This is a genomic window from Streptomyces sp. NPDC058326, assembly GCF_042879855.1.
Taxonomy (GTDB): Bacteria; Actinomycetota; Actinomycetes; order Streptomycetales; family Streptomycetaceae; genus Streptomyces.
Window position 1 is genome coordinate 603111 of record NZ_JBHVZO010000001.1, and the last position, 57671, is coordinate 660781.

The 57671-nt window shown below is 71.7% G+C and carries 46 protein-coding genes and 1 other RNA gene (1 of these 47 only partly in view); 16 read left to right on the forward strand and 31 right to left on the reverse strand.

Going from position 1 to position 57671, the window contains the following annotated elements:
- Positions 1 to 120: 120 nt before the first annotated feature.
- The 6 genes from ACFVYX_RS02620 to ACFVYX_RS02645 all read right to left on the reverse strand — a co-directional run bounded on the left by ACFVYX_RS02620 (position 121) and on the right by ACFVYX_RS02645 (position 5985).
- A complete protein-coding gene (locus tag ACFVYX_RS02620) occupies positions 121 to 1776 on the reverse strand; it encodes a beta-N-acetylhexosaminidase (RefSeq protein WP_389679432.1) in 1656 nt (551 codons plus the stop codon).
- 4 nt (positions 1777 to 1780) lie between these two features.
- Entirely contained in the window at positions 1781 to 2629 is an 849-nt protein-coding gene (locus ACFVYX_RS02625) for a carbohydrate ABC transporter permease (RefSeq protein ID WP_389679433.1), read from the reverse strand.
- A 14-nt stretch (positions 2630 to 2643) separates the two neighbouring features.
- Positions 2644 to 3606: a carbohydrate ABC transporter permease gene (locus ACFVYX_RS02630; protein ID WP_389679434.1), complete on the reverse strand. Its 963-nt coding sequence runs from the start codon at positions 3604 to 3606 to the stop codon at positions 2644 to 2646.
- 5 nt (positions 3607 to 3611) lie between these two features.
- Complete coding sequence (locus tag ACFVYX_RS02635) at positions 3612 to 4916, reverse strand: extracellular solute-binding protein (RefSeq protein ID WP_389679435.1); 1305 nt, start codon at positions 4914 to 4916, stop codon at positions 3612 to 3614.
- A 187-nt stretch (positions 4917 to 5103) separates the two neighbouring features.
- Complete coding sequence (locus ACFVYX_RS02640) at positions 5104 to 5394, reverse strand: DUF3039 domain-containing protein (protein WP_389679436.1); 291 nt, start codon at positions 5392 to 5394, stop codon at positions 5104 to 5106.
- Between the two features lie 30 nt (positions 5395 to 5424).
- A complete protein-coding gene (locus ACFVYX_RS02645) occupies positions 5425 to 5985 on the reverse strand; it encodes a YqgE/AlgH family protein (RefSeq protein WP_351219198.1) in 561 nt (186 codons plus the stop codon).
- A 300-nt stretch (positions 5986 to 6285) separates the two neighbouring features.
- Between ACFVYX_RS02645 and murA the strand changes: the two genes are divergently transcribed.
- Positions 6286 to 7632 carry a UDP-N-acetylglucosamine 1-carboxyvinyltransferase gene (murA, locus tag ACFVYX_RS02650; RefSeq protein ID WP_389679437.1) on the forward strand — a complete coding sequence of 449 codons (1347 nt, stop codon included), beginning with the start codon at positions 6286 to 6288 and terminating at the stop codon, positions 7630 to 7632.
- A 152-nt stretch (positions 7633 to 7784) separates the two neighbouring features.
- Here the strand turns inward: murA and ACFVYX_RS02655 are convergent, their stop codons facing one another.
- The 7 genes from ACFVYX_RS02655 to ACFVYX_RS02685 form a co-directional block, all read right to left on the reverse strand.
- Complete coding sequence (locus ACFVYX_RS02655) at positions 7785 to 8066, reverse strand: HU family DNA-binding protein (protein WP_015033921.1); 282 nt, start codon at positions 8064 to 8066, stop codon at positions 7785 to 7787.
- A gap of 312 nt (positions 8067 to 8378) precedes the next feature.
- Positions 8379 to 9809: an NAD-dependent malic enzyme gene (locus ACFVYX_RS02660; RefSeq protein WP_389679438.1), complete on the reverse strand. Its 1431-nt coding sequence runs from the start codon at positions 9807 to 9809 to the stop codon at positions 8379 to 8381.
- A 405-nt stretch (positions 9810 to 10214) separates the two neighbouring features.
- A complete protein-coding gene (locus ACFVYX_RS02665; protein ID WP_389679439.1) occupies positions 10215 to 12554 on the reverse strand; it encodes a HelD family protein in 2340 nt (779 codons plus the stop codon).
- Positions 12555 to 12617: 63 nt separating this feature from the next.
- Positions 12618 to 13172: a GNAT family N-acetyltransferase gene (locus ACFVYX_RS02670; RefSeq protein ID WP_389679441.1), complete on the reverse strand. Its 555-nt coding sequence runs from the start codon at positions 13170 to 13172 to the stop codon at positions 12618 to 12620.
- Between the two features lie 33 nt (positions 13173 to 13205).
- Complete coding sequence (locus ACFVYX_RS02675; protein ID WP_389679442.1) at positions 13206 to 14342, reverse strand: uroporphyrinogen-III synthase; 1137 nt, start codon at positions 14340 to 14342, stop codon at positions 13206 to 13208.
- A gap of 84 nt (positions 14343 to 14426) precedes the next feature.
- Complete coding sequence (locus ACFVYX_RS02680; protein ID WP_389679443.1) at positions 14427 to 15785, reverse strand: nitrate/nitrite transporter; 1359 nt, start codon at positions 15783 to 15785, stop codon at positions 14427 to 14429.
- A gap of 165 nt (positions 15786 to 15950) precedes the next feature.
- Entirely contained in the window at positions 15951 to 16955 is a 1005-nt protein-coding gene (locus ACFVYX_RS02685; RefSeq protein WP_389679444.1) for a LysR family transcriptional regulator, read from the reverse strand.
- Between the two features lie 47 nt (positions 16956 to 17002).
- Here ACFVYX_RS02685 and ACFVYX_RS02690 point away from each other — a divergent pair, with 47 nt between their 5' ends.
- The 3 genes from ACFVYX_RS02690 (at position 17003) to ACFVYX_RS02700 (ending at position 18897) form a co-directional block, all read left to right on the forward strand.
- The gene (locus tag ACFVYX_RS02690) at positions 17003 to 18298 is read left to right on the forward strand and encodes an MFS transporter (protein WP_389679445.1); all 1296 of its coding nucleotides are present in this window, start codon (positions 17003 to 17005) and stop codon (positions 18296 to 18298) included.
- Positions 18299 to 18367: 69 nt separating this feature from the next.
- The gene (locus ACFVYX_RS02695; protein WP_389679446.1) at positions 18368 to 18643 is read left to right on the forward strand and encodes a type II toxin-antitoxin system Phd/YefM family antitoxin; all 276 of its coding nucleotides are present in this window, start codon (positions 18368 to 18370) and stop codon (positions 18641 to 18643) included.
- A complete protein-coding gene (locus ACFVYX_RS02700) occupies positions 18640 to 18897 on the forward strand; it encodes a Txe/YoeB family addiction module toxin (RefSeq protein WP_389679447.1) in 258 nt (85 codons plus the stop codon). The genes ACFVYX_RS02695 and ACFVYX_RS02700 overlap by 4 nt, the downstream gene beginning before the upstream one ends.
- 90 nt (positions 18898 to 18987) lie before the next feature.
- Here the strand turns inward: ACFVYX_RS02700 and ssrA are convergent.
- The 5 genes from ssrA to ftsE form a co-directional block, all read right to left on the reverse strand.
- Positions 18988 to 19380, reverse strand: a transfer-messenger RNA (tmRNA) gene (gene ssrA / locus ACFVYX_RS02705).
- Positions 19381 to 19480: 100 nt separating this feature from the next.
- Positions 19481 to 20020 carry an SsrA-binding protein SmpB gene (gene smpB, locus ACFVYX_RS02710; RefSeq protein ID WP_360784908.1) on the reverse strand — a complete coding sequence of 180 codons (540 nt, stop codon included), beginning with the start codon at positions 20018 to 20020 and terminating at the stop codon, positions 19481 to 19483.
- 18 nt (positions 20021 to 20038) lie between these two features.
- Positions 20039 to 21226: a S41 family peptidase gene (locus ACFVYX_RS02715; RefSeq protein WP_389679448.1), complete on the reverse strand. Its 1188-nt coding sequence runs from the start codon at positions 21224 to 21226 to the stop codon at positions 20039 to 20041.
- Between the two features lie 78 nt (positions 21227 to 21304).
- Positions 21305 to 22222 carry a permease-like cell division protein FtsX gene (gene ftsX / locus ACFVYX_RS02720; RefSeq protein ID WP_389679449.1) on the reverse strand — a complete coding sequence of 306 codons (918 nt, stop codon included), beginning with the start codon at positions 22220 to 22222 and terminating at the stop codon, positions 21305 to 21307.
- 23 nt (positions 22223 to 22245) lie between these two features.
- Entirely contained in the window at positions 22246 to 22935 is a 690-nt protein-coding gene (gene ftsE / locus ACFVYX_RS02725; protein ID WP_053648390.1) for a cell division ATP-binding protein FtsE, read from the reverse strand.
- 236 nt (positions 22936 to 23171) lie between these two features.
- Here ftsE and ACFVYX_RS02730 point away from each other — a divergent pair, with 236 nt between their 5' ends.
- Positions 23172 to 23354 (forward strand): hypothetical protein, encoded by a 183-nt coding sequence (locus ACFVYX_RS02730; protein WP_389679450.1) that lies wholly within the window; start codon positions 23172 to 23174, stop codon positions 23352 to 23354.
- A 92-nt stretch (positions 23355 to 23446) separates the two neighbouring features.
- Here the strand turns inward: ACFVYX_RS02730 and ACFVYX_RS02735 are convergent, their stop codons facing one another.
- From ACFVYX_RS02735 to ACFVYX_RS02750, 4 genes are all read right to left on the reverse strand, one after another.
- Positions 23447 to 24427, reverse strand: coding sequence for an LPXTG cell wall anchor domain-containing protein (locus ACFVYX_RS02735; protein ID WP_389679451.1), 981 nt, complete (start codon positions 24425 to 24427; stop codon positions 23447 to 23449).
- 463 nt (positions 24428 to 24890) lie between these two features.
- A complete protein-coding gene (gene prfB, locus ACFVYX_RS02740) occupies positions 24891 to 25994 on the reverse strand; it encodes a peptide chain release factor 2 (RefSeq protein ID WP_351910288.1) in 1104 nt (367 codons plus the stop codon).
- 54 nt (positions 25995 to 26048) lie between these two features.
- A complete protein-coding gene (locus ACFVYX_RS02745; protein ID WP_389679453.1) occupies positions 26049 to 27293 on the reverse strand; it encodes a serine/threonine-protein kinase in 1245 nt (414 codons plus the stop codon).
- A 118-nt stretch (positions 27294 to 27411) separates the two neighbouring features.
- Positions 27412 to 29136 carry a serine/threonine-protein kinase gene (locus ACFVYX_RS02750; RefSeq protein ID WP_389679454.1) on the reverse strand — a complete coding sequence of 575 codons (1725 nt, stop codon included), beginning with the start codon at positions 29134 to 29136 and terminating at the stop codon, positions 27412 to 27414.
- Positions 29137 to 29672: 536 nt separating this feature from the next.
- Between ACFVYX_RS02750 and ACFVYX_RS02755 the strand changes: the two genes are divergently transcribed.
- The 4 genes from ACFVYX_RS02755 to ACFVYX_RS02770 all read left to right on the forward strand — a co-directional run bounded on the left by ACFVYX_RS02755 (position 29673) and on the right by ACFVYX_RS02770 (position 37657).
- The gene (locus ACFVYX_RS02755) at positions 29673 to 33899 is read left to right on the forward strand and encodes an FtsK/SpoIIIE domain-containing protein (RefSeq protein ID WP_389679455.1); all 4227 of its coding nucleotides are present in this window, start codon (positions 29673 to 29675) and stop codon (positions 33897 to 33899) included.
- A gap of 123 nt (positions 33900 to 34022) precedes the next feature.
- Positions 34023 to 35378 carry an ABC transporter substrate-binding protein gene (locus ACFVYX_RS02760; RefSeq protein WP_389679456.1) on the forward strand — a complete coding sequence of 452 codons (1356 nt, stop codon included), beginning with the start codon at positions 34023 to 34025 and terminating at the stop codon, positions 35376 to 35378.
- 9 nt (positions 35379 to 35387) lie between these two features.
- Positions 35388 to 36785: a carbohydrate ABC transporter permease gene (locus ACFVYX_RS02765; RefSeq protein ID WP_389679457.1), complete on the forward strand. Its 1398-nt coding sequence runs from the start codon at positions 35388 to 35390 to the stop codon at positions 36783 to 36785.
- Positions 36782 to 37657 carry a carbohydrate ABC transporter permease gene (locus tag ACFVYX_RS02770; protein WP_389679458.1) on the forward strand — a complete coding sequence of 292 codons (876 nt, stop codon included), beginning with the start codon at positions 36782 to 36784 and terminating at the stop codon, positions 37655 to 37657. The genes ACFVYX_RS02765 and ACFVYX_RS02770 overlap by 4 nt, the downstream gene beginning before the upstream one ends.
- A gap of 19 nt (positions 37658 to 37676) precedes the next feature.
- Here the strand turns inward: ACFVYX_RS02770 and ACFVYX_RS02775 are convergent, their stop codons facing one another.
- Positions 37677 to 38285, reverse strand: a complete 609-nt coding sequence (locus ACFVYX_RS02775) for a TetR/AcrR family transcriptional regulator (protein ID WP_389679510.1) — start codon at positions 38283 to 38285, stop codon at positions 37677 to 37679.
- 141 nt (positions 38286 to 38426) lie between these two features.
- Between ACFVYX_RS02775 and ACFVYX_RS02780 the strand changes: the two genes are divergently transcribed.
- The 3 genes from ACFVYX_RS02780 to ACFVYX_RS02790 are packed head-to-tail and all read left to right on the forward strand — an operon-like array spanning position 38427 to position 41504.
- The gene (locus tag ACFVYX_RS02780) at positions 38427 to 39410 is read left to right on the forward strand and encodes an ABC transporter permease (RefSeq protein WP_389679459.1); all 984 of its coding nucleotides are present in this window, start codon (positions 38427 to 38429) and stop codon (positions 39408 to 39410) included.
- The gene (locus ACFVYX_RS02785) at positions 39403 to 40122 is read left to right on the forward strand and encodes an ABC transporter ATP-binding protein (RefSeq protein ID WP_389679460.1); all 720 of its coding nucleotides are present in this window, start codon (positions 39403 to 39405) and stop codon (positions 40120 to 40122) included. The genes ACFVYX_RS02780 and ACFVYX_RS02785 overlap by 8 nt, the downstream gene beginning before the upstream one ends.
- 38 nt (positions 40123 to 40160) lie before the next feature.
- Positions 40161 to 41504, forward strand: a complete 1344-nt coding sequence (locus tag ACFVYX_RS02790) for a glycosyltransferase 87 family protein (RefSeq protein ID WP_389679461.1) — start codon at positions 40161 to 40163, stop codon at positions 41502 to 41504.
- A 71-nt stretch (positions 41505 to 41575) separates the two neighbouring features.
- Here ACFVYX_RS02790 and ACFVYX_RS02795 read toward each other — a convergent pair whose 3' ends face one another.
- Positions 41576 to 46546 carry an NAD-glutamate dehydrogenase gene (locus ACFVYX_RS02795; protein ID WP_389679462.1) on the reverse strand — a complete coding sequence of 1657 codons (4971 nt, stop codon included), beginning with the start codon at positions 46544 to 46546 and terminating at the stop codon, positions 41576 to 41578.
- Between the two features lie 432 nt (positions 46547 to 46978).
- Between ACFVYX_RS02795 and ACFVYX_RS02800 the strand changes: the two genes are divergently transcribed.
- Entirely contained in the window at positions 46979 to 47533 is a 555-nt protein-coding gene (locus ACFVYX_RS02800; protein WP_365777692.1) for a DJ-1/PfpI family protein, read from the forward strand.
- A 37-nt stretch (positions 47534 to 47570) separates the two neighbouring features.
- Here ACFVYX_RS02800 and ACFVYX_RS02805 read toward each other — a convergent pair whose 3' ends face one another.
- Positions 47571 to 48239: an HAD family hydrolase gene (locus ACFVYX_RS02805; RefSeq protein ID WP_389679463.1), complete on the reverse strand. Its 669-nt coding sequence runs from the start codon at positions 48237 to 48239 to the stop codon at positions 47571 to 47573.
- 58 nt (positions 48240 to 48297) lie between these two features.
- Positions 48298 to 48804: a DUF6912 family protein gene (locus ACFVYX_RS02810; RefSeq protein ID WP_389679465.1), complete on the reverse strand. Its 507-nt coding sequence runs from the start codon at positions 48802 to 48804 to the stop codon at positions 48298 to 48300.
- A gap of 273 nt (positions 48805 to 49077) precedes the next feature.
- Between ACFVYX_RS02810 and ACFVYX_RS02815 the strand changes: the two genes are divergently transcribed.
- A complete protein-coding gene (locus tag ACFVYX_RS02815) occupies positions 49078 to 49602 on the forward strand; it encodes an Rv3235 family protein (RefSeq protein WP_389679466.1) in 525 nt (174 codons plus the stop codon).
- A 192-nt stretch (positions 49603 to 49794) separates the two neighbouring features.
- Here ACFVYX_RS02815 and secA read toward each other — a convergent pair whose 3' ends face one another.
- Positions 49795 to 52605: a preprotein translocase subunit SecA gene (gene secA / locus ACFVYX_RS02820; protein ID WP_389679467.1), complete on the reverse strand. Its 2811-nt coding sequence runs from the start codon at positions 52603 to 52605 to the stop codon at positions 49795 to 49797.
- Between the two features lie 239 nt (positions 52606 to 52844).
- Here secA and ACFVYX_RS02825 point away from each other — a divergent pair, with 239 nt between their 5' ends.
- Positions 52845 to 53435 (forward strand): GNAT family N-acetyltransferase, encoded by a 591-nt coding sequence (locus tag ACFVYX_RS02825; protein WP_389679468.1) that lies wholly within the window; start codon positions 52845 to 52847, stop codon positions 53433 to 53435.
- A gap of 30 nt (positions 53436 to 53465) precedes the next feature.
- Positions 53466 to 54635, forward strand: coding sequence for a winged helix-turn-helix domain-containing protein (locus ACFVYX_RS02830; RefSeq protein ID WP_389679469.1), 1170 nt, complete (start codon positions 53466 to 53468; stop codon positions 54633 to 54635).
- A 94-nt stretch (positions 54636 to 54729) separates the two neighbouring features.
- Here ACFVYX_RS02830 and ACFVYX_RS02835 read toward each other — a convergent pair whose 3' ends face one another.
- The 4 genes from ACFVYX_RS02835 to ACFVYX_RS02850 all read right to left on the reverse strand — a co-directional run.
- A complete protein-coding gene (locus tag ACFVYX_RS02835) occupies positions 54730 to 55482 on the reverse strand; it encodes a response regulator transcription factor (RefSeq protein WP_030556504.1) in 753 nt (250 codons plus the stop codon).
- Between the two features lie 217 nt (positions 55483 to 55699).
- On the reverse strand, positions 55700 to 56380 hold the full coding sequence (gene hpf / locus ACFVYX_RS02840) for a ribosome hibernation-promoting factor, HPF/YfiA family (protein ID WP_389679470.1): 681 nt from the start codon (positions 56378 to 56380) through the stop codon (positions 55700 to 55702).
- A gap of 295 nt (positions 56381 to 56675) precedes the next feature.
- Positions 56676 to 57485 (reverse strand): ComF family protein, encoded by an 810-nt coding sequence (locus ACFVYX_RS02845; protein WP_389679471.1) that lies wholly within the window; start codon positions 57483 to 57485, stop codon positions 56676 to 56678.
- 101 nt (positions 57486 to 57586) lie between these two features.
- A protein-coding gene (locus tag ACFVYX_RS02850; RefSeq protein ID WP_389679472.1) for an LpqB family beta-propeller domain-containing protein crosses the window boundary here: on the reverse strand, positions 57587 to 57671 show its final stretch. It continues 1724 nt past the right edge of the window; only the last 85 of its 1809 coding nucleotides appear in the window; the start codon falls outside the window, past its right edge; its stop codon occupies positions 57587 to 57589.

Genomic DNA, 57671 nt, shown 5'->3' on the forward strand with positions numbered 1-57671 from the left:
TTGTTTTCTCATGGCTCGTGGGTGTGGGTTGGTTTGGGGGTGGTGGGGGGGTGGGTTTGCGTGCTGGCCGTCGGCGGGCCGGCAGCCCGGCCTGATCGACAAGACACGCCCCTAGGTGCCTCACACGATCGGGGGGACTCCCTCCAGGGGCCGTCCCAGCACTCCGGGGCGCCGCTGCCGGGGGTGGGGTCCGGCGGGCGGCCGGTAGTCGACGCCGAGGGCGTCGAGGCGCCGGTAGTGGGTCTCCATGCGGCGCTCGAAGCCGGCGTGGTCACGGGCCTCGGGGGCGGGCAGCGCGGACCAGGCGACCTCGGCGAAGGCGGCGAGGCGGGGGAAGACCTGGTAGTCGACGCGGTCGCGGTTCTCCATGACCTCGGTCCAGACGTTGGCCTGGGTTCCCAGGATGTGGGCGGCGGCCTCCGGTGCGAGGCCCGGCGGGACGGGCTCGAAGCGGTAGACGTCCTCCAGGGTGCGGACGTATCCGATGGGCATCGGCTCGTCCTCGCCGGGCGCCTGACGGTGGTCCAGGTACACGTGCTGCTCAGGGCACATCACGACGTCGTGGCCGGCCTCCGCGGCGGCGATCCCGCCTCCGTAGCCGCGCCAGGAGGAGACGGCGGCGCCTTCGGCGAGGCCGCCCTCCAGGATCTCGTCCCAGCCGATGAGCCGCCGTCCGCGCGCGGCGAGCCAGCGGTCGAAGTGGCGGATGAACCAGGACTGGAGCTCGTCCTCGTCGGCGAGCCCGAGTTCCTCGATGCGGGCCTGTGCGGCCGGGGAGGCCTTCCACTGGTCCTTGGGGCACTCGTCGCCGCCCACATGAACGAAGGTCGAGGGGAAGAGGTCGAGGACCTCCTCGAAGACGCCCTCGTAGAAGCGCAGGACGGCCTCGGTGGGGGCGAGGACGTTGGGGTTGACGCCCCAGGTGTCCCAGACGGTGAGGGCGGTGGTGTCGACGACGTCGGTGTTGCCGAGTTCGGGGTACGCGGCGATGGCGGCCTGCGAGTGTCCGGGGAGGTCGATCTCGGGGACGACGGTGATGTGCCGCTCGGCGGCGTGGGCGACGATCTCGCGGATGTCGTCCTGGGTGTAGAACCCGCCGTGCGGGGTGTCGTCCCAGAGGGGCGAGGCGCGGTGGCCCCATTTGCTGCGGGCCCGCCAGGAGCCGACCTCGGTGAGCTTCGGGTGGCGCTTGATCTCGATGCGCCAGCCCTGGTCGTCGGTGAGGTGGAAGTGGAAGACGTTGAGCTTGTGGGCGGCGAGGAGGTCGAGGTACCGCAGGACGTCGTCCTTGGGCAGGAAGTGCCGGGAGACGTCGAGGAGGAGGCCGCGCCAGCCGAAGCGGGGCCGGTCCTCGACGGTGACGTACGGGAGGTCCCGGCCGCCGCCGCTCACGGGCGCCCTGCGGTACGCCCCGGGGCCGAGCAGCTGGCGGAGGCTCTGGGCGCCCCAGAACACCCCGGCGGGGCCGCCGCCCTCGATGACGACGGCGGCGTCGGGGTTCTCCGTGGTGAGGCGGTAGCCCTCGGGGCCGTACTCCCGCTCCACGTCCTCGCTGACGCGCAGCCGGATCGCGTACGGGCCGGGGCCGTCGGCGAACCGCAGGCCGGTGGCGGCGCCGAGGACGGTACGGAGCCAGCGGGCGGTGGACCCGGTGCCGGGTCCGGCGTCGAGGGTGGTCCGCTCGTCGAGCGAGAAGTGGCCCGGGGTGTCCCCGCGCACCTCCTGGAGGAGCGGCGCCGGGATCAGGTCCGTGCCGGGGTACGGGTCTGTGGTCATCGCGTCAGTCCTTCACCGCCCCGCCCAGTCCCGAGACCAGGCGGCGCTGTACGAGTACGAAGAAGACGAGCACCGGGACCGTCATCACGGTCGAGCCGGCCATGATGCCTCCCCAGTCGTTCTCGTCGGGCTTGAAGAAGACGAGCAGGGCCATGGGGAGTGTCGACTGCGAGGTGTCGCTGATGAGGAAGGACTTCGCGAAGAGGAAGTCGTTCCAGGTCGAGATGAACGAGAAGACGCTCGTCGCGACGAGGCCCGGGAAGACCAGCGGGAAGAGGATCTGCCACAGGAACCGGGTACGGCTCGCGCCGTCGATCTGGGCCTGTTCCTCCAGGGCCTCCGGGACCGCCTTGACGAAGCCCCGCAGCATCCAGATCGCGAAGGGCAGCGAGAAGGCGATGTGCGGCAGGATCAGCGAGCCGAGGGTGTTCAGCTGGCCGAAGTCCCGCATGAGGAAGAACAGCGGGATGGTCAGCGCCTCGACCGGCACCATCTGCGCGACCAGGAACATGATCAGGAGCGTCGTCCGGAACCGGAAGCGGAACCGGGTGACGGCCGTCGCCGCGAGGAAGGCGATCAGCGCCGAGGCGAGGACGACCGTGCCCGCCACGATCAGCGAGTTGAGGAAGTAGCGGCCGAACTCCTGCTGTTCGAAGACGCGCCGGAAGGAGTCGAGGGACGGGGAGAGCGTCCACGGCCGGGGGTCGGTGGACTGGATCTCGCCCGCAGGCTTGAAGGCCGAGAGGACCATCCAGTACAGCGGGAAGGCGACGGCGGCGGCGACGAGCAGGGTGATGGCCTCGGCGGCGAGGCGCCCGGGTCGTGCGGGCCGCCTGATGCGAAAGGTGGTCACAGCGCGGGATGCGGTCACAGTTCTTCTCCCTGTCGTCGCAGCAGGCGCAGGTAGACCAGCGTCACGGCCAGCAGGATCAGCAGCATGACGACGCCGATCGCCGAGCCGAGGCTGTACTCGGAGGAGGCGAAGGCCTTCTGGTAGGCGTACACGTTGAGGACGAGGTTCTGGCCGGCGATGCCGCCGCCGTTCGTCATCACGTAGATCTGGGTGAAGACCTTGAAGTCCCAGATGATCGACTGAATCGTGACGACGACCAGGATCGGCCGGAGCACCGGCGCCATGACCGAGCGCCAGGTCCGCCACTGTGAGGCGCCGTCGAGGGCGGCGGCCTCCAGGACCTCCGCCGGGATGGCCTTGATGCCGGCGTAGACGGTGACCATCACGAACGGGAAGGAACACCAGACGACTTCGAGGAGGACGAGGGCGAAGGCGCTGTACCGCCCGTACGTCCAGGAGAAGTCGCCGAGCCCGAGCAGCTTGTTGACGGGGCCGAAGTCGGGGTCGAAGAGGAAGACCCAGACCGTGGAGCCGGTGATCGCGGGCGTGGCCCAGGCGCCGAGCGCGGCCAGCATCAGGACGAGCCGGGGCAGGGCACGCACGCGCGTGAGGAGGACGGCGAGGGCGCAGCCGACGGCGAGGGTGGTGACGACGCAGGCGGCGGCGAAGAGGACGGTGGCGAGGAGGACCTGCCGGAACTGGGGGTCGGCGAAGAGGGCCGCGTAGTTGTCGAAGCCCTTGAAGGAGGTGGGTTCGCCGCCGCTGACCTGGGCCTGGGTGTACTCGAGGAAGGAGATCAGGCCGAGCTGGTAGACGGGGTAGACGAGGAGTCCGCCGATGACGGCGAGGGCGGGCAGGAGGTACAGCCAGGGGGTCCAGGGGCGGTGGCCCCGGATGCCGGTGCGCCGTGCGGCCGGGGCGGCGGGCTTCCGCGCCGGGGCCGTGCGGGGCCGTTTCTCGGTGAGCTGGGTCGTCATGCGGCTCAGCCCGCCGGCGTGAAGGCCGCGTCCATCTTCTGCGCGGCGTCGTCGGCCGCCGCCTTGACGTCCTTACGGCCGCTGACGACCTCCTGGAACATCGTGGGCAGGACGAGGGAGGCGTCGATCCGGCCCCAGCCGGGAGACGCCGGGACGAACCTGGTGCCGGCGCCGAGGGTGTCGATGAAGGGCTTCACGAAGGGCTGGCGGCGGGCGGCGTCGGCCCGTACGTCGGTGTACGTGGGGAGGAAGCCCATGGCGTCGAAGAGCTTGCCCTGGGTCTCCTTGCCGGTGAGGGACTTGAGGAGGTCGACGGCGAGGGTGCGGTGGGAGGTGCTCCTGAGGACGCCGATGTTGTTGCCTCCGGCGAAGGCGGGGGCGATGGAGCCGGGGGTGGTGCCGGGCAGCGGGACGACGGCGTACTTGCCCTTGACGGCGCCGGCCTCGACGGCGGCGTGGCTGAAGTCGCCGCCGATGGCCATGGCGGCCTTGCCGGAGGCGAAGGCGGTGACGGTGGCGTTGCCGCCCATCTGGGCGCACTTGGCGGCCGGGCAGTTGTCGTCGCCGAAGAGCGAGGTGTACGTGGTGATGCCCTTGCGGGCGGCCTCGCTGTTGACTGCGGCCTTGTACGAGTCGCCGTGCGCGGTGGCGAGTTCGCCGCCGGCCGCCCAGACGAAGGGCATGGCCCCGTAGGTGTAGGCGCCGCCGACGGCGATCCCGTACAGCTCAGGCCTGGCCTTGCGGATCTTCTTGGCGGTGGAGACGAGTTCGGCCTGGCTTTTGGGGGCGGTGAGGCCGAGTTCCCGGAAGACGTCGGTGCGGTAGTAGAGGGCGCGGACGCCGACGAAGAGCGGGGCGCCGTAGACCTTCCCGCCGACGGTGACGGACTGCTTCGCGGTGGGGTCGGTGTCCTTGGCGTCGTCCCAGGCCGCGAACTCGGCGCTGATGTCGGCGAGTCCGCCGTCCTTGACGTATCCGGCGGTGTCGGTGTTGCCGTACTCGATGAGGTCGGGGGCGGACTTGGGGTCGTTGAAGGCGGCCTTGACGCGCTGGGCGCGGCTCTCGACGGGGATGTACTCGACCTCGACCTTCGCGCCCCGGTGGCTGTTCTCGAAGGCGGTGACGGCCTGCTCGACGACGTGTTCCTTGGGCTTGTTGCTCACCTCCTGGAAGAGCCAGACACGCAGGGTGCCGGTCTTCTCGTCCGTCGTGGCCCTGCCCCCGGAGGTCTGGGGCGCGCAGGCGGTGACGGTGAGGCAGGCGAGCAGGAGTGCGGCGGCCGGGGCGGTGACGCCGGCAGGAAGTTTCATTGCGGTTCCCCTCCAAGTGCGCGCGTTGCAACATATGCAACGACCGTTTCGCGCTGCACAACACGCGTGAGGTTAGGCGCGTCTCCGCCGACCCGACAAGAGGTCTCGACCACCTGAAACGCGAAACGGCCCCCGTCACACGTACCGAAGTACGCGTGACGGGGGCCGCCCCGGCGTCAGGACACCGCTACTTCTTGTCCTTGCCGCCCTTGTCCTTGTCGCCACCGCCGGCGCCCATGGAGTCGTAGATCTCCTTGCACATCGGACAGACCGGGTACTTCTTGGGGTCGCGCCCCGGCACCCAGACCTTTCCGCACAGCGCCACGACGGGCGTGCCTTCGAGGGCGCTCGCCATGATCTTGTCCTTCTGGACGTAATGGGCGTAGCGCTCGTGGTCGCCGTCACCGTGGGACACCTGCGGCGTCGGCTCGACGAGGGTTCCCGTACCTGCCCCGCGCTCGGGCTCGAGAGTGCTCATAACCGCCAAGGGTACTGAAAGCCGGAGCCCTCAGTTGAGGGACGGGTCGTCGGGGTACGTGGCGATCATCGCGAGCTCGCCGCGCTGCCGCCGGAGCACCTGCCGCCAGAGCGTCTCGGGCTGCGGCGAGGAGACGTCGCCGGGCTCCGACTCGACCACGTACCAGGCGCCGTCGCCGAGCTCGGTCTCCAGCTGGCCGGGGCCCCAGCCCGCGTATCCGGCGAAGATCCGCAGCGAGCCGAGGGCCGGGCCGAGCAGCTCGGGCGGGGTCTCCAGGTCGACCAGACCGATCGCCCCGTGCACCCGCCGCCAGCCGAGGGGTCCCTCGTCGCCGGGGATCACGGCGACACCGAGGGCCGCGTCGAGGGAGACGGGGCCGCCCTGGAAGACGACGCCGGGTTCACCGGCGAGCCCGGCCCAGGGCGCGAGGATGTCGCCGACGGTCACCGGCGTCGGCCGGTTGAGGACCACGCCGAGCGAGCCCTCGTCGTCGTGGTCGAGCAGCAGGACGACCGCGCGGTCGAAGTTCGGGTCCGCGAGCGCGGGCGTGGCGACGAGCAGCCGTCCTGTGAGCGAGGACACCTCGGTCATGGGAGACATGATCTCGCATCTTCGGCGTTCGCGGGGGTTGTCGGGGCGACGGGCGGGCACGCTGTCCGGAAGTCGGCGGCCGTCGCAGTTCAGATCGGTGGCCGGCGCGATCGGGTGGGGCCCGGGGGCCGCCCCGGCGAGAGAAACGGACGGTGACGCTCCGCAAGATCACGGGAACAGAGGGTGTTGTGCCGAATTCATTACATCTGACAGGCCCCCCGAGGCACCCATGAGAGGTCTCATGGCCCCTTACCCTTTTCACTGGCCACCCGACCGACCCCACTCCGGAACGCGAGATTCATGACCGGCACAGACAGCCATGATGTACTGCTCGTCCATGGCGGAACCCCGCTGGAGGGCGAGATCCGCGTCCGCGGTGCGAAGAACCTCGTGCCCAAGGCGATGGTCGCAGCCCTGCTCGGCAGCGGCCCGAGCCGCCTGCGCAACGTTCCCGACATCCGCGACGTCCGCGTCGTCCGCGGACTGCTCCAGCTGCACGGCGTGACGGTCCGTCCGGGTGAAGAACCCGGCGAGCTCGTCCTCGACCCGACGCACGTCGAATCCGCGAACGTCGCCGACATCGATGCCCACGCCGGCTCGTCGCGCATCCCGATCCTCTTCTGCGGCCCGCTGCTCCACCGCCTCGGCCACGCCTTCATCCCGGGCCTCGGCGGCTGCGACATCGGCGGCCGGCCCATCGACTTCCACTTCGACGTGCTGCGCCAGTTCGGCGCCACCATCGAGAAGCGGGACGACGGGCAGTACCTGGAGGCCCCGCAGCGCCTTCGCGGCTGCAAGATCCGGCTGCCGTACCCCTCGGTCGGCTCGACCGAACAGGTGCTGCTCACGGCCGTACTCGCCGAGGGCGTCACCGAGCTGTCGAACGCCGCGGTGGAGCCCGAGATCGAGGACCTGATCTGCGTCCTGCAGAAAATGGGCGCGATCATCTCCATGGACACCGACCGGACCATCCGGATCACCGGTGTCGACCGTCTCGACGGCTACACCCACCGGGCGCTCCCGGACCGCCTGGAGGCGGCCTCCTGGGCGTCCGCGGCGCTCGCCACCGAGGGCAACATCTACGTGCGCGGCGCCCAGCAGCGCTCGATGATGACCTTCCTCAACACGTACCGGAAGGTCGGCGGCGCCTTCGAGATCGACGACGAGGGCATCCGCTTCTGGCACCCGGGCGGCTCGCTCAACGCGATCCACCTGGAGACGGACGTGCACCCCGGCTTCCAGACGGACTGGCAGCAGCCGCTGGTCGTCGCCCTGACGCAGGCCTCCGGCCTCTCCATCGTCCACGAGACGGTGTACGAGTCGCGGCTCGGCTTCACCTCCGCGCTCAACCAGATGGGTGCGCACATCCAGCTGTACCGCGAGTGCCTCGGCGGCTCCGACTGCCGCTTCGGCCAGCGGAACTTCCTGCACTCGGCGGTCGTGTCCGGGCCGACCCGGCTCCAGGGCGCCGACCTGGTCATCCCCGACCTGCGCGGCGGCTTCTCGTACCTGATCGCGGCGCTCGCGGCCCAGGGCACCTCCCGGGTGCACGGCATCGAGCTGATCAACCGCGGCTACGAGAACTTCATGGAGAAGCTCGTCGAGCTCGGCGCCAAGGTCGAGCTGCCGGGCAGCGCGCTGGTGTAGGGCGTCACGGGCCCCTGTGGGCCCGTACGCGCCCATACGAAAGGGCGGCCACCCCCTGACAGGGTGGCCGCCCTTTCTGCGCCTCCAGGCTGCCTTACGTGCCTTGACAGGCTGCCTTACGCGCCTCGGCGGTCCTGCTCGCCTCGGCTGCCTTACTTGCCCTTGGCGGCTTCCTTGAGCTTCGAGCCCGCGGAGACCTTCACGCTGTAGCCGGCCGGGATGTCGATCGGGTCGCCGGTCTGCGGGTTACGAGCGGTGCGAGCGGCACGGTGCGTGCGCTCGAAGGTCAGGAAGCCGGGGATGGTGACCTTCTCGTCGCCCTTGGCGACGACCTCACCGACGGTCTCGGCGAGAGCGGCCAGCACGGCGTCGGCGTCCTTGCGGGTCACCTCGGCGCGGTCGGCCAGGGCGGCCACCAGCTCACTGCGGTTCATGTTGTTACTCCCGTGTTCTTCTTGCCTGTGAGGCGTGCCACGCGGCGGAAGCCGCGTGATTGGGTACAGCGAAGCCGATGCTGCCAGGGCCTTCGGACAGTCCCCGGACCCGGGTCTAATGACAGACCCTCGCGCCCAAACACGCATCCTGCCCCCACCAGCGGCGGGAACGCCAATCCGGCACCCCCGGGGGTCACACGAAAAGCGCCAGAGCCCCGCGGTGGTGACGTTCTGTCGACTCCCCGCACAGAACGCGGAGCCGAAAAGCCACCCTAAAGGCGGGTTTACGGCTCCGCGAATCGCGACGCGCCGTCAGCGGCCGGTCGCCGCCGAGCCCGCGCCCGCCGCCTTCGCCGCGTTGCGCACCGCTCCGGCGACCGCGCCGGCGACCTTGTCGTTGAAGACCGACGGGATGATGTAGTTCGGGTTGAGCTCGTCGTCGGTGACGACGTCGGCGAGGGCCGTGGCGGCCGCGAGCATCATCTCCGTGTTGACCGTACGGGACTGAGCGTCCAGCAGGCCTCGGAAGACACCCGGGAAGACCAGCACGTTGTTGATCTGGTTCGGGAAGTCGGAGCGTCCCGTGGCGACGACGGCGGCCGTCTGGCGGGCCGCGGCCGGGTCGACCTCCGGGTCGGGGTTCGCGAGCGCGAACACGATCGCGCCCTCCGCCATGGCGGCGACGTCCGCCGCGCCGAGCAGGTTCGGGGCCGACACACCGATGAAGACGTCCGCGCCGACGACGGCCTGCTTGAGGGTGCCGGTGACGCCCTCGGGGTTGGTGTTGTCGGCGATCCAGCGCAGCGGGGAGTCCGCCGGGGCCTCCACGAGGTCCTCACGGCCCGCGTGCACGACACCCTGGATGTCGGCGACGACGGCGTGCTTGACACCCGCCGCGATCAGCAGCTTCAGGATGGCCGTACCGGCCGCGCCGGCACCGGACATGACGACCCGTACGTCGCCGATGCCCTTGTTCACCACGCGCAGCGCGTTGGTCAGGGCGGCGAGGACGACGATGGCGGTGCCGTGCTGGTCGTCGTGGAAGACGGGGATGTCGAGGGCCTCGCGCAGGCGGGCCTCGATCTCGAAGCAGCGGGGCGCGGAGATGTCCTCCAGGTTGATGCCCGCGAAGCCGGGGGCGATGGCCTTGACGATCGCGACGATCTCGTCGGTGTCCTGCGTGTCGAGACAGATCGGCCAGGCGTCGATGCCGGCGAAGCGCTTGAAGAGGGCCGCCTTGCCCTCCATGACGGGCAGGGAGGCCATCGGGCCGATGTTGCCGAGGCCGAGGACGGCGGAGCCGTCCGTGACGACCGCGACGGAGTTGCGCTTGATGGTGAGGCGGCGGGCGTCCTCGGGGTTCTCGGCGATCGCCATGCACACGCGGGCGACGCCCGGGGTGTAGATCATGGAGAGGTCGTCACGGTTGCGGATGGGGTGCTTGGACGCCATCTCGATCTTGCCGCCGAGGTGCATCAGGAACGTACGGTCGGAGACCTTGCCGAGCGTGACGCCCTCGATGCCGCGCAGCTGCTCGACGATCTCGTCGGCGTGCGCGGTGGACGTCGCGGCGATGGTGACGTCGATGCGGAGCTTCTCGTGGCCGGAGGCGGTCACGTCGAGGCCGGTGACGGATCCGCCGTGGGACTCCACCGCCGTGGTGAGCTGGGAGACCGCGGTTCCGCTCGCGGGAACCTCCAGCCGGACCGTCATCGAGTACGAGACGCTGGGCGCCGTTGCCATGGCCGAGTTCCTCTGCTTTCCCTGAGCTTCGTTGCTACGCCGCCCCGGCTGGTTGCCCGGCGGCGCCCTCCGATGGTCGCACCTACCTGCCGGTAGCAGGTAATGCGGTCATTTTGTTTTCGGAAAGTAGTTTCCACCATACGAGAACCCCTGGGGAAACAGAAGAGGCCCCGGTCACCAGGGGTGACCGGGGCCTCGACTTCGTAGCTACGCACGAGAACAAAACGTCTAAGTGGCACCGACCCGCCATGCTCGCCTCGCGGCAAGTGGTCCCTCTGAGGGACGAAGGTTGGGCCCGGGGGCTTGGATCGAGCCGGTGCCACGACAAGGCTAACAAACCACCCTGCCCGGTGATTCCAACGCCACAGGTTGACCTGAAATCGGCCACGGGCCCCGCCTGGCGGCTCAGTCCCGCAGCAGGTCGGGCACCCCCGCCCCGTCCGGCATGTCGCCCGCCCCCGCGACCACCGTGAGCTGCTGCGTCGCCCTGGTCAGGGCCACGTAGAGCACCCGCAGACCGGCCGGCGACTCGTCCGCGATCTCCGCGGGCGAGACGACCACCGTGGCGTCGTACTCCAGGCCCTTCGCCTCAAGGGAACCGAGCGCCACCACACGGTCGCCGAGCTCGGCGAGCCAGCGGGCCGCCTCCGCACGCCGGTTCATGGCGACGACGACACCGACCGTGCCCTCCACCCGCTCCAGGAGCAGCCGGGCCTCGGACCGTACGGTTTCAGCCAGGTCGGCTGTGTCCGGCACCGCCACGAAACGGGGTTCGACGCCCGTCGAGCGGACCGCGCGCGGCGACTCCTTGCCCGGCATCGCGAGGGCGAGGACCTTGGCGGCGAGCTCGGCGATCTCGGCCGGGTTCCGGTAGTTCACGGTCAGCTCGAAACGGCGCCGCGGCCGGGAGCCGAGGGCCTCGTCGCGGGCCTCGGCGGCCTCGTCGGGATCCGACCAGGACGACTGCGCCGGGTCGCCGACGACCGTCCAGGTGGCGTGCCGGCCGCGCCGCCCGACCATCCGCCACTGCATGGGCGTGAGGTCCTGTGCCTCGTCGACGATCACGTGCGCGTACTCGGTGCGCTCGGCGGCGAGCCGCTCGGCCCGCTCCCGCTGCGTCTCCTCCCGTACGGGCATGAGCTCCTCAAGGCCCGTGAGCTGGTCCAGCGGGTCGTACTCGCGCCGCTTCCTCGGCCGGGCCGGGGTGCCCACGAGGGTGCCCAGCTCGTCGAGGAGCGCCACGTCGTGCACGGACAGCTCGGGGCGGCGCAGCGAGCGGGCGAGCCGCCGCACCTCGCCGGGGTTGAGGATGCGGCGGGCCCAGCGGCCGAGCCGCCGCTCGTCGGCCATCGCGTCGAGGACCCGGCGCGGGGTGAGCTCCGGCCACCAGGCGTCGAGGAAGGAGAGGAACGAGTCCTCCGTGGAGACGTCCTCGTCGAAGGAGGAGCGCAGCTCGGCGGCGAGCTCGGGGTCGCTGTGCCGGCCGACCGCGCCCGACTTGGAGTACAGCGCGTCGAGGAGCAGCCGGCGGGCGCGCGGGCGAAGCAGGTTGACCGGGGCGGTGCCGCCGAGGACGTTGTGCCGGATGCGCCGCAGTTCTTCGGCCTCCAGTTCCAGACGGCGGCCGAACGCGACGACACGCAGGCGCGTGGGCGTGCCGACGGGTGCGGGGGCCTCGTCCTCGCCCAGTTCGAGCTGTGCGGGCCGGTTCCTCGGCGCCGGGGTCTCCAGTGCGCCGCGGGCCGCCTTGCGCAGCACGTGGAGCATCCGGGAGGAGCCCTTGATCCTGGCGACGGCCGGATCGTCGTAGGCGGTGGCCTCGACGCCGTCGACGAGGCTGCCGACGGCCCGGATGGCGACCTGGCCCTCCTCGCCGAGCGAGGGCAGCACGCCCTCGGTGTACGAGACGAGGAGCGGGGTCGGCGAGACGATCAGGATGCCGCCCGCGTACCGTCGCCTGTCCTGGTAGAGCAGGTAGGCGGCCCGGTGCAGGGCCACGGCCGTCTTGCCGGTGCCGGGGCCGCCCTCGACGTACGTCACGGAGGCGGCGGGCGCGCGGATGACCATGTCCTGCTCCGCCTGGATGGAGGAGACGATGTCCCGCATGGTGTGGCTGCGGGCCTGGCCGAGGGCGGCCATCAGGGCGCCGTCGCCGATCACGGGCAGCTCGCGCCCGTCGAGGGTGGCCCGCAGCTCGGGGCGCATCAGGTCGTCCTCGACACCGAGGACCTGGCGGCCCTTGGAGCGGATGACGCGGCGGCGCACAACCCGGCCCGGGTCGACGGGCGTGGACCGGTAGAAGGGCGCGGCGGCGGGCGCGCGCCAGTCGATCACGAGCGGCGCGTAGTCGGAGTCGAGAACGCCGATCCGACCGATGTGGAGGGTCTCGGCGATCTCGGCGGTGTTGTCGGGCCGTACGGCGTCCTCGGCGGGCTCGATCGAGGTGTAGGCGCCGTCGGGTCCCTTCTTCCCGTCCTTCCCGTACAGCAGATCGATCCGGCCGAAGAGGAAGTCCTCGAACTCGTTGTTGAGCCGGTTGAGGTGGATGCCGGCCCGGAAGACCTGGGCGTCGCGCTCGGCGAGGGCGCCGGGCGTGCCGACCTGGCCCCGCTGGGCGGCGTCGTTCATCAGGAACTCCGCCTCGTGGATCTTCTCCTCCAGCCGGCGGTAGACGTGATCCAGATGTTCCTGCTCGACACCGATCTCACGGTCTCTGACCGTGTCCACGGCTTCCTGCGCGGCCACCTAAGGCCCCCTTCTGACGTGCACTGGGCAGCCGTCGAGCGTACGCCACCGGAAGGCGCCCTGTCAGGCGCGATCACCGTACGGGAGTGAGGCACCCGGAACACCGGGCGGCGGGTCGTCGTGCAGAAGCCGCTGGAACAGGTGGTGGTCGCGCCAGTCCCCGTCGATGTGGAGGTAGCGGGGCGCGGTCCCGATGCGCGTGAAGCCGCTCTTGACGAGGACCCGCTGGGAGGCGTGGTTGTCGAGCATGGTCCCGGCCTCGACGCGGTGCAGCCCGAGCTCGTCGCGGGCGGCCCGGCAGGCCTCGCCGACGAGCGCGGTGGCGAGGCCGCGGCCGGTGTGGTCCTTGTCGACCCAGTACCCCAGGGAGGCGCTGCGGAAGGGCCCGAGGACGATCCCGGAGAAGATGACGGCCCCCACGATCGCCTCCCCGTCGACCGCGAACCACCGCACCCCACCGTCCGCGAGCCGCTCCGCCTGCGCCTCGGCGGTGTAGTACCGCTCGGGCCGGTAGGGCTCGCGGGGCCGCATGTGGGCCCGGTTACGCAGAAGCGCGCGGGCGAGCGCGGGCGCGTCGCCGGGGTCCGCGGGCCGGATTCTCGGGGAACGTTCGATCACCCGGGTACGGTACCCGCGGCCCCGGCGGCTACTTCAGTCGTCGTACTTCGCGTCCGCCGCCGCGTCCAGCGCCAGCCGGTACCCCCGCTTCACCACCGTCTGGATCAGTTTCGGCGCCCCCAGCGCCGCCCGGAGGCGGGCCATCGCCGTCTCCACCGCGTGCTCGTCCCGTCCCGCCCCCGGCAGCGCCCGGAGCAGGTCGGCCCGGGAGACGACCCAGCCGGGCCGGCGGGCGAGGAGGCCCAGGAGGGCCATCCCGGCGGGCGGGACGGGCCGCAGGACGCCGTCGACGAGGACGGCGTGGCCGCGGACCTCCACCCGGTGTCCGGCGACCGGCAGGACCCTTGAGCGCCCGGGCAGCTCCTTGCAGAGGAGCTGGACGAGCGGTCCGAGCCGGAACCGCTCCGGCTGGTACGTGTCGATGCCCTCCGCCTGGAGCGGGAGGGCCGTCACGGGCCCCACGCAGACCGCGAGGACGTCGTGGCGGAGCGCGGCGACGAGCTCGGCCCGTACGCCCTTCTCCGCCGCCCGGGAGAACAGCGAGGCCGCGGCGGGCGCGCTGGTGAAGGTGACGGCGTCCAGGCCGCCCGACAGCACTCCGTCGAGGAGCCGGTCGAGCGGCCCGGTGTCCTCGGGCGGCATCCAGCGGTAGACGGGGACGCCGACGACCTCCGCGCCGGCGGCGGTGAGCGCCTCGACGAAGCCGGGCAGCGGCTCGCCGTGCAGCTGGAGCGCGATCCGCCGGCCGGCGACGCCTTCGGCGAGGAGCCGGTCGAGGACCTCGGCCATGGATTCGGAGGAGGGCGACCAGGACTCGGTGAGTCCGGCGGCCCGTACGGCTCCCTTGACCTTGGGTCCGCGGGCGAGGAGTTCGACGCCCCCCAGGACGGCGAGGAGTTCCTCCCCGTGCCCCCAGCCCTCGGCCGCCTCGACCCAGCCGCGGAAGCCGATCGCCGTGGTGGCGACGACGACGTCCGGGGCGTGACCGATGAGTTCCTTGGTGGCGGCGAGGAGTTCGGTGTCGTCCGCGAGGGGCACGATCCGCAGGGCGGGGCCGTGGACGACGGCCGCGCCGCGCCGGCGCAGCAGCGCGATGAGCTCGTCCGCGCGGCGTGCCGCGGTGACGCCGACAGTGAAGCCGGCGAGGGGGCCGTGTTCTTGCTCGTCCATGAGGCCCGAGCCTGACGGGGACGCGTGACGGATTCGGTTCGCGCGTATTTCCTGGTCGTTACGGTCCGCGCCGGGCATCGGGGGTCACACCTTCGCGTAGCCGGGCCGGGGCTCCGACGCGGTGACGGCTTCGGCCGTCTCGGGGACGGTCGTCGGGCGGCGAAGGTATACCGCCCAGGTGACGACCATGCAGGCCGCGTAGAAGGCGAGGAAGGCGACGAAGGCCGCGGTGCCGGTGCCGGAGGTCTGGAAGGACTGGCGGAAGGCGAGGTTGATGCCGAGACCGCCGAGTGCGCCGACCGCTCCGATGAGGCCCATGGCGGCGCCGGAGAGGCGTCGTCCGTAGGCTTCCGCGGCTTCTCCCGCGAGGCCCTTGCGGTGCCCCTGGGCGAGGAAGATCGCCGGGATCATCTTGTACGTGGAGCCGTTGCCGAGGCCGCTGAGGACGAAGAGTCCGATGAAGCCGACGAGGAAGACGGTGAGCGATTCGATGACGGAGGCGTAGATCACCACTCCGGTCGCGGCGGCCATCGCGGCGAAGGTCCCGAGGGTGATGCGGGCGCCGCCGTGCCGGTCGGCGAGGGAGCCGCCGATGGGCCGGATCAGCGAGCCGAGCAGCGGGCCGATGAAGGTGAGGGAGGCGGCCTGGAGCGGGGTGCGGCCGAACTGGGTCTGGAGCACGAGGCCGAAGGCGAAGCTGTAGCCGATGAAGGAGCCGAAGCAGCCGACGTACAGGAAGGCCATGATCCAGGTGTGGCGGGCCCGCACGGCCTCCTTCGCGGCGCCGGTGTCGTTCTTGACGGGGGCGAGGTTGTCCATGAAGAGCGCGGCGCACACGGCGGCGACCACGATCAGGGGCAGGTAGACGCCGAGGACGATCCTCGGGTGCATGGCGCCCGCGGTGCCGATGACGAGGAGGCCGACGAGCTGGACGACGGGGACGCCGATGTTGCCGCCGCCCGCGTTGAGCCCGAGCGCCCAGCCTTTCTTCCGCAGCGGGAAGAAGGCGTTGATGTTGGTCATCGAGGAGGCGAAGTTGCCGCCGCCGACGCCGGTGAGCGCGGCCACCAGGACGAAGGTGGTGTACGAGGTGCCGGGCTCCATCACCGCGAAGGCGAGGCCGGTGGGCAGCAGGAGCAGCAGGGCGCTGAAGACGGTCCAGTTACGGCCGCCGTAGCGGGCGACGACGAAGGTGTACGGGATCCGGATCAGCGCGCCGACGACGGTGGCGGTCGCGATCAGGAAGAACTTGCCGGCCGGGTCGACGCCGTACTGCGGTCCCATGAAGAGCACCATGACCGACCACAGGCTCCAGATCGAGAAGCCGATGTGCTCGGAGAGCACGGAGAAGATCAGGTTCCGCCGGGCGATCCGCTCGCCCTTCTCGCGCCAGAAGGTCTCGTCCTCCGGCTCCCACTGTTCGATCCACCGGCCGCCGCCCATGTCGTACCTCCGCGGGTGTCGGGTCCTGGGGCGTCCACAGCCCCGGTCCACCTGCCACAGACGCTAGGGAAGTCGCGTTTCGGCCCGGTGCCGTGAGGTGACGGGAGCGGAACCTTGCTCTCACCCGGCGCGCGCGGGGTCTGTGAGCGCCGCCCGGGGGCCAGGTCAGGGTACTCCCGGCTCGTTCTCCGGCAGCCAGGAGCCGGGCGGGCGTTTCAGCCAGCCTTCCGCCGCGCCGATCTCCGCGGCGGCGGCCCGGAGCGCGTCGAGGCCGGGGTGGCGCAGGCCCTCGCGCCAGACGAGGCTCACGGGTGACAGGGGTACGGGGTCGACGAGCGGGCGCAGGACGCAGCCCGGCATGGACGGGAAGTCGACGACGGCGAGCACCGGGTTGCGGTGCTTGGCCATGATGCGGCGGAACTCCTCGTGGCCGACGGCGAGCGGCGCGGGCGGGGCGACGTGGATGCCGCGCCCGGCGAAGAGCCGGGCGGCGAGGTCGGTCCACTCGGCCGTGCGGTCGTTCCCCGCGCCCGCGTAGATCCGTTCCCCGGCGAGACCGGCGAGCGGCACCTCGGGCAGGCCGGCGAGCGGGTGGTCGTCGGGGAGGATCACCGCCATCCGTTCGTACCGCACGAGTTGGGAGCCGAGCCGGGCCCGCAGCCCGGCGTCGAGGCCTCCGTAGCGGCCGAAGGAGGTGTCGAGCCGTCCGGCGAGGATGTCCCGCACGGCGCCGGTGAGTCCGCTCTCGTAGCGGGCCATCAGCTCCTGCTCCGGGGCGAGTTCACGGGCCCGGCGCAGGACGCGTTCCTGGACGAGACCGGGGGTGTTGAGGTCGGCGAGGAGGGGCCGGGGCGCGGCGCGGAAGGCCTCGGTCAGCTCGTCGTGGGCGGCGAGGACCCGTCGCGCGTACGGGAGGAGGCGTTCGCCGTCCGGCGTGAGGGCCACCTGCCGGGTGGTCCGTACGAAGAGCTCGGCGCCCAGCTCGCGCTCCAGGCGCCGGATGTCACGGCTGAGGGCCTGCTGGGCGACGTAGAGGCGGGCGGCGGCACGGGTGAAGTGCAGCTCCTCGGCGACGGCGGTGAAGGCGCGCAGGAGGCGGGGGTCGATGTCGTACGGGGACGAGGTGGCGGGCACCGCCGCATTTAACAACACGGACGCGTGAATGGCCACCGAACAGGTGTTGGACCCACCCGGCCGCTCGCCCCGAGCCTTGATCCATGCCACAACCGGAGCTCACCCCGACCCCGGCGGGCCCGGCCCTCGCCCCCCGCTACCGCGAACGACCACCCGCCACACGCCGCGCCAGCTGCCCGGGCCCCGGCCCCAGACAGCCGCCCACCGCCCCCCGCAACCCCTATCTGCGCCTCTTCGCCGTCCCCGGCACCCGCGCCTTCACCGCCGGAAACCTGATCGCCCGGCTGCCGATGGGCATGTTCGGCGTCAGCGCCGTCATCATGATCGCGACGGCGTACGGCTCCTACGCCCTCGCGGGCGCGGTGACCGCCACCGGCATGGCCGCCGGGGCCCTCACCGCCCCCTGGATCGCCCGGCTCGTCGACCGGTACGGCCAGGCGCGGATCGCGGTCCCCGCCGCCGCCCACGCGGTCCTCGGCCATCTCGTCCTGCTGCTCTGCGTCCACGCGAAGGCACCGGCCTGGGCCCTGTTCGTCACGGTCGCCCTCACCGCCACGAGCCCCAACACGGGCGGCATGTCCCGGGCCCGCTGGGCCCATCTCCTCCGGGGCGACCGCGACGCCCTGCACACCGCCAACGCCTTCGAGCAGGCCGCCGACGAGCTCTGCTTCATGCTCGGCCCGGTCGTCGCCGCGCTCCTCTGCTCGACCCTCTTCCCCGAGGCGGGGACCCTCGTCGCCGCGGTTCTCTTCCTCGGCGGGGTCCTGGCCTTCGCCGCCCAGCGCTCCACCGAACCGCCGATCGCGCCCCGCACGGCCACGGGCTCCCCGCTGCGCGTGGCCGGCATGGCTCCCCTCCTGGTCGTCTTCCTCGCCACCGGGGCGGTCTTCGGCTCCATGGAGGTGGTGACCCTCGCGTACGTGGACGGGCCCCTCGCGGGACCGGTCCTCGCCCTCCAGGCCGCGGGCTCCTGCGCGGCGGGCCTCCTCTACGGCCGCTCCCGGCGCACCGCCCGGCTGCGCACCTGCCTGGCCGCCATGGCCGTCCTCATGACACTGCCGCTGCTCGCCGCCTCGACCGGATCGCTGCCCGCCCTCGCCGGGGGCCTCCTCCTGGCGGGCATGGCGACGGCGCCGACGATGGTGACGGGCATGGCTCTGGTGCAGCGCCTGACGCCGGCGTCCCAGCTCAACGAGGGCATGACCCTGGCGGTGACGGCCCTGCTCGGCGGCATCGCGGCCGGCTCCGCCACCGGCGGCTGGGCCGCCGACCACGCCCCCTTCGCCGCGTTCGGCTTCCTGATACCGGTCACGGCGGCGACCCTGGCCGCGACGCTCTGCGCGGCGACGTCGAAAACCACCGAGCCCTCCACCCGCTAAGTCGTACGAGTTTCCGGTACGGCGGCCGTACCACAACCTCGCACGACCCGACCCGGAGGAGCGGACGCCATGTCCATAAGTGCCAGCGAAGCCAGGGCGACCCTGTTCCCTTTGATCGAGCGCGTCAACACCGATCACGACCCAGTGCGCATCACCTCCAAGAACGGCGACGCCGTCCTCATGTCGGCCGACGACTACGACTCCTGGCAGGAGACCGTCTACCTGCTTCGCTCTCCCGCCAACGCCCTGCGTCTCATGGAGGCCGTGGCCCGCGACCGCGAGAGTGCGCCGGTGGTCACCACAACCATGGACGAGCTGAGGGAGCTGGCCGGGGGCGAGGAGTGAGAAGCGTCCTCTTCGACCCTGCCGCCTGGGAGGACTTTCTGTTCCGGCTCTCCTCGGACCGGAAGACGGCCCGCAGGATCACCCGTTTGATCGGCGAGATCCAGCGTGACCCCTTCAGCGGGATCGGCAAGCCCGAGCCGCTGAAGGGTGACCTGTCGGGCTACTGGTCCCGCCGGATCGACGACGAGCACCGACTCGTCTACCGGGCGGACGACAAGGAAGTGAAGATCCTCAAGGCCCGCTACCACTACTGACACATGACAGAGGCCCGGCAGTCGTGACGACTGCCGGGCCTCGGCCCACATGGGGTGAGGTGTCCGAGCGGGCAACGCCCTTCGGACTCTCGGTGGAGATGGCGGGAATCGAACCCGCGTCCAACGGTACGGAAACAGAGCTTCTCCGTGTGCAGTCCGCTACGAGTTTCTCAGCCCCGGAGATCACGCGGACAAGTCTCCGACGGGCTCAGTCACTGTTTGATTTCCCTCTCACCCCCGTGACCGGGCTGAGAGGTTTAGATCCCTGAATGACGCCAGGATCCGGGTCGGGACCATCCCCGGGCTGACGCTCCTCACAGAGGCTTCTTGTCGTTACCTAAAATTAGGCAGCGAGGGCGAAGCGGGAGTTATCGCTCTTGGAGTTGGCGATTATTGGTTGCGACATATGGTTTACGAGATCATTGCCGCTTCCTCGACACGCTTCCTCTGCATCGGTATCCGCTGTCGAAACCGATCATCCCCATGTTCATTTTTCAAAGCGCACGCCCCTTACGAGGTGTGCACGGCCCATCGTACGTGACCGACGGCCGCTGTCGCCAGCGTATTACCCGCGGCCGCGCCGCTAGGCGATCTTGGCCGCCCGCTCCCTGCGCTTGGCCGCCGCGATGGCCCGGTTGGTCTCGCGGGTGTCCTGCTTCTCCCGCAGGGTCTGGCGCTTGTCGAACTCCTTCTTGCCCTTCGCGAGCGCGATCTCGACCTTGACCCGGCCGTTCAGGAAGTACAGCGCGAGGGGCACGATCGTGTGACCCGTCTCCTGCGACTTCGACTCCAGCTTGTCGATCTCCTCCCGGTGCAGCAGCAGCTTCCGCTTCCGCTTCGCCGAGTGGTTGGTCCAGCTGCCCTGCATGTACTCGGGCACATGGATGTTGTGCAGCCACGCCTCGTGGTTGTCGATCTGCACGAAGCCGTCGACCAGCGAGGCGCGGCCCATCCGCAGCGACTTCACCTCGGTGCCCATCAGCACCACACCGCACTCGTACGTGTCGACGATGTGGTAGTCGTGGCGCGCCTTCTTGTTCTGCGCGATGATCTTGCGCTCGGGCGCCTTGTCCTGGTTCTTCTTGGCAGGCTTGCCCTGCACGTTCACGAGTCCCTTTGCCATAGTGCGGTCATTTTCGCACTACGAGCCCCCTCCGAGGCCACTCAATACCGTCCTCGCCCGCTCCTCGGCCCGTTCCCCGGCCGCCAGGTCCGGGGTGATGCCCCTGCCGTCCACCGCGTGCCCCGCCGGGGTCCGGTAGTGGCCGACAGTCAGCTCGGCGACCGAGCCGTCCGGCAGGGTGCTCGGCATCTGGACCGAACCCTTGCCGAAGGTGCGGGACCCGACCGTGACCGCCCGGCCCCGGTCCTGGAGGGCGCCGGTGAGCAGCTCGGCCGCGCTCATCGTGCCCCCGTCGATCAGCGCCACCAGAGGCCGGCCGGTGTCGCCGCCCCCCTCCGCGTAGACGGCCCGCTGCTCGCCCTCCACGTCGTACGTGGCGACCAGACCGCCGTCGAGGAAGGCGGAGGCGGCCACGGCCGCCTCGGTGACCAGGCCGCCCGCGTTGCCCCGCAGGTCCAGGAGGACCCCGGCGCCGGCCGGGGCGGTCCGTACCGCTTCACGTACGCGCGTGCCGGCGCCCTTGGTGAAGGCGGCGACCCGGATGAGCAGGGTCCCGTCGTCCAGGCGGCGGACGGTGACCGGGTCCGTGGCGAGCCGGGCGCGGTGCAGGGTCTCGGTCCAGGCGGCGCGGCCGCGCTCGATCCGGAGGGCGACGGCCGAGCCGGGCACACCGTCGCCGCGCAGCAGGGCGACGACCTCGGAGACCGAGAGCCCGTCGACCGGGCGTCCGTCGACGGAGACGAGCCGGTCGCCTGCCCGGAGCCCGGCCCGGGCGGCAGGGCCGCCCGACTGCACCCGGGTCACCCGGACCCGGTCCTCGCCCGCCCGGCCCGCGGAGAGCCCGACACCGGTGTAGGTCCCGTCGAGGGCCTGCTCGAACTCGGCGTACTCCTTCTTGTCGTACACCGCGCCCCAGCGGTCGCCACTGCGGCTGACGAACTCCTCGGCGGCCTGCTTGCCCGACTTCCCGTCGGCCATGGCCTCGGCGGCGGCGCGGTTCAGGGCGGCGCTGTCGACGGGCGCGCCGCCCGGCGAGCGCTGCCCCGCGCGCGTGGACGCCCCGCCGGGCTCGCCCGCGGACTCCTGCCGGGGCAGGGACCCGGTGGCGGCGGCGGTGGCGAGGACTCCGGCGAAGACCAACGTCAGAACGGCCCCACGGACAACTCCGCGGGGCCGGATACAGAGACGCTCGGTGGCGGCCGGCATGGCGCCCACTCTAGGACAAGGCAAAGGCGCCGCACGGGCTTTGGCCGTACGACGCCCTCCACCGTCAGTGGTCTCTTCTCACACCTTCAGGTACTTGCGCAGCGCGATGAAGGCGGCCACGGCGGGCATGAGGAGTCCGATGGCGATCACCAGCGGCAGCTTGGCGAGGACGGCGTCCCAGCCGATGAAGTTGACCAGCTGCATCTTCTCGGCGAGCGCGATGCCGTTGTCGATCAGGAAGTACCGGCCGACGAGCAACAGCACACAGGCGACCGCGCCACCGAGGAGCCCGGCGAACGCGGCCTCCATGATGAACGGCATCTGGATGTAGAAACTGGACGCGCCGACGAGCCGCATGATGCCGGTCTCACGCCGCCGGCTGAAGGCCGAGACGCGCACGGTGTTGACGATCAGCATCAGGGCGATGACCAGCATCAGGCCCATGACGACGATGGCGGCGACGTTCATGCCGTTCATCAGGTCGAAAAGGTTCTCCAGGGTGTCCCGCTGGTCCTGGACGGACTCGATCCCGTCACGGCCGGCGAAGGCGGTGGCGACCACCTGGTACTTCTCCGGGTCCTTGAGCTTGACCCGGAACGACTCCTGCATCTGGTCCGGCGTGATGACGGAGGCGATGGCGGTGTCGCCGTACTCCTCCTTGTACCGCTTGAACGCCTCGTCGGTCGACTCGTAGAAGACGTTCTCGACGACGTCCATCTTCTGCAGATCGGCCTTGATCTGCTCCTTCTGCTGCGCCGTGACAGCGCCCTTGGGGCACTTGGAGCCGTCGGCCGCGTCGGCCTTGTTGCAGAGGAAGAGTGAGACGTTGACCTTGTCGTACCAGAAGTCCTTCATCGTGCTGACCTGCTCGCGCATGAGCAGGGCACCGCCGAAGAGGGCGAGCGAGAGGGCCACGGAGATGATGACGGCGAAGGTCATCGTGAGATTGCGCCGGAGACCGACGCCGATCTCCGAGAGCACGAACTGAGCGCGCATGGTGTGTTCTGTCCCCTACCTGCTCAGTGCTGGTATCCGTAGACGCCGCGCGCCTGGTCGCGGACGAGGCGGCCCTTCTCGAGCTCTATGACGCGCTTGCGCATCTGGTCGACGATGTTCTGGTCGTGGGTCGCCATGACGACGGTGGTCCCTGTCCTGTTGATGCGGTCGAGCAGCTTCATGATGCCGACCGAGGTCTGCGGGTCGAGGTTGCCGGTGGGCTCGTCGGCGATCAGCAGCATCGGGCGGTTGACGAAGGCGCGGGCGATGGCGACGCGCTGCTGCTCACCACCGGAGAGCTCGCCCGGCATCCGGTCCTCCTTGCCGCCGAGCCCGACCAGGTCGAGCACCTGCGGCACGGCCTTGCGGATCTCGCCGCGCGGCTTGCCGATGACCTCCTGGGCGAAGGCCACGTTCTGGGCGACGGTCTTGTTGGGCAGCAGGCGGAAGTCCTGGAAGACGGTGCCGAGTTGACGCCGCATGTGCGGCACCTTCCAGTTGGAGAGCCGGGCGAGGTCCTTGCCGAGGACGTGGACCTGGCCTTGGCTGGCGCGCTCCTCACGGAGGAGCAGCCGCAGGAAAGTCGACTTTCCGGAGCCGGAGGAACCGACGAGGAAGACGAACTCCCCCTTCTCGATCTCCAGGGAGACATCCCGGAGCGCGGGGCGGTTCTGCTTCGGATAGGACTTGGAGACGTTGTCGAATCGGATCACGGATGCACCACGGTCGGCCGGGAGTAGGTGTGCGTGACCTTACGCGAACCGAGAAGGCCCGCGCAGTCGCGGTCCTGGCTTGCGACGTTTATCCTTTTCGCCCCTCAGAGTGGAGCGGAGACGAGCCGGCGGGGCGCGCCGAAACGCCGCCGAGCTGGCACAGTGGTAGGGGGAACGTCCGGGCCCCCTCGGACGTTGTCCTTCTGTGTAGCCCCAGTGCGGGAGGAGGAGAGCGCATGACCTACGACCGACTGGTGTGCGCCAACTGCGCGGCCCCGGTCGCCGAGGGCCGCTGCCGTGTCTGCCGCGCGAACCGCGAGCGCCTGACCCCGCAGGGTCTTTCGCCCGCGATGCTGCTGACGCTGGCCATCGCCCTGCTGGCCGCCATAGCGCTGCTCGCGGCGGTCCGTACGGCCTAGCCGGACCGCACGACGACCACACGAGCCGGAAAGCACGAGGAAGGGCCGGGGAGCATCTCCCCGGCCCTTCTTCATGCGCGTACGCGGATCGGTCAGACGGCGGTACGGCCACCGGCGACGAGACGCGGCAGCATACGGAAGCCGATACCGCCGGCGATCATGGTCGCGGCACCGATGACCAGGAACGAGGTCTCGGCCGCACCGGTCTCGGCGAGCTCCTCCTTCGCCTGGCCCTGCTGCACGGGCTGCGAGCCGGCGTTGTTGGTGTCGGTGTTGTTGTTGCCGGTGTCGACGCACTCGGCACCGTCGAGGTCGACGGTGCAGGTGCCGGCGCCACCGCCGGTGGAGGAACCACCGCTGGTGGAGGAACCACCGTCGGCGGAAGAGCCACCGCTGGTGGAGGTGCCACCGCTGGTGGAGGATCCGCCGCTGGTGGACGAGCCACCGTCGGAGCCGGAGCTGCCGGACGAGCCCGAGGCGCCGGACGTGCCGGAGCTGCCGGAGCCGGAGCTGCCGGACGTGCCCGAGGTGCCGGACGAACCCGACGAGCTGTTGCCACCGGTCTCCGTGCCACCGGTCTCCGTGCCACCGGTCTCGGTACCACCGGTCTCGGTGCCGCCCGTCTCGGTGCCGCCCGTCTCGGTGCCGCCCGTCTCGGTGCCACCGGTCTCGGTGCCACCGGTCTCGGTACCACCGGTCTCGGTGCCGCCCGTCTCCGTGCCGCCCGTCTCGGTACCACCGGTCTCGGTACCACCGGTCTCGGTGCCGCCCGTCTCGGTGCCACCGGTCTCCGTGCCGCCCGTCTCCGTGCCGCCCGTCTCCGTGCCGCCCGTCTCGGTACCACCGGTCTCGGTACCACCGGTCTCCGTGCCACCGGTCTCCGTGCCACCGGTCTCCGTGCCGCCGGACTCGTTGCCGCCGGTCTCGGTACCGCCGGACTCGCAGACGCCACCGACTTCCTCACACGGGTCCTCACTGAGGATGCCCACGTTCAGGCTGACGACGTCGCTGTCGGTGCCACCGACGGCCGTCGCGGCACCCGCCGCCGTCAGGGACGCACCGGCGATGATCACGGCACTCGCCGCAACGCGCACCAAACGGACTCGCGTCTTGTTGGTCATCTGATCTGCTACCCCCAGTAGCTCATCTCGTCATGGGGCAGCGCTCGGGGGCAGCGACAGAGGCGGCTCACTCCTGGGCCGGCCCCCGTTCGCACGCGCGCCCCAGAAATGCGCATGCCAGTACGCCACCCTTCCGAGTTTCCGATGAGGCGTCAAGGTCGTTGCGCGTGCGATGCCCGAAAGATCACGGACTGCCCCAGATGCGACGATGCAACTGTGACGTAAACCCAGAACCCCGGGCCCTCCAGCACCCGTTGCCTTGTCGACAAAGCGCCCCAGTGGCCACGATTCCGCTTGCGCCAGCGAATCCGCAGACCGGCCGGAAGGCCCGAGCGGAACAGCGACGGGCCCCGCACAGAACGACGCCGGGCCCCGCACCGGAAGGTGCGGGGCCCGAACACGCGCTGCCGAGGGGTTACTTGTCCTGCTGCTTGCGCCAGCGGATGCCCGCCTCGAGGAAGCCGTCGATCTCGCCGTCCAGAACGGCCTGCGGGTTGCCGACCTCGAACTCCGTACGGAGGTCCTTGACCATCTGGTACGGGTGGAGGACGTACGAGCGCATCTGGTTGCCCCAGGAGCTGCCGCTGTCCTTGAGGGCGTCCATCCTGGCCCGCTCCTCCTGGCGCTGACGCTCCAGGAGCTTGGCCTGGAGGACGTTCATGGCGCTCGCCTTGTTCTGGATCTGCGAGCGCTCGTTCTGGCAGGAGACCACGATGCCGGTCGGAAGGTGCGTGATGCGCACGGCCGAGTCGGTCGTGTTGACGCCCTGGCCGCCGGGGCCCGAGGCGCGGTAGACGTCGACGCGCAGCTCGGACTCGTCGATCTCGACGTGGTCGGAGGACTCGACGACCGGGAGGATCTCGACGCCGGCGAACGAGGTCTGGCGGCGGCCCTGGTTGTCGAAGGGCGAGATGCGGACCAGTCGGTGGGTGCCCTGCTCGACGGAGAGCGTGCCATAGGCGTACGGCGCCTTCACCACGAAGGTGGTCGACTTGATGCCGGCCTCCTCCGCGTACGAGGTCTCGTAGATCTCGGTCGAGTAGCCGTGGCGCTCCGCCCAGCGCAGGTACATGCGCTGGAGCCGCTCGGCGAAGTCGGAGGCGTCGACGCCACCGGCCTCCGCGCGGATGTTGACCAGGGCCTCGCGCTCGTCGTACTCGCCGGAGAGGAGGGTGCGGACCTCCATCTCGTCGAGGGCCTTGCGCACGGAGGTGAGCTCCGTCTCGGCCTCGGCGAGGGTGTCCGGGTCGTCCATCTCCTCGGCGAGCTCGAAGAGCACCGCGAGGTCGTCGATGCGCCCGCGCAGGGTCTCGGCCTTGCGGACCTCGGCCTGGAGGTGCGAAAGCTTGCTCGTGATCTTCTGCGCCGCCTCCGGGTCGTCCCACAGGGACGGGGCCGCGGCCTGCTCTTCGAGCACGGCGATGTCGGCCCTCAGCTTCTCGAGGTCCAGGACGGCCTCGATCGACCCCATGGTCGAGGAGAGGGACTTCAGCTCTTCGGATACATCGACGACTGCCACGCGTCCAGCGTAACGGCTCCGGGCAAGGAGCCGAACCTTCGGCCGAGACACCCCCTAGGGCAGCGAGGACTGCTTCGAGTCCTGCGGCGGGGCGTCCGAGTCGCCGGAGGCCGCCAGGTAGCCGCCGGCGCCCAGCGCGCCCGCGACGACGACCGCCGCGACGGCGAGGGTGATCCGGCGCTTGCGGACCGCCTCCGCCTTGTGGCGGGCCGAGCCGGGGCGGCGGGCGCCGGCGGGGCGCGGGGCCCTGGCGGTGCCGAGGGGGCCGCCCGAGAGCTCGTCGGGGGCCGGGACCCGCATGGAGGTGTGGGTGTCACGGTTGGAGTCGGCGGAGGCACCGGGGACGAGGGGGACGGCGGCGCGGCGCGGGCCGGGCTCGCCGGCGCCCGTACCGGTGGCGTACGCCTCCGGCTCCGGCTCGGGGGCCGGTGCCGACTCCTCCGGGTCCAGCTCGTGGACGTCGAGCGGCGGGATGCCCTTGAGCAGCGGCAGGACGTCCTTGAGACGGGCGGCGAGCTCGGAGGCGCGCAGCCGGGAGGCCGGAGCCTTCGCCAGGCACTGCACGATCAGCTGCCACAGCTCCTCGGGGATGCCGGGGAGGGGGACGACGGTCTCGGTGACGTGGCGGCGCAGGACGGCGCCGGGGTGGCCGCCGCCGAAGGGGGTGAAGCCGGCGAGCAGCTCGTACAGGACGGTCGCGAGGGCGTAGATGTCGACGGCGGCGCGCGGCGGGAGGCCCTCGACGATCTCGGGGGCGAGGTAGTCGGGGGTGCCGATGATGCGGGTGGCCTTGGTGCGGCCGGGGGTGTCGATCAGCTTGGCGACGCCGAAGTCGGTGAGGAGGGCGGGGTGGGCGCCGCCGGGCCCGAGCGGCCCCTCCATGTCGAGCAGGATGTTCTCCGGCTTGACGTCCCGGTGGACGACCCCGGCGGAGTGCGCGGCGGCGAGGGCGTCGGCGACGTCGGCGATGATCGCGACGGCGGCCTCGGGGGCGAGCCGCCGCTCCCTGTCGAGGCGGGTGCGCAGGTCGGTGCCGCGCACCAGGTCCATGACGAGGGCCAGGTCGTTGCCGTCGACGACGAGGTCGCGGACCTTGACCACCCGGGGGTGGTCGAGGCCGAGCAGGGCGGTGCGCTCCTGGACGAAGCGGCCCACGAGCTCCTGGTCGGAGGCCAGGTCCTCGCGCAGCAGTTTGACGGCGACGGGACCCTCGGGCCCCTCGCCGAGCCACACCGTTCCTGCACTGCCCCGCCCGAGGATCTGGTGGGTGGTGTAGCGGCTGCCGATGTTCCGTGCCAAGACTGCTCCCTCAGCGGCTGCGGTTCGCGAGCAAAGTTACGCGTCCTCGGCCGCCGGACGTCACTTCCGAGGGGAAATCACCCCTCGGAAGTCGACAAATCGGCAGTACGACGCGGGATTACTGCCCCGTACCGCCGGTAGTACCTCCGGAGCCGGTGCTCTCGCCGATCGAGGAGATCCAGTCGGTCACCGTCGAGATGCCGTCGCCGATGGCCTGCCAGTAGCTCTTGCCCTCGGCGATCCAGTCCTGGAGGGGCGTCAGCTCCCAGACCAGCCAGCCCGCGACCACGAACAGGACGATCATGACCAGGCAGCCCTTGAGACAGCCGAGGCCGGGGATCCGCACCGGGTTGGCGCTGCGCTGACGCGGCGGACGCGGCTCGCGCGGCGCCGGGGCCTGGGGCGGCGGCTGCGGCGGGGTGTACTGCTGCTGGGGCTGCGCGTACTGCTGGGGCTGCTGCTGGTGCTGCGGCGCGTACTGCTGCGGCTGCTGGTGCTGCGGCGGGTAGGGCTGGGGCGCCGGACGCTGCGGAGCGGGGTGCTGCTGCTGGTACGCCTGCGGCGGCTGCTGCCCGTACGCACCGGGCCGCCGGCCCTGCGGGGGCTGCTGCGGCTGCCGCTGCGGGCGCCGGCGCAGCGGGTCCTCGCTCGGGTCGAGGTACTGCACCTGCGTCTGCTCGTTGCGGTCGCGGGCCGCGCGCAGCTGGTTCTGCCAGGGGTGCGGTTCCTCGGACTGCGCGCCCTGGCCGGGCTGCGGCGGCTGCGGCGGTACGGGCGGCATGACGGCCGTCGGGTCGGCGGCGCCCGCCGCGCCGCTGGTCGGCATGACGCTGGTCGCGCCGGCGGGGTCGAACCGCGGCGGCGTCCCGGCGCCGCTGGGCAGCACCTGGGTGGGGTCCGCCGCGCCGGGCGTCTCCGGGACCGGCGCGGGCGCCGGGTCGGGGGCGAGCAGCGCCCCGACGCCCTCGGCCGCCTCGATCTGGGCGGGCGTGGCGTGCACGCCGATGCCCGCGGCGACCGCGCGCAGGCCGCGCGCGAGGTTCACGGCGCTCGGCCGGCGGTCGGGGTCCTTGCTGAGGCAGCGCTCTATGACCGTCCAGAGGGGTCCCGGCACGGTCGACGGGCGCCGGGGCTCCTCGCTGAGGTGCCGGTGCAGTACCTCGAGGGCGGTGCCGCCCGCGAACGGGGGGCGGCCGGTGACCAGCTCGTAGAGCAGGATGCCGGCGCCGTAGATGTCGACGGCGGAGGTCTGCGGGCGTCCCTCGGCGGACTCGGGCGCCACGTACGCGGGCGTGCCGACGAACTCGTGGGTCCGGGTCAGGCCCGGGGAGTCCGCGAGGCGCGCGATGCCGAAGTCGGTGAGCATCGGGTGCATCTGGCCGCCCTGCTCGGCGAGCAGCACGTTGGCCGGCTTGAGGTCGCGGTGGACCACGCCGTCGGCGTGGCTGGCGGCCAGCGCGTCGGCGATCTGGGCCGTCAGGAGGGCGGCGGCGACCGGGGTGAGCGGGCCGCTGTCCCTGATGTACCGGTGCAGGTCGGGACCCTCGACGAGGTCCATGACGAGCGCGAGGACATCGCCCTCGACGACCAGGTCGCGGGTGCGCACGATGTTCGGGTGGGTGAGCCGGAGCAGCACGGACCGCTCGCGCAGGAAGCGCATCACGATGTCCGCGTCGTTGGCCAGCTCCTCCTTGAGGACCTTGATGGCCACGGTCTCGCCGGGCTGGCCGGGAACGGCCGCCTCGGCGCCCGCCGTCTCCCGCTGGCGGGCTCGCCAGACGGTGCCCGTGGCGCCGCGGCCGAGCGGCTCCTCGAGCAGGTACTTGCTGCCGATAGGCCGCACGTCACGCGCTCCCTGCTGTCCGTGGTCCTGGGGTGGTCCGGTGATGCTCCCCGGGGTCCCTGTCCTCTGTTGTGACCCGTCCGGGTGTCCGACCCACTTTAGTGCCGCCGAACGGGGTACCGGCCGGTCGTCCACAGGCCGATTCCGAAGCCGGTGCCCCGATCTCCCGGAGGTTCCTCTCGGTGGGAGCCCGGGCCCGAGGCGCCGGGACGGGTCCGGCTCCTGCCCGGAAACGACCGGGCGCCTGTCCGGAAGAAGACGCTCCTGGGGTCGGGGCGGTTGCCGGGCACGTTCCGAAGGCATGCTCAACCAGGCACTTTTACGTCCACAGCCGACCATTCAAGATCACTTCCGGCCGACCCGGGGGCGGGCTGTCGGCGGCAGGTGCGAGGATGCCTCCAGCACGTCGCATCGGAGGGGTCGGGAGCCCCCGCGCCGTGCCGACCTGTACCGGACGACGTGTCCGTGCCGGGTGGGGGGAGTCACAGGGCGGTTCCCCTGCCGGGCATGTCGCGCAGAAGGGACCGCTGACGGCGATGCAGATCCGGCTGACCGTCCTCGCGCCGTACGCCGGCCACGGCGCCGGGCGCGCCTGCGACGTGCTCGTCACGGCCCCCGCCGGGACCGCGCTCGCCGCCGTGGCCTCGAACCTCGCCACGGCCGTCACCGGCCCCGACACCTCTTCCTCGGGCACGACCGTGCTCTACGCGGGCGCGGAGCGGCTCGACGGCCGCCGCTGCGTCCTCGGCGAACCCCCGCTGGTCGACGGCGCCGTGCTCTCCCTCCAGGTCCCCGGCCCTGACGACCGGGTCGGCGAGACGGCCTCCGCACGGCTGCACGTGGTCGCGGGCCCGGACGCGGGCGGGGTGCACCTGCTGCACGGCGGACCGATCAGAATCGGCCGTTCCGTCGACGCCGACGTGCCGCTCGACGACCCGGACGTCTCCCGCGCCCACTGCACCGTGACCGTCGGCGAGGACGGCCGGGTCACGGTCGCCGACCACGGCTCGACGAACGGCACGACCCTCGACGGGGTGCCCGTCGGCGACCGACCGGTGAGGTTCCCCCCGGGGGCGCTGCTGCGGCTCGGCGAGTCCGCCCTCCGCCTGACCGGCGCGGGCGACGACCTCAGGGGTACGGACGCGAGGGCGACGGCCCCGGACGGCGAGGGCCACCTGCGGGTCGCGCGCGGAGCCGCCGGCCAGGACGCGCCGGAGCGGCCCGGCCTCACCGGCCGGCCGGGGCACGCGGGCGTGCCCGGCACGGCTCCCGGACGCACCGCGGACGACACCACCCACGGCGGTGCGGGCGGCGTCCTGTACGGCGGCGCGGGCTCCGAGGCGTACGTCGGCCCGTACGGCGCCGACTCCCCCGGCTCCGCGCGGGCGGTGGACCACCACGGTGGAAGCGAAGGACCCGACGGCGGCGAGACCCCCGGCGGGACGCGGCAGGCCCGGAGCGAGGCCTCGACCACGCCCACGCGCGCGGGTGGCAAGCGGGGGCTCGGCGCCTGGGCCCGGCGCCTGACGGGCGGCCGCGAGGAGCTCCCGGCACCCGCCGCCGGCCCCCGCACCGCCCCGGACACCCGTGCCGGCGGCCGGTCCGGCACCGGCACTCGGGGCGGCGCACCCGCGGCCGGCCCGGCGGCCGACACCTGGCCCGACCCCGCCACCCTCCTGCTCACCGCCCTCGGTCCCGGCCCCCGGCTCTGGGAGCGCGGCCTGGATCACCCCGAGTCCCTGGTGGTCCGGCTCGGTACGACGGACCGGGCCGAGCTCTCCGGCGTGCCGGTCACCGTGGGCCTGCGCGAGGCGGGTTCCCTCGGTCTCGCCGGCCCCGCCGACCGGCTCGCCGGCCTCACCCGTTCGGTGGTCGCCCAGCTCGCCGCGCTGCACTCCCCCTCCGACCTGGAGATCGTGCTGATCAGCGCCGACCGGAACCGCTCGCTCGACGAGCGGCGCCGCGCCTGGGGCTGGCTCGGCTGGCTCCCGCACGTCCGGCCCGCCCACGGCCAGGACTGCCGGCTGCTCCTGGCGTACGACCGCGAGCAGGCCCAGGCCCGTACGGCGGAGCTGACCCGGCGGCTCGACGACGGTCCGCTCGGCCCCGGCTGGCCCAGCGCAGACCGGGCGTCCGTCGCCGAGGCCGCGGCCCGCCACGAGGGGCCGACGACGGTGGTGGTCGTGGACGGCGACCCCGGTTCCGCGGCGCTGCGCGAGACGGTGGCCCGGCTCGCCGGAGCCGGAGCGGCCGCCGGCATCCATCTCCTGTGCCTCGCCGAGGCGCCCTCGGCCTCCCCCGTCTCGCCGGTGGCCGCCACGTACGAGACCGCGTGCGCCGCATCGCTCGCGTTCCGCGAGTGCGGGGCCGCGGTGCTCCTCAGCGGTGACGTGGCGACGGCGCTGCGGCTGCTGCGGACCTCGGGCGGACGCGTCGCGGGCCACGGCACCGTCGGTGTGGTCGACGCGGTGTCCGTCGCCTGGGCCGAGCGTTTCGGCCGCGCGCTGGCCCCGCTGCGTACGGACACGACGGCGGCACCGGGCGCGCGGGCCGCCGCGCTGCCCCCGTCGGCACGGCTCCTCGACGAGCTCGGGCTCGCCCGCGCCACCCCCGCCTCCCTGATGGCCCGCTGGGCCTCCGCCGGCGACGGCACGGCCGTCCTGGGCGCCGGCCCGCGCGGCCCGCTCGCCGTGGACCTCACCCGGGAGGGCCCGCACCTGCTGATCGAGGGCCCGGCGGGAAGCGGACGGACGGAGCTCCTCCGCTCGATCGCCGCCTCGCTCGCGGCCGGTGGCCGCCCCGACCGGCTCGGACTGCTCCTGGTGGACGGGGCGGGCGGCGAGCGCGGCGAAGGCCTCGCGGCCTGTACGGAGCTGCCGCACGTCACCGAGCATCTCGTCGCGTCGGACCCGGTGCGGATGCGGGAGTTCGCGCAGGCGCTCGGCGCGGAGCTGAAGCGCCGGGCGGAGCTCATCGGCGACGGCCACTTCGCCGACCGCCGGGGCACGCGCGCGGCGCCCGCCGCCGCCGAGCGGCTGATCGGCCAGCGCGCCCCGAGCGCTGCGGAGTCCGTGCCCCAGGGCACCCGGGCGACCGTCCGCGTCCAGGACGCGGCCGACCTCGACGTCCGGACCAGCGGCCGTACCCTCCGCACGGGCGACGGCACGATCGGCGCCCTCCCGAGCACCCGTGGCGGACGCTCGGGCGACCCGTACCCGGCGTCGGAGGACCTCGGCGGCCGCCCCAGCGGCCGGATCACGTACTCCACCACCCCCGACACCCGCGCGGGCGCCCGCCCGCCGTACCCCGGGGACCTCGACAGCCCGTCCAGCGGCCGAACCCCGGACCTCGGCGACCCCGACAGCCGAGCCGGCGGCCGGAGCGCGTACCCCGGCGGCGACGACCTCGGCGGCCGGCCGAGCGGCCGAACGGCGTACCCGGGCGAGCTCGACAGCCGGACCAGCGGCCGAACCCCGTACCCCGGCGACCTCGACAGCCGGACCAGCGGCCGAACCGCGTACCCCGGCGACGCCGACAGCCGAGCCGACGGCCGGAGCTCGTACCCCGGCGGCGACGACCTCGGCGCGCGTCCCAGCGGTCGGACCCCCTACCCGGGCGACCCGGACCACAGGACCAGCGGCCGCACCCCTCACCCCGGCGCCGACGACCGCGGCGGCCGGGCGGGCGGCCGGACCGGCTACCCGGGGGACGATCTCGGCGGGAGGCCCAGCAGTCGTACGCTCCGCACCGGCGACGGCGACCTCGGCGACCGCCCGAGCGGCCGTGTGCCGCGCCCCGGTGCCGAGGTCCAGGCCGGTCACCCCGGCGGACGCACGTACCGCCCGGGAGCCGACGACCTCGCCGGTCACCCGAGCGGCCGCGTCCCCCGCACCGGGGACGGTTCGCTCGACGAGCGGTCCGGCGCCCGGACCCGCCCCGGCCATGACGCCTTCCTGGCCGACACACCCAGCGGGCGGCTGCCGCGACGGGACGGCGGCCCCCTGGACGACCGCCCGAGCAGCCGCACCCTGCGCACCGGCGACAGCGACCTGACGGACCGTCCGAGCGGCCGCGTGTCCCGTGGCGGGGGCGACGAGGCCGGCGGCCGGGACGGCCGGACCGGGGCTGACGACGCCGACGGCCGGATCCCCAGACCTTCCGGCGACGACACGGGCGTCCGGATCCCCCGCCCCGCCTCCGGCGAACCGGCCAGGCCCGGAAGCTCCGCGTACCTCCCGCGGCTCGTCGTCCTCGTCGACGACTTCGACGCCCTCGTCGCCCCCGCGCTCGGCGCCTCCGGCAGGCCCGCCGCCGGGTCCGTCGTCCGGGCCCTGGAGGCCGTCGCGCGGAACGGCGCGCGGCTCGGGGTGCACCTCGTCGCGACCTCCGCGCGGCCGGACCGGACCGCCGACACGGAGCTGGCCCACGGGGCCCGGCTGCGGATCGTGCTCGACGCGCCGCCGCTGACCGCCGGCCCCGACGTGCCGGCGGCGGGACGCGGGCGGCTCGGGCATCCGGACGGACGCGTCACCCCCTTCCAGACGGGCCGCGTCACCGGCCGGATCCCCCGGACGGCGACGCTCCGCCCGACGGTCGTACCGCTGGAATGGGAGCGGATGGGCGATCCGCCCACCCGCCGCCCGGTCCGGGAGCTGGGCAACGGACCGACGGATCTGGCACTCCTGGCGAGCGCGCTCGACCGGGCCGCCCGCTCGGTCGAGGCGACGCCCGTACCCCCTCTGACGCCCGCGTCCCACGGCTGACGTCACGTCACGAGGCCGTCACGATCGCCCGCTTGAGGTGGAAGGCGGTATTGCGGGGCCCCGCCACCCGGCGTAGACCTGTCGGCACGGGACAGCGACGCGCACGGGAGAGACGGGGCAGCGATGCGTACAACTCTTCGTCCACGCAAGGCCGCAGTGACCACGACGGCGTTCGCCGCACTCGCCGCACTCGCCCTCGCGGCGTGCGGCGGCGAGGCCGGGAAGGACCCCGGTCCGACGACCGGCGGCGATCTGCCCCTCAAGGGCGAGAAGATCGAGGTCGCGGCCGTCTGGACGGGACCGGAGCAGGAGAACTTCACCAAGGTCCTGAAGGAGTTCGAGAAGCGCACCGGCGCGACCGTCACCTTCGTGCCGGCCCAGGACCCGATCGTGAACTTCCTCGGTACCAAGATCGCGGGCGGCGCGCCGCCCGACGTGGCGATGCTCCCGCAGGTGGGCGCGATCCGGCAGGCCGCGGCGCAGAAGTGGCTGAAGCCGGTCGGCGCGGAGGCCGAGGCCCAGCTGGCGGCGAACTACTCGCGCGGCTGGCAGGAGCTCGGCGCGGTCGACGGCACCCAGTACGGGGTGTACTTCAAGGCCGCCAACAAGTCCCTGGTCTGGTACAACTCCGCCGTCTTCGAGAACGCGGGCGCCACCGAGCCGAAGACCTGGAAGGAGTTCCTCGGCACGGCCGAGACGATCTCGGCCTCCGGCGTCACCCCGGTCTCGGTGGGCGGCGCGGACGGCTGGACGCTCACCGACTGGTTCGAGAACATCTACCTCTCGCAGGCGGGCCCGGCCAAGTACGACGAGCTGGCGAAGCACACGATCAAGTGGACCGACCCGTCCGTCACGGCGGCCCTGACCACCCTGGGCGAACTGTTCGGCAAGCCGGCGCTGCTCGCCGGCGGCACGAGCGGCGCCCTGCAGACGGAGTACCCGGTCTCGGTCACCCAGACCTTCACGGGCGGTGACCAGCCGAAGGGGGCGATGGTCTTCGAGGGCGACTTCGCCGCCGTCAACATCGCGCAGACGAAGGCGAAGATCGGTACCGACGCGAAGGTCTTCCCGTTCCCCACCGTCGGCGAGGGCACCACCCCCGTGGTGACGGCCGGCGACGCGGCCGTGGCCCTCAAGGACACGAAGGGCGCCAAGGCGCTGCTCGCCTTCCTCGCCTCCCCGGACGCGGCGAAGATCTGGGCGGCCGAGGGAGGCTTCCTCTCCCCCAACAAGAACCTGGACCCGGCGACGTACCCGAACGACGTCCAGCGCGAGATCGCGAAGGCGCTCATCGGCGCCGGTGACGACTTCCGCTTCGACATGTCGGACCAGATGCCGCAGTCCTTCGGCGGGACGCCGGGCAAGGGCGAGTGGAAGGCGCTCCAGGACTTCCTGAAGAACCCGAAGGACATCGCGGGGACACAGGCCCGTCTTGAGGCGGACGCGGAGAAGGCGTACCGGGCCGCGGCGAAGAGCTGAGGCCCCGGCATGCCGAGGACCACGCGCAACGGCAACCACACGCCGAGCACCACGGGCGACCGCATCCCCCCACCCAGGGCCACGGGCGGCGACACCCGCACGCCGAAAACCACCCGCGGCAGAAACGGCAGAAGCAGGACGGTGGCGGCGGGATTCCTGCTCCCCGCCCTGCTCCTGCTCGGCGCGCTCGTCGTCTACCCGATCGGGTACTCGGTCCAGCGCTCGCTCTTCGACCGCTCGGGCGGCTCCTTCGTCGGCCTGGACAACTACCTCGCCCTCGTCACCGACGACTCGCTCCGCACGGCCGTCCGCAACAACCTGATCTGGCTTGTCCTCGCCCCCGCGGTGGCGACCGCGCTCGGCCTGGTCTTCGCCGTGCTCACCGAACGCGTCCGCTGGGGTACGGCGTTCAAGCTGGTCGTCTTCATGCCGATGGCGATCTCGATGCTCGCCGCCGGGATCATCTTCCGGCTCGTCTACGAGCAGGATCCGGACCGCGGGGTCGCCAACGCGGTCTGGGTCGGCGTCCACGACACCTTCGCCGAGTCGTCCGGGTTCCCCCGGGCCCGGCCGCTGCCCGTGCATCCGCTGAAGGCGGCCGGGGACGGCGCGTTCGTCACGAAGGACCCGGTGCGCGCCGGGGAGCCCGTACGGCTTCCGCTGATCGGGGTGGCCCCGGGGCAGATGCCGGAGGAGGCCCGCCCGGCCCGGGAGCCGGCTCCCGTGGCGGGGACCGTCGTCGGTACGGCCTGGCTGGACTTCACCCGGGGCGGCGGCGGGCGGCCGAACGCGGTCGACCCGGCCGAACGGGGCCTCGCGGGGCTGCGGATCGAGGCGGTACGGGACGGAGAGGTCGTCGCCAGGGCCACGGCAGCCGCCGACGGCACCTTCTCGCTGCCCGCCGACCGGGTGGACGGAGCCGTGCTGCGTCTGCCCGCGAGCAACTTCCGGGAGCAGTACAACGGCGTGGAGTGGCTGGGCCCGTCGTTCGTCACCCCGGCGGTCATCGGGGCGTACGTGTGGATGTGGGCCGGGTTCGCGATGGTGCTGATCGGCGCCGGGCTCGCCGCCGTGCCGCGGGAGCTGCTCGAAGCGGCGCGGGTGGACGGGGCGAACGAGTGGCAGGTGTTCCGCCGGATCACGGTGCCGCTGCTCGCGCCGGTCCTCGCGGTCGTCCTGGTGACTTTGATGATCAACGTACTCAAGGTCTTCGACCTGGTCTTCGTGATCGCGCCGGGCTCCGCCCAGGACGACGCGAACGTGCTGGCGCTCCAGCTGTACCGCTCGTCGTTCGGTACGGACGCCGATCTCGGGGTCGGCTCGGCCATCGCCGTCCTGCTGCTGCTCCTCGTGGTGCCGGTGATGATCTTCAACATCCGCCGCCTGCGCCGGGAGGCCCGCCGATGAGTCATTCCGCCGACGTCAGGCCCCGCTCCCTCGTCGCGCGGCTCGCCGCCCGGGCCGCCGGGGGCGCGGTGCGCGTGTTCCTCGTCCTCACCGGCCTGTTCTGGCTGCTGCCGACGGTGGGGCTGCTGTTCTCCTCGCTCCGCTCGCCGTCCGACATCGCGGCGGGCGGCTGGTGGCAGGTGTTCACGGCCCCGGCCCGGCTGACCACCGAGAACTACACGCATCTCCTGGCGAACGACACGATCACCGGCTCCCTCGTCTCCACCGTCCTGATCACGGTGCCGTCCACCCTGCTCGTGCTCGTCATCGGCTCGTTCGCCGGGTACGCGTTCGCGTGGCTGGAGTTCCCCGGCCGCGACTGGTGGTTCCTGGGTGTGGTGGCCCTGCTCGTGGTCCCGGTGCAGGTCGCCCTGGTACCGGTGTCGAAGCTCTTCGGCGCGGTGGGGCTCTTCGAGACGACCCTCGGGGTGGTGCTCTTCCACACAGCCTTCGGCCTGCCGTTCGCGATCTTCCTGCTGCGGAACTTCTTCGCGGAGATCCCGCGCGAGCTGCTCGAAGCGGCGCGTCTCGACGGGGCGGGGGAGATCCGCCTCTTCACCCGGGTGGTGCTGCCGCTCGGCGGCCCCGCGATCGCCTCGCTGGGGATCTTCCAGTTCCTGTGGGTGTGGAACGACATGCTGATCGCGCTGATCTTCGCGGACTCGCAGTCGCCGCCAATCACGGTGGCGCTCCAGCAGCAGGTACGGCAGTTCGGCAACAACGTGGATGTGCTGGCGCCGGGGGCGTTCGTGTCGATGGTGGTGCCGCTGGTGGTGTTCTTCGCGTTCCAGCGGCAGTTCGCGTCGGGGGTGATGGCGGGCGCGGTGAAGTAGTACGGCCGGGCCTCCCCGGTCAGGCCTTGAGCGCCGCCACCGCCGACCGCGCGAGATCGTCCACGTACCCCTCGGGCAGGGGCGTACGGACCACGACGAGCCGCCAGTACAGCGGTCCGACGACCAGGTCGAGGGCGCGGCCCGGGTCGGTGTCCTCGGAGAGTTCGCCGCGCGCGACGGCCTCGCGGACGATCCGTGTCATGACCCCCTGCTGCCCGTCGAGCAGGGTGGCGGTGACCGCCTCGGCGATCTCGGGGTGCCGGGCGGCCTCGACGAGCAGGTCGGGGATGACCTGCGAGGCGACCGGGTGGCGCAGGGCGCCCGAGGCCACTTCGAGGAGCGCGCGCACGTCCCCGTGCAGGGAGCCGGTGGCGGGGGCCGGCATGCCCTGGGCGGCGAAGGCGCCGACGAGGTCGAGGACGAGGGCGAGCTTGGACTTCCAGCGCCGGTAGACGGCGGTCTTGCCGACTCCCGCGCGGCGCGCGATGCCCTCGATGGACATGCGGGCGAAGCCGACGGCCGCGAGTTCCTCGAAGACGGCGGCGCGGATGGCCTCGGTCACGTCCTCGCGGAGTACGGCGGCTCCGGCGGGGGCGCGGCGGGGGGTCGGTGCGGTCATGAACGGCATCCTAGCCAACGGCGACACCCCGCCATCGTCACGACGATACGGTTGCGTTCCGACGTTGCGCGTCCTACTGTCCCCGTAGCGACGATACGGACACGTCCCGTCGCAGAGGATGCCCGCGCCCTCCGTCGAAAGCACCCGCCCATGACCACCGAGACCGCAGCCGAAGCCGCGCCCACGCCCACTCCCGCCGTAAAACCCGCCCCACCGCCACCAACCACCGCGGAGCCCACCCCACCCACGCCGGACGGCGCTCCCCCCGAGGACCTCCGCGCCCTCGCCCTGCGCCACGGCCTCACCGTGAGCGGCGCCCGCCCCTCGCTCCCCGCCTACGTCCGGCAGCTCTGGTCCCACCGCGCGTTCATCACCGCCTTCGCGACCGCCCGCCTCACCGCCCAGTACAGCCAGGCTCGCCTCGGCCAGGTCTGGCAGGTGATGACCCCGCTCCTCAACGCGGCCGTCTACTACGCGATCTTCGGCATCCTGATGAACGTCGAGCACGGCATCCCGGACTACGTCCCCTTCCTCCTCACCGGCGTCTTCGTGTGGACGTTCACCTCCGACACGCTCCTGGCCGGCACCCGGGCGATCAGCGGCAACCTGGGCCTGGTCCGCGCCCTCCACTTCCCGCGCGCCGCCCTGCCGGTCTCGCTCGCGCTCCAGCGGCTCCAGCAACTGCTCCTCTCGCTCACCGCACTCGTCGCGATCCTGTGCTGCTTCGGCGAGTTCCCCGCCTGGAGCTGGCTGCTCGCCGTGCCCGCCCTCCTCTGCCAGGCACTGTTCAGCACGGGCGTGGCGCTCGCCCTGGCCCGGATCGCGGCGCGGACCCCGGACATCTCGCAGCTGATGCCGTTCGTGCTCCGCACCTGGATGTACGCCTCGGGCGCCATGTGGTCCATCCAGAACCTGGCGAGCGACGGCCGCGTCCCGGAGGGCGTGGTGCTCGCCCTGCAATGCAACCCGGCGGCGGTCTACATCGACCTCATGCGCTTCGCCCTGATCGAGAGCTACACCGCGGCGGAGCTGCCACCGCACGTCTGGGCACTCGCCGCCGGCTGGGCCGCGCTCGCCTTCGCGGGCGGTTTCATCTGGTTCTGGAAGGCGGAGGAGACGTACGGCCGTGGTTGACGTTCCCAGCGACAGGACGAGGACCCCGACCGTCGTGGCCGACGACGTCCACATCACGTACACGGTCCACGGCGGCCGCGTCCACGCCGTGAAGGGGGTCAGCTTCGTCGCGTACCGGGGTGAGGCGATTGGCCTGATCGGTTCGAACGGATCGGGAAAATCCACCCTCCTGAAGGCCGTCGCGGGCCTCCTGCCCGTGGAACGGGGCCAGGTCTACACCCAGGGGCAGCCCTCGCTCCTCGGCGTCAACGCGGCCCTGATGGACGATCTGACCGGTGAGCGGAACGTGATCCTGGGCGGTCTCGCCATGGGAATGAGCCGCGCGGAGGTCCGCGAACGGTACGACGGCATCGTGGACTTCTCCGGCATCAACGAGAAGGACGACGCGATCTCCCGCCCGATGCGGACGTACTCCTCCGGCATGGGCGCCCGGCTGCGCTTCTCCATCGCCGCCGCGAAGAGCCATGACGTCCTGCTCATCGACGAGGCCCTCGCCACCGGCGACGCACGCTTCCGCCTGCGCAGCCGACGGCGAATCGACGAACTGCGGGCGGAGGCGGGGACGGTGTTCCTGGTCAGCCACGCACACTCCACCATCACGGAGACCTGCGGGCGCGCGCTGTGGCTGGAGGCCGGGACGCTGCGGATGGACGGCCCGGCGAAGGAGGTGGTGGCGGCGTACGAGGAGTTCACCGGAACAAGGCCCCGATAAGCGGGCAAACAGAGCAAAGCGGTCTACAGTACGGTGGGATGACGAACGATCACCCTGAGTCGCCGCCCCCTCCCGCGGGCGAGCCCCCCTCCGGCACCGGCACCCAGCCCCCTCCCCGCACCGGCACCGAGCCGCCCGCCCTGACCGGTTCCCCCTTCGACTCGGACACCTTCACCTCCGCCACCTTCGTCACGGTCGGCAGCGGCCCCCACCTCGCCCTCGCCGCGGTCTGGCTCCTCACCCGCATCGGCATGGTCCTGCTGCTCCTCCGCGACACCCTCGGCATCGGCGGGGTCGGCCGCGAGGTGGAGCTCTACCAGCACTGGTACGAGCAGTTCGCGCAGGGCGCCTTCCCCGTCGGCGACGTCACCTGGCAGTACCCGCCCGGCGCCGGGCTCGTGATCATGGCGCCCGGTCTCCTCCCCTGGCTGACCTACTTCCAGGCGTTCGTCGCCCTCAGCCTCCTCGCCGACGCCGTCATCGCCCTCGCGCTCACCCGCGCCGACAGCGCCCGCCTCACCCACGGCGCCTGGATCTGGGTGTGCGGCCTGCCGCTCCTCCTCCACCTGCCCCTCGCCCGGTACGACGTCCAGACCACCGCCCTCGCCGTACTCGCCCTGCTCGCCCTCGGCGCCCGCGCCACCGCCTTCCACCGGCTCGGCGGAGCGCTCGCAGGCATCGGCGCCATGGTCAAGGTCTGGCCGGCGCTCACCCTGATCGGCACCCCCCGGGGCCGTACCAGCCGCGAGGCCTGGACCTCCGCGGCCGTCGCCGCCCTCGCCCTCCTCGCCACCCTCGCGCTCTTCTTCTCCGGCCCCCTCGGCTTCCTGCGGCAGCAGGGCGACCGGGGCATCCAGATCGAGTCCCTCGGCGGCACGGCCCTCGCGCTCGCCGGGGCCACCGGCGCCTGGCCGGGAAGGGTCGAGTTCCGTTACGGCGCCTTCGAGTACGTCGGCCCGTACGTCTCCACCCTCAGCCACCTCGCCCTGCTGCTCACCGTCATCGCCTTCGGCTGGCTGCTCCTGTGGCGCGTCCGGGCCGACCGCTGGACCGCCGCCACCCCGCTCGACGCGGCCTTCACCGCCGTTCTCCTCTTCACCGCCACCAGCCGGGTGATCAGCCCCCAGTACATGATCTGGCTGCTCGGCCTCGCCGCCGTCTGTCTGACCTCCCGGCAGACGGTGATGCGCCCGGTGGCACTGCTGCTGCTCCCGGCGGCCGCGCTGAGCTCGCTCGCGTATCCCGTCCTCTACGACCAGGTCGTCGCCGGCACCACCCAGGGACTGACCGTCATGGTGCTCCGCAACGGCCTGCTGCTCGCGGCGGCCCTGCTCGCCGCCCGCCGTCTGTGGACCTCGGCGGTCACCGCCGGAACGGAATGACGGGACCGCCACCGCCCGGAACGTCGAAGGGCCCCGCCGGAGCACCGGCGGGGCCCTTCCTCACGTACTGCCTAGCTGTGCGTACGGAGCAGCGTGCGCATGGTCCGCATCGCCACCGACAGGTTCGCCAGGTCGAAGGTGTCCGACCCCTGGATCTCCTCCAGGGTCGTCCGCGCGCGGCCCAGGATCGCCGCGTTCTTCTCCTCCCAGGCCTTGAACCGCTGCTCCGGGCTCGACGTGCCGTTCCCCGCCGCCAGGACGTCCGCCGTCAGCGCCGAGTGCGCCGCGAACAGGTCCTCGCGGATCGAGGCCCGGGCCATCGACTGCCACCGGTCACTGCGCGGCAGCTCGATGATGCGGTCCATCAGGGCGGTGATCCGCAGCCGGTCGGCCAGGTCGTAGTAGACCTCTGCGACCGCGAGCGGGTCCTTGCCCGTCCGGTCGGCGATCGCGACGACGTCGAGGATCGGGAACGCGGACGAGAAGCCGGCGACCCGCAGCGCGAGCTCCTCCGGCACACCGAAGGCGGTCAGCTCGTCCAGGATCGACTGGTACCACTCCAGGTCCGCGCCGCGCAGCAGCGACGGAAGCTGCTCCCAGACCTCGTCGACGCGGTCGGCGAAGAAGTCGATGGTCTCGGTGAGCTGGAGCGGCTGCGGCCGGTTGTTGAGCAGCCAGCGGGTGCCGCGCTCGACGAGCCGGCGGGAGTGCAGCCGCATCCGGGTCTGGACCTCGGCCGGCACCCGGTTGTCGAGCGCCTCGACGGCGTCCCAGACCTGGCTGAGGCGGAAGACGACGCGGGCGGCGGTCTGCGCCCGGACGATCTCCTCGATCGACGCGCCGGTCTCCTCGCGGAGGCGGTGCAGGAAGGTCGAACCGCCGGTGTTGACCGTGTCGTTGACGAGGATCGTGGTGACGATCTCGCGGCGCAGCGCGTGGTTGTCGACGGCCTCGGGGAACCTCTCGCGCAGCAGCGTCGGGAAGTACGCGTGGAGCAGCCCGCGCAGGTACGGGTCGTCCGGCAGCCCCGTACCGATGAGCTCGTCGGCCACCGTGATCTTGGTGTACGCGAGGAGGACGGCGAGCTCCGGCTGGCTCAGCCCCTTGCCGTTGTTCAGCAGCTCGCGGATCTGACGGTCGTTGGGCAGGAACTCCAGCGACCGGTCGAGGGCTCCGTCGCGGCCCAGGCGGCGCATGTACCGCTGGTGGGCGTGGAGGAGCGAGGGCGACTGGGCGACGGCGTTGGCCAGGGCCGTGTTCTGCGCGTAGTTGTTGCGCAGGACGAGCGTGCCGACCTCGTCGGTCATCTCGGCGAGGATCTTGTTGCGCTGCTTGACGGTCATGTCGCCCTCGGCGACGAGCCCGTTGAGCAGGATCTTGATGTTGACCTCGTGGTCGGAGGTGTCGACACCGGCGCTGTTGTCGATGGCGTCGGTGTTGACCTTGCCGCCCTGGCCCTCGGGGCCGCCGACGCGGGCGAACTCGATACGGCCCAGCTGGGTCGCGCCGAGGTTGCCGCCCTCGCCGATGACCTTGGCGCGCACGTCCTGACCGTCGACGCGGATGGCGTCGTTCGCCTTGTCGCCGACGTCGGCGTTCGACTCGACCGAGGACTTGACGTAGGTGCCGATGCCGCCGTTCCACAGCAGGTCGACGGGGGCGTGGAGCACCGCCTTCATCAGCTCGGCCGGAGTCATCTTGGTGACCCCGTCCTCGATGCCGAGGGCGGCCCTGACCTGTGCGTTGACCGGGATCGACTTGGCGCTGCGCGGGTGGATGCCACCGCCCGCGGAGAGCAGCGCCGGGTCGTAGTCGGCCCAGGACGAGCGGGGCAGCTCGAAGAGCCGGCGGCGCTCGGCGTACGAGACGGCCGCGTCCGGGTTCGGGTCGATGAAGATGTGCCGGTGGTCGAAGGCGGCCACCAGTCGGATGTGCTCGGAGAGCAGCATGCCGTTGCCGAAGACGTCGCCGGACATGTCGCCGACGCCGACGACGGTGAAGTCCTCGGTCTGGGTGTCGTGACCCAGCTCGCGGAAGTGGCGCTTGACGGACTCCCAGGCGCCGCGGGCGGTGATGCCCATGCCCTTGTGGTCGTAGCCGGCGGAGCCGCCGGAGGCGAAGGCGTCACCCAGCCAGAAGCCGTACGACTCGGCGACGCCGTTGGCGATGTCGGAGAAGGTCGCTGTGCCCTTGTCGGCGGCGACCACGAGGTACGTGTCGTCCTCGTCGTGGCGGACCACGTCGACCGGCGGCACGACCTCGCCCGCGACCAGATTGTCGGTGATGTCGAGCAGCGCCGAGATGAAGGTCTTGTACGAGGCGATGCCCTCGGCCAGCCAGGCGTCACGGTCGACGGACGGGTCCGGGAGCTGCTTGGCGACGAAGCCGCCCTTGGCGCCGACCGGCACGATGACGGTGTTCTTGACCATCTGCGCCTTGACCAGGCCGAGGATCTCCGTACGGAAGTCCTCACGGCGGTCGGACCAGCGCAGGCCGCCTCGGGCGACCTTGCCGAAGCGCAGGTGGACGCCCTCGACGCGCGGGGAGTACACCCAGATCTCGAAGGCGGGGCGGGGCGCGGGGAGGTCGGGGATGGCCTGCGGGTCGAACTTCATCGACACGTAGGAGTGGCGCCCCCCGTCCGCCGTCTTCTGGAAGAAGTTGGTCCGCAGCGTGGCCTTGATGACGGTGAGGAAGGACCGCAGGATCCGGTCCTCGTCCAGGCTCGCGACCTGGTCGAGGGCGCCCTCCAGCTCCTCCAGGATGCCGTCGGTCAGCTCCGTGCCCGCGCGCTGGCGCTCCGGGGACATCCGGGCCTCGAAGAGGGAGACGAGCAGCCGGGTGGTGTGGACGTTGTTGCGGAGGGTGTCCTCCATGTAGTCCTGGCTGAACATCGCACCGGCCTGGCGCAGGTACTTGGCGTACGCGCGCAGCACCATCGCCTCTCGCCAGGTGAGCCCGGCGGAGAGGACGAGCGAGTTGAAGTTGTCGTTCTCCGCCTCGCCGTTCCAGGTGGCGGCGAAGGCCTCCTGGAAGCGTTCCCGTGCGTCGTCGCCGAAGGAGTCGGCGCCGTTGCCGGTGGAGGCGGGCAGCCGCAGACCGAAGTCGTAGATCCAGGCGTGCGGACGGTCGGCGCAGCGCAGTTCGTACGGGCGCTCGTCGGTGACCTCGACGCCGAGCCGGTTGAGGACCGGCAGGACGGCGGAGAGGGAGATCGGGTCGCCCGTCTTGTAGATCTTGAAGCGGCGCTCGCCGGGGCCCGCGATGACCGGCTCGTAGAGGGAGAGCGCGAAGTCCTTGCCGCTGGTGCGGGCGAGGGCCTCCATGTGGGCCAGGTCGGCGACGGCCGCGCGCGGCGAGTGGTCGGCCTTGTAGCCCTCGGGGAAGGCATTGCCGTAGCGGCGGAGCAGCTCGGCGGCGCGCTCCTCGCCGAACTCGGCGTTCAGCGCCTCGGCGAAGCCGTCGGCCCAGGAGCGGGCGGCGTCGACGAGCCGGGCCTCGATGCGGTCGACGTCGGAGTCGGTGAGCTTGGCCAGCTCGGTGCCGGGCTTGACGCGGACGACGAAGTGCAGCCGGGACAGGATCGACTCGGTGTTCCAGGCGGTGAAGTCGACGCTGGTGCCGCCGAGCTCCTCCTTCAGGATCTCGATGATCCGCAGCCGGACGCGGGTCGTATAGCGGTCGCGCGGCAGGTAGACGAGGGCCGAGTAGTAGCGGCCGTACTCGTCCTGGCGCAGGTAGAGCCGGAGCCGGCGGCGCTCCTGGAGGTACAGGACGCTGGTGACGATGGCCTGGAGCTGGTCGACCGGGGTCTGGAACAGCTCGTCGCGCGGGTACGTCTCCAGGATCTGGAGCAGGTCGCGGCCGTCGTGGCTGTTCGGCGAGAAGCCGGCGCCCTCCAGGACCTCCTGGACCTTGCGCTTGACGACCGGGACGCGGCGGACGGACTCGGTGTACGCGGCCGAGGAGAACAGGCCGAGGAAGCGGCGCTCACCGACGACGTTGCCGTCGGCGTCGAACTTCTTCACACCGACGTAGTCGAGGTACGAGGGACGGTGCACGGTCGAGCGGCTGTTGGCCTTCGTCAGGATCAGCAGCTTGTGCTCGCGCGCCTTGGCACGGGCGTCGGCGGGCAGCCGGCTGAAGGACGGCGAGACGGGGTGGGCGTGGTGGCCCTCGTCGTCGCCCGAGTGCCGCGGGTCGGAGCGCAGGATGCCGAGGCCCGTACCGGGGACGGCGGACAGCGCGTCCCCGTTGACCAGCTCGTACTCGCGGTAGCCGAGGAAGGTGAAGTGGTCGTCGGCGAGCCAGCGCAGCAGCTCGCGGGCCTCCTCCACCTCGGTCGGACGCAGGTCGGAGGCGGTGGGCTCGCCCGGGAGGCCGTCGGCGATCCGCAGAGCGGCCTCGCGCATCTTCTCCCAGTCCTCGACCGTCTCGCGGACGTCGGACAGGACGCGCAGCAGATCGGCGGTGATCTGCTTGAGGTCGGCACGGTCGGTCTCACGGTCGATCTCGACGTGGATCCACGACTCGGTGAGCGCGTCGTGCGGCAGCTCGCCCTGGATCTGCGCCGAGAGGACCTCGATGAGCCTGCCCGCGACATCCCGGCGCACGAGGACCTGCGGGTGGATCACGACGTGGATGCCGCGGCCCTGACGTGACAGCTCGTTGGTGACCGAGTCCACGAGGAACGGCATGTCGTCGGTGACCACCTCGACGACGGAGTGGCTGCTTGTCCAGCCGTTCTCCTCGACCGTCGGAGTGTGGACGCGGACGCTCGCGGTGCCCTGAGGACGGTTCTCCGCGAGCCGGTAGTGAGAGAGCGCGGCGCCGAACACGTCGACCGGGTCCCGGTCGCCGAGGTCCTCCGGCGCGGTGTGCAGGTAGTAGCGCTGGAGGTACTCGAGCACGGTGTCCCGGTCCGGGCGCCCCCCGGCACCCTCCGGGCCCGTCGGAAGTCGCCCCCCGACCGGGCTGTGCTCAGCTACCCGAGCAGCCCTTTCGAGCAGCTCGGCCTTGGCTTCGTCCAGCTTGGTCTGCATGTCCTCTGACTCCTGGTCGCGCGCCGTTGCGTGACGTCGGTGGAAGGAAGGACACAACGTCTCGACGCGGTGATTCCGGTCGAAGACGACGTTATGCCCGAATGAGAGATGCCCGGGTCGATATCGGCCACGGAGTGCGGCACGCCCGGGCGGGAAGGATCGGCGAACGCACGGTCGGCCCGGCCGCTGTCGCGGGCCGGGCGGTAGCCGGGGGCTGCGTTGCCCCCTCGCCGTATAGCGCTGATCACGGGAAAAGCCTATCGCTCCCCACCCCCGGGCCGTCATGGTCCGTATGTGTACAAAAGAGGGGGTGGAAGTTTGACGTTATGGACAGCGACACATGTCCTCTTGGCAAAGTGCCCCGCCACGGGCAGCGTGTACCGGAGCATGGGCGCAGCACAGCAGACCGAACCTCTGTGATCTGGGAGAGCCATGGCGAAGATCCTGATCGTGACCGGTGACGCGGCGGAGTCGCTGGAGGTGTTGTACCCCTACCAGCGGCTGCTCGAAGAGGGATACGAGGTCGACATCGCGGCTCCGGCCCGCAAGCAGCTCCGGTTCGTCGTCCATGACTTCGAGCCCGGCTTCGACACGTACACCGAGAAGCCCGGCTACACCTGGCCCGCCGACCTGGCCTTCTCGGAGGTCGACCCGGGCGCGTACGTGGCGGTGGTGATCCCGGGCGGCCGGGCGCCGGAGTACCTGCGCAACGACCCGGAACTCCGCAAGGTGCTCAAGGCGTTCTTCGATGCCGACAAGCCGGTGGCCCAGATCTGCCACGGCCCGCTCCTGACGGCGGCGGTCGGCGGTCTGGAGGGCCGCCGGGTCACGGCGTACCCGGCGCTCGAACTCGACATGCAGGCGGCCGGTGCGACCTTCCAGGACAGCGCGGCGGTCGTCGACGGCCTCCTGGTCTCCTCCCGGGCCTGGCCGGACCACCCCACCTGGATGCGCGAATTCCTGAAGGTCCTCCGCGCGAAGGCCTGACGCGCTCCCACCGGGCCGCACCCGCCCCCGGAGGGCCCTACACCAGCGCCTCGGCGACCGCCACCGCCTCGTCCAGCGAGTCCACCACCGGCACTCCCACCCGCGACAACGACGCCCGGCTGTGCGACCCCCCGGTGTACAGCACGGCCTTCGCCCCCACATGCGCCGCCGCCACCGCGTCATCGGCGGCGTCACCGATGACGACCACGCGCTCGGCGGGTACGGCGAGCGCCGCCAGGTGCCGCACCATGTGCCCGGACTTCCCGTCCGTCGAGGTGTCGACGCGCCCGTCCATCCGCAGGAACCGCTCGGCGATCCCGTGCCGCCGGACCAGCGGTATGAGGTCCCTGTGGGGCGCGAGGGACAGCAGCGACTGTGTGAGCCCGGACGCCTGCCGGGCCGCGAGCAGCTCGGCGGCACCGGCGGTCAGCCCGCAGGTCGCGGCCCGCTCCCCGTAGTGCCGCTGGAAGGCGCCGTCCATGACGATCCACTCGGCGTCGGTGGGCAGGCGCCCCATGAGCCGCTCGTAGAACTTGGGCACCGGCACCGTGTACAGCTCGCGGTACCGCTCCAGCGTGATCGGTTCGAGCCCGAGCTCGGCGAACGCGGCGTTGGTCGCCGCGATCACCGCACTCGTGTCGTCGAGCAGTGTGCCGTTCCAGTCCCAGACCAGGTGCTTGCCCCGCAAGCCGTCGTGCTTCCCCATGGACAGACCGTACCCGGCGGCTCCGACAGTGAAGACCCGGCGGTGGGTCCGGGGCGGGTCAGCCCAGCAGTCCGGGAATCTCCTGCACCCCGAACCACAGCAGTTCGTGGTCCTCGGCGCCGTCCACCACGAACTGCGCGTCGTCGTCACCCTGGTCCGCCGCCCCCAGCGCGCCCGCGGCGGCCGTCACGTCCGGCTCCGCGTCGTCCGCGTCCGCGTGCACCGCGGCCGCCTTGGCGAGCGGCACGGGCCCGGCGATCCGGACCTCGCCGACGGAACCGGCGTCGAGTCCCCGGTCGGGGTCCGTGGCCGCGTCCTTGTCCGCCACGTCGACGGCGACGACGATCCGGCGACGGGGGGCGCCGGGGTCGCCGGCGAGGAGGCGCAGGGAGGCGGACGCGGCCCGGTTGAGCGCCGCGTACTCCAGTTCCTCGATGTCGTCGGAGACGTACCACTCGCGCAGGGCGGGGGTGACGGCGTAGGCCGTCAGCGGGCCGGGGCCCAGCTCGCCCGCCTTGTGCGCCTGTGCGAGACCGGGGAGGGTCAGGGGGACGTACACGCGCATGGCTGCCGCTTTCGTAGACGGAGAGGCCCTCAGGATACGTGCGGAGTCCCCCTTCGGGGTTCCCGGCCTGCACCGGCCGGCGTCCACCGCGGGAGGCGCTTCTCCCGACCCCGGAGAGCCGATTTTCCAGCGCGTCACCCGGATAGGTGATTCCACTTTCGGGCACCCTCCCGGCCCTCGGCTCCTTGCGGGAGCTCCCGGCACACCCGTACAAGATCCCCAACGGAAGTTACTGACCGGTACGAGCCGGTTACGCAACGACAGGGGACCGCGATGACCACCGCCCTCACGACCGCCACGCAGACGCCGCAGCCGCGCCCCTCGACGGCGGCCACCACCCGCCCGGGCTCCCCGCGCACCCCGCGCCCCCGCACCGCCCCCGGCGGCCCCGCGGGCACCCGCCCCCGCGGCCCCGCCGGCGTCCGCCCCGGAACCGCCACCCCGCCCCGCGCGCTCCCGCCGCACACCGTCTTCGCCGAGCGCCTCCTCGCCGTGCTCAGCGGGGAGCGGCCGGTCCACTGGATGCTCGGACACACCGTCGGCGAGGCGTACGAGCAGCTCGTCCGGATCGCCCCGGAGACGCCCCTGCGGTCACTCGGCCCCCGCCCGGTCCTGCGCCGCTGCTCGGTCCAGGTGGACACCGACCGGACGGCCGTGGAGGCCTTCGCGACGATCGCCACCGGCCCCCGCGTACGGGCGATGGCGTTCCGTCTGGAGCGCGGCGACGACCAGCGCTGGCGCTGCGCGGCGGTCGAACTCGACGGCCTCGGCGCGACAGCCACGACCCGCCCCGCATGACAGAGACACCGACCACCCGAACCACGCGGCCGCCCCGCATGACACAGGCACCGACCACCCGACCACGCGGCCGCCCCGCATGACAAAGGGGGCCGGCCACCCGAACCAGGCGCCGGCCCAAGACGAAGGGGCCGGCCACCCGACGGGCGACCGACCCCCACGACGACGCGTCACCGCCTCAGCGGCACGACGTCACTTCTTACGGCGACGACCGCCGCCCGCGTTCTTCTGCGCCTTGCGACGCTCCGCACGCGTCATCCCGTCACCGGAGTCCGCGTCGTCGGAGGCGAAGTCGCCCTCGATGACACCGCCGTCGCCGTCCACGGTCGGCGCGGAGAAGTGCAGCCGGTCCGGCCGCTGCGGGGCGTCGAGCCCCTTGGCGCGGATCTCCGGACGTCCGGTGGCGACGGGAACGGCGTCCTCCTTGGTGAGCGAGGGAGCGCTCGCCTGCACCGGGACCTCCTCGACCTGCTGCTCGACCTGGACCTCCAGGTTGAACAGGTAGCCGACGGACTCCTCCTTGATGCCCTCCATCATGGCGGTGAACATGTCGAAGCCCTCGCGCTGGTACTCGACCAGCGGGTCCTTCTGCGCCATGGCGCGGAGGCCGATGCCCTCCTGGAGGTAGTCCATCTCGTAGAGGTGCTCGCGCCACTTGCGGTCCAGGACGGACAGGACCACACGCCGCTCCAGCTCACGCATGATGTCCGAGCCGAGCTGCTTCTCCCGCGAGTCGTACTGCTCGTGGATGTCGCCCTTGATCGACTCGGCGATGAACTCGGCGGTGATGCCCGCACGGTCGCCGGCCGCGTCCTCCAGCTCCTCCACGGTGACCTTCACCGGGTAGAGCTGCTTGAACGCGTTCCACAGACGGTCGAGGTCCCACTCCTCCGCGAAGCCCTCGGCGGTCTCCTGGCGGATGTAGTCATCGATCGTGTCGTCCATGAAGTGCTGGATCTGCTCGTGCAGGTCCTCGCCCTCCAGGACACGGCGGCGCTCGCCGTAGATGACCTCACGCTGCCGGTTGAGGACCTCGTCGTACTTCAGGACGTTCTTACGCGTCTCGAAGTTCTGGGTCTCGACCTGCGACTGGGCGGAGGCGATGGCACGGGTGACCATCTTGTTCTCGATCGGCACGTCGTCCGGCACGTTGGCCATGGCCATCACGCGCTCGACCATCTGCGCCTTGAACAGGCGCATCAGGTCGTCGCCGAGCGAGAGGTAGAAGCGGGACTCGCCGGGGTCGCCCTGACGGCCGGAACGACCGCGCAGCTGGTTGTCGATACGGCGGGACTCGTGGCGCTCGGTGCCCAGCACGTAGAGACCACCGAGCTCCTTGACCTCCTCGAACTCCGCCTTCACGGCCTTCTCGGCGCGCTCAAGGGCGGCGGGGAGGGCCGCGGCCCACTCCTCGACGTGCTCGATCGGGTCGAGACCGGCCTGCCGCAGCTCGGCCTCGGCGAGGTCGTCAGGGTTGCCGCCGAGCTTGATGTCCGTACCGCGACCGGCCATGTTCGTGGCGACGGTGACGGCGCCGCGGCGGCCGGCCTGGGCGACGATGCTGGCCTCACGCTCGTGGTGCTTGGCGTTGAGGACCTCGTGCTGGACACCGCGCTTGGAGAGCTGCTGCGAGAGGTACTCGGACTTCTCGACGGAGGTCGTGCCGACGAGGATCGGCTGACCCTTCTCGTGCTTCTCCGCGATGTCGTCGACGACGGCGGCGAACTTGGCGACCTCGGTCCGGTAGATCAGGTCCGACTGGTCCTTGCGGATCATGGGCCGGTTCGTGGGGATCGGGACGACGCCCAGCTTGTAGATCTGGTGGAACTCGGCGGCCTCGGTCATGGCCGTACCGGTCATGCCGGACAGCTTGTCGTAGAGGCGGAAGAAGTTCTGGAGGGTGATCGTGGCGAGGGTCTGGTTCTCGTCCTTGATCGCCACCCCTTCCTTCGCCTCGATCGCCTGGTGCATGCCCTCGTTGTAGCGGCGGCCGGCGAGGATACGGCCGGTGTGCTCGTCGACGATCATGACTTCGCCGTCCATGACGACGTAGTCCTTGTCCTTCTTGAACAGTTCCTTCGCCTTGATGGCGTTGTTCAGGTAGCCGACCAGCGGGGTGTTCACCGACTCGTAGAGGTTGTCGATGCCCAGCCAGTCCTCGACCTTGGCGACACCGGCCTCGTGGATGGCGACGGTCCGCTTCTTCTCGTCGACCTCGTAGTCGCCGGTCTCCTCGATGCCCTTGAGCTGGTTGCCGGGCTCGCCCTTGGAGAGGCGGGTGACGAGCTTGGCGAAGTCGCCGTACCACTTCGTCGCCTGGTCGGCCGGGCCGGAGATGATCAGCGGCGTACGGGCCTCGTCGACGAGGATCGAGTCGACCTCGTCGACACAGGCGAAGTTGTGGCCGCGCTGGACGAGCTCGTCCTTGGACCACGCCATGTTGTCGCGCAGGTAGTCGAAGCCGAACTCGTTGTTCGTGCCGTACGTGATGTCGCAGTTGTACTGCTCACGGCGCTGGGCCGGCGTCATGTTGGCGAGGATGCAGCCGATGGACAGACCGAGGAAGCGGTGCACACGGCCCATGAGCTCGGAGTCACGCTCGGCCAGGTAGTCGTTCACCGTGATCAGGTGGACGCCCTTGCCGGACAGCGCGTTGAGGTACGCGGGGAGGGTGCCGACGAGGGTCTTGCCCTCACCGGTCTTCATCTCGGCGACATAGCCGAGGTGCAGCGCGGCGCCGCCCATGATCTGGACGTCGTAGTGGCGCTGGCCGAGGACGCGCTTGGCGGCCTCGCGAACCGTCGCGAAGGCCTCGGGCATCAGGTCGTCGAGGCTCTCGCCGTCGGCGTACCGCTGCTTGTACTCCTCGGTGAGCGCCCGCAGGTCGGCGTCGGAGAGGTTGACGAAGTCCTCTTCGATGGAGTTGACCTGGTCCGCGATGCGGTGCAGTTTGCGCAGGATCTTGCCTTCGCCTGCACGCATGAGCTTGTTGAAGACGGACACTGAGGCTGGTCTCCTTGCCGGTCGGGCCTGGCACTGGGTCTTGTGATGGACGCGAGCGCGGGCACGGCAGGTGGTCCCCACCGCAACGGCCATCGTAAGCGAGACCGCCCGCGCGAAGGGAGGCCCGCAGTGCCGGAGCCGTACGTCCGCCCGGAAAGAGAACGCACGAGGTGGGCGGAAGGTGCCGCCCCACCCGAAAAGTGTTCGCTTCCGGTGCGCGCGGTCACCACAATCCCGGCATGGATCCCATCACCCTCACCACCGACCGACTGCGCCTGAGGAACTTCGTCCCCGAGGACGCCGACGCGGTGTACGCCATCTGTCAGGACCCGGACATCCGGCGCTGGACCGTCGTCCCCGACCCCTACACGCGCCAGGACGCCGAGTTCTTCCTGAACCGGCTCGTGCCCGACGGCTGGCGCGAGGACACCGACTACTCCTTCGCCGTCGAACCGCTGGCCGGCGGCCCGCTGCTCGCCGCCGTGTCCCTGACCAGTCGTGGCATGGGCGTCTGGGAGGTCGGCTACTGGCTGGTCAAGGAACACCGGGGCAGCGGCTACATGACGGAGACCGTCCGTGCCCTCGCCCACTGGGCCTTCACCGCCCTCGGCTGCACCCGTCTGCTCTGGCGGGCCGAGGTGGGCAACGTCGGCTCGCGCGCGGTGGCCGAGCGCGTCGGCTTCGTGATGGAGGGCGCCCAGCGCGCCGGCCTCACCAACAAGGGCACCCTGCGGGACTCCTGGGTCGGCGCCCTGCTCCCCTCCGACTTCGGCCTCCCGAGCCCCCTGCCGTACCTCCCCACCCCCGAGCGCCCGGCCGAGACGGTCTGACTGTCAGTGCCGGGGCCTAGGGTGCGGATCATGACGACTGTGCCGCGCCCCGCCGCCGAACTGTCCGCCGACGAAGCCCGCCGGATCGCGCTGCGCGCCCAGGGCTTCCTGGGCGCGCCGGACCGGAGGGCCGGAGTGCGCGGGGTGCTCCGGTCGCTCGGTCAGGTCCAGCTCGACACGATCTCCGTGCTGGCCCGCTCGCACGAACTCATTCCGTACGCGCGCCTGGGCGCCGTGGGGCGCCCGGCGGTGGAGGACGCGTACTGGACGGGGGCGCACGCCTTCGAGTACTGGTCGCACGCGGCCTGCGTCCTGCCCATCGAGGAGTGGCCGCACTTCGCCTTCCGCCGCCGCGCCTACCGCGGCCGCCCGCAGTGGCACCACGAGCTGTCGGCGGGGGCGTACGACAAGGTCATCGACCAGCTGCGGGACGAGGGGCCGCGGACGGCGACCGAGCTGGGCGGCGCCAAGAACAAGGGCGAGTGGTGGGACTGGTCCGACGCCAAGATCGCCGTCGAGCGGGCGCTGATGTACGGCGAGGTGGTCGTGGTCGAGCGGCGCGGCTGGAAGCGGGTGTACGACCTGGCCGAGCGGGCTGTCCCGCAGGCCCTGCTCCACGACGACCTGGACGACACGGAGTGCGTGCGGCGCCTGGTACGACAGGCCGGGGAGGCGCTCGGCGTGGGCACGCGCGCGGACATCGCCGACTATCACCGGATCAAGGGCGAGCAGTTCGACGCCGTGGTGGAGGCGGCCGGACTCGTGCCGGTCACGGTGGCGGGCTGGGGGAAGCCCGCCTGGGCGGACCCGGCGGCGCTGGCCACGGAGCCGCGCGGCCGGCACCGTACGACGCTGCTCTCGCCGTTCGACTCGCTGATCTGGGAGCGCCCCCGCACGGAGCGGATCTTCGGCTTCACGCACCGCCTGGAGGCGTACGTACCGAAGCAGAAGCGGGTGCACGGCTACTTCGCGATGCCGGTTCTCGCCGGGGGCCGTCTGGTCGGCCGGGTGGACCCCGCGCGCGAGGGCAGGACGCTCGTCGCCCGGCAGGTGACGCTCGACGGCCCGAAGGCCGTGCCGGCGGTGGCGGCGGCGCTGCGCGAGGCGGCCGAGTGGGTCGGCTGCGACGCGGTGTCGGTGGTGCCGGAGCGGGTGAGCCACCCCGAGCTCACACCGGAGCTGGTACGGGCCCTGGCCTGACCCCGCGCCCGACCTCCGGCAGACAGACCGACGTCCTACCGACCCACGGCCAACAGCCAACGGGCAACGGGGTCGGCGTCTACCAGGTCGGCGTCTACCGGATCTCGAGGATCTTCTCCCGCATCGCGTAGACCACGGCCTCCATCCGGGAGTGCAACTGAAGCTTCTCCAGGATGTTCCGCACGTGGTTCTTCACGGTGTTCTCGGAGATGAACAGCTCCTTCGCGATGTCCCGGTTGTTCATCCCCGTCGCGACGAGCTTGAGGACCTCCAGCTCACGGTCGGTCAGCCGGGGCGCGGGCACGAGCCTGCGCTCGTCGGTGCGCTGGATCATCGACTTGAACTCGGTGAGGAGCTTCGACGCCATCGAGGGGCTGATCTGCGACTGCCCGTCCGCGACGGCGCGGATGGCCGTCGCGACCTCGTCGGTGGAGATCTCCTTGAGGAGGTAGCCGGTGGCCCCCGCCTTGATCGCGTCGTAGAGGTCGGCCTCCTCGTCGCTGATCGTCAGCATGATGATCTTCGCGCTGGGGGCCACCTCCTTGATGGAGGTGCACGCCTCGATACCGCCGCGCCGGGGCATCCGCACGTCCATCAGGACGATGTCGGGCAGCAGATCGGCGGCCTTGTCGACGGCCTCCGCCCCGTCACCGGCCTCGCCGACGACCTGGATGTCCTCCTCCTGCGCGAGGACGATCTCCAGTCCGCGGCGGAAGAGGGCGTGGTCGTCCACGACAAGGACGCGGATGGGCTCCTTGCGAAATGCGCCGCTGTCCGAATCCGATCCCTCCGGGACCGCACTACCGTGCTCGCGCCCGCTGAGCACCGGCCCGAAGCTGTCCGCCATCGTTCCTCCCCCTGAAGGCCGTGGCCTGAATTCGTTTCCGGTCCTCCAACCGGTACTCGGAGAGCACCGGTTGGCGTGCACGCCATGATTTCATGCCCGGGCGGCGACGGCGTGTCCCATGGACGCGCGGGGGTGCCCCCGGCGGCGCGGAAAGCGCTCCAGGGGCACCGCGAGGGGCACGGGTTGGGGGTTGTGGGTCAGGGGTGCGCGCCGGCCTTCAGCCGCCGAGCGCACCACCGGCGCCGCCCGCCTCGGCGAGCGGGTCGCCCTCCAGGTGGATGACCCCGTAGTCGTACGCGTGCCGCCGGTAGACGACGCTCGGCTGCTTCGTGTCGGAGTCGACGAAGAGATAGAAGTCGTGCCCGACCAGCTCCATCTCGTAGAGCGCCTGGTCGAGTGTCATGGGTGCGGCCCGGTGGGTCTTCTCGCGGACCACCAGCGGGCCCTCGCCCTGGACTTCGATCGAGCCCATCATCGTGGTGGGCACCTTCTCGGACTCGTCGGCGACCAGCTGGCCGTCTCCGTTGAACTGGGCGACGCCGGGCACCACGTCCCCGACTTCGGCCGCCGAAAGCCTGCCGTTTCCACGGCGGGTGTACCGCTTGTCGTGCTGCTTGCGCAGTCGCGCCTCGAGCTTGTCGCTGGCGAGGTCGAGCGCTGCGTACGGGTCGCCTGCCGCAGCTTCCGCCCGGATCACCGGGCCTCGGGAGTGGAGGGTGATCTCGACGCGGTCGGACCTGTCGGCCTGCCGCGGGTTGTGTTCCTTGGACACCTCGACGTCGAGGCTGATCACCTTGCCGTCGAGCTTCTGGATCTTCTCCAGCTTCAGCTTCTCGGCCACGTGCTTGCGGAACCGCTCGGGCACCTCGGTCTTGCGGCCCTTGACGACGATGTCCACGCAGAACTCCGTTCCCGGATCGCCCTGGTCGGCTCCTTGGCCGCCGGGCATCTCCCTTTGCACCAGACTCCGGTGGATTACCGGAGCTCGGACTTGGCGACTTTCACCTCCTCCTCCCCAGCCGACAAGATCCCCACCCCATCGACAAGAGGTTAATTCGCCCTGAACTCCTGTCCTGTAGGCGCAACCAGTATTCGGTGAGGGCGATGGTTTTCACCATTCCTCACAACCGAACATAGCCCCTTCGGACGGGTGTCGGCACCCGCTGCCGCGACATACCTCCGTTCGGGTGCTTTCACCTCTCACCACCTGCAACGATCCAAGTTTCCGACGAGTTCCGGTTTATTTCGAACGAGACGGGAGAGGATGCGATCACAGCCGCCGCCCGCTGTTCGAATCCGCGCTGCGCCGAACCGCCCGGTAAACCGTGCGCCATTCCAGGAATGAACGGACGGTGTACGACTCCGAGGGCGCGCGCCGCCTCCGCCAGTGAGGCCCCCGTGGTCATCAGGTCGTCCACGAGCACCACCCTTCCCGCCGCGAGCAGCCGCCCGCCACCCGGCACGACCTCCAGGGCCCCGGAGAGGTTCGCGAGCCGCCCGCGCGCCCCGAGCCCCGCCTGGTCCGCCACGTACCGCCGCTGCCGCAGCACGGGAACGACCCGCGCCTGACGTCCCGCCGACCGCAGCCGGGCCGCCGCGGCCAGCGCGATCCGCCGCGTCGGATCATGGCCACGCGCCCGCACGGAGCGCCGGGATGACGGCACCGGCACCAGGAGCAGCGGGCCCTCCGAACGGCCCTCGGCGCCCCCGGCGGCGGCCTCCACGGCAAGGGCAAGGGCCCCGCCCAGGGGCCGGGCCAGGGTGAGCGCGCCCCGCTCCTTGTGGGCGAGGAGCAGCTCCCGTACGGCGTCCGCGTATGCCGCGACCGCGTGGACCACGGGCAGCCCGGCGGGCTCGGGCGAAGGCCGCACCCTGCGCGGTCCCGCCCCCGCCCCGGTCAGCGCGGTCGCGCACGCCGGGCACAGCTCGACGCGCGGTCTGCCGCAGCCTCCGCAGGCGACCGGCAGCACCAGCCCGGCGATCTCGCGCCACCACCCCCGCATGGCTCCACTGTGCGCCTCTCCGAGCCGAGGGGCCACCCCTGTGGAAAACCCCCGAGTACGTCAGGTCCGGCGGCCGGCGGCGGGCCGGGGCGCCACTACCGCTACCCCGGGTAGACGGGCGCGGTGCCGCTCTTGACCAACGGCTGCCAGTTCGTGCCGGGGGCCAGCCGGACGATGCCGTCGTCA

Coding starts and splice junctions, on each gene's coding strand:
- ACFVYX_RS02620 (WP_389679432.1), bottom strand. CDS start 1,776: ATGACCACAGACCCGTACCCCGGCACGGACCTGATCCCGGCGCCGCTC.
- ACFVYX_RS02630 (WP_389679434.1), bottom strand. CDS start 3,606: ATGACGACCCAGCTCACCGAGAAACGGCCCCGCACGGCCCCGGCGCGG.
- ACFVYX_RS02635 (WP_389679435.1), bottom strand. CDS start 4,916: ATGAAACTTCCTGCCGGCGTCACCGCCCCGGCCGCCGCACTCCTGCTC.
- ACFVYX_RS02640 (WP_389679436.1), bottom strand. CDS start 5,394: ATGAGCACTCTCGAGCCCGAGCGCGGGGCAGGTACGGGAACCCTCGTC.
- ACFVYX_RS02645 (WP_351219198.1), bottom strand. CDS start 5,985: ATGACCGAGGTGTCCTCGCTCACAGGACGGCTGCTCGTCGCCACGCCC.
- murA (WP_389679437.1), top strand. CDS start 6,286: ATGACCGGCACAGACAGCCATGATGTACTGCTCGTCCATGGCGGAACC.
- ACFVYX_RS02655 (WP_015033921.1), bottom strand. CDS start 8,066: ATGAACCGCAGTGAGCTGGTGGCCGCCCTGGCCGACCGCGCCGAGGTG.
- ACFVYX_RS02660 (WP_389679438.1), bottom strand. CDS start 9,809: ATGGCAACGGCGCCCAGCGTCTCGTACTCGATGACGGTCCGGCTGGAG.
- ACFVYX_RS02675 (WP_389679442.1), bottom strand. CDS start 14,342: ATGGACGAGCAAGAACACGGCCCCCTCGCCGGCTTCACTGTCGGCGTC.
- ACFVYX_RS02680 (WP_389679443.1), bottom strand. CDS start 15,785: ATGGGCGGCGGCCGGTGGATCGAACAGTGGGAGCCGGAGGACGAGACC.
- ACFVYX_RS02690 (WP_389679445.1), top strand. CDS start 17,003: ATGCCACAACCGGAGCTCACCCCGACCCCGGCGGGCCCGGCCCTCGCC.
- ACFVYX_RS02695 (WP_389679446.1), top strand. CDS start 18,368: ATGTCCATAAGTGCCAGCGAAGCCAGGGCGACCCTGTTCCCTTTGATC.
- smpB (WP_360784908.1), bottom strand. CDS start 20,020: ATGGCAAAGGGACTCGTGAACGTGCAGGGCAAGCCTGCCAAGAAGAAC.
- ACFVYX_RS02715 (WP_389679448.1), bottom strand. CDS start 21,226: ATGCCGGCCGCCACCGAGCGTCTCTGTATCCGGCCCCGCGGAGTTGTC.
- ftsX (WP_389679449.1), bottom strand. CDS start 22,222: ATGCGCGCTCAGTTCGTGCTCTCGGAGATCGGCGTCGGTCTCCGGCGC.
- ACFVYX_RS02730 (WP_389679450.1), top strand. CDS start 23,172: ATGACCTACGACCGACTGGTGTGCGCCAACTGCGCGGCCCCGGTCGCC.
- ACFVYX_RS02755 (WP_389679455.1), top strand. CDS start 29,673: ATGCAGATCCGGCTGACCGTCCTCGCGCCGTACGCCGGCCACGGCGCC.
- ACFVYX_RS02760 (WP_389679456.1), top strand. CDS start 34,023: ATGCGTACAACTCTTCGTCCACGCAAGGCCGCAGTGACCACGACGGCG.
- ACFVYX_RS02765 (WP_389679457.1), top strand. CDS start 35,388: ATGCCGAGGACCACGCGCAACGGCAACCACACGCCGAGCACCACGGGC.
- ACFVYX_RS02770 (WP_389679458.1), top strand. CDS start 36,782: ATGAGTCATTCCGCCGACGTCAGGCCCCGCTCCCTCGTCGCGCGGCTC.
- ACFVYX_RS02775 (WP_389679510.1), bottom strand. CDS start 38,285: ATGCCGTTCATGACCGCACCGACCCCCCGCCGCGCCCCCGCCGGAGCC.
- ACFVYX_RS02780 (WP_389679459.1), top strand. CDS start 38,427: ATGACCACCGAGACCGCAGCCGAAGCCGCGCCCACGCCCACTCCCGCC.
- ACFVYX_RS02790 (WP_389679461.1), top strand. CDS start 40,161: ATGACGAACGATCACCCTGAGTCGCCGCCCCCTCCCGCGGGCGAGCCC.
- ACFVYX_RS02795 (WP_389679462.1), bottom strand. CDS start 46,546: ATGCAGACCAAGCTGGACGAAGCCAAGGCCGAGCTGCTCGAAAGGGCT.
- ACFVYX_RS02800 (WP_365777692.1), top strand. CDS start 46,979: ATGGCGAAGATCCTGATCGTGACCGGTGACGCGGCGGAGTCGCTGGAG.
- ACFVYX_RS02805 (WP_389679463.1), bottom strand. CDS start 48,239: ATGGGGAAGCACGACGGCTTGCGGGGCAAGCACCTGGTCTGGGACTGG.
- ACFVYX_RS02810 (WP_389679465.1), bottom strand. CDS start 48,804: ATGCGCGTGTACGTCCCCCTGACCCTCCCCGGTCTCGCACAGGCGCAC.
- ACFVYX_RS02815 (WP_389679466.1), top strand. CDS start 49,078: ATGACCACCGCCCTCACGACCGCCACGCAGACGCCGCAGCCGCGCCCC.
- ACFVYX_RS02825 (WP_389679468.1), top strand. CDS start 52,845: ATGGATCCCATCACCCTCACCACCGACCGACTGCGCCTGAGGAACTTC.
- ACFVYX_RS02830 (WP_389679469.1), top strand. CDS start 53,466: ATGACGACTGTGCCGCGCCCCGCCGCCGAACTGTCCGCCGACGAAGCC.
- ACFVYX_RS02835 (WP_030556504.1), bottom strand. CDS start 55,482: ATGGCGGACAGCTTCGGGCCGGTGCTCAGCGGGCGCGAGCACGGTAGT.
- ACFVYX_RS02845 (WP_389679471.1), bottom strand. CDS start 57,485: ATGCGGGGGTGGTGGCGCGAGATCGCCGGGCTGGTGCTGCCGGTCGCC.